This is a genomic window from Arthrobacter sp. 05L417, from assembly GCF_056397865.1.
The window spans coordinates 1-54,737 of the sequence record NZ_JBFTOG010000009.1; the positions used below are offsets into that span (position 1 = coordinate 1).

61 protein-coding genes and 2 pseudogenes (1 of these 63 running past the window's edge) are annotated in these 54,737 nt (G+C 63.7%); 26 read left to right on the top strand and 37 right to left on the bottom strand.

Translation table 11 applies throughout. From position 1 onward, the window contains the following. Positions 1-1,100 precede the first annotated feature (1,100 nt). Positions 1,101-1,979: a hypothetical protein gene (locus AC1DJW_RS09310; RefSeq protein ID WP_476901198.1), complete on the bottom strand. Its 879-nt coding sequence runs from the start codon at positions 1,977-1,979 to the stop codon at positions 1,101-1,103. A gap of 159 nt (positions 1,980-2,138) precedes the next feature. Here AC1DJW_RS09310 and AC1DJW_RS09315 point away from each other — a divergent pair, with 159 nt between their 5' ends. Then, complete coding sequence (locus AC1DJW_RS09315; protein WP_476901199.1) at positions 2,139-2,465, top strand: hypothetical protein; 327 nt, start codon at positions 2,139-2,141, stop codon at positions 2,463-2,465. Positions 2,466-3,003: 538 nt separating this feature from the next. On the opposite strand, the gene AC1DJW_RS09320 is transcribed toward AC1DJW_RS09315, so the two are convergent. The 9 genes from AC1DJW_RS09320 to AC1DJW_RS09360 form a co-directional block, all read right to left on the bottom strand. Next, positions 3,004-4,074 carry a YihY/virulence factor BrkB family protein gene (locus AC1DJW_RS09320; protein WP_476901200.1) on the bottom strand — a complete coding sequence of 357 codons (1,071 nt, stop codon included), beginning with the start codon at positions 4,072-4,074 and terminating at the stop codon, positions 3,004-3,006. Positions 4,075-4,154: 80 nt separating this feature from the next. Further along, entirely contained in the window at positions 4,155-4,730 is a 576-nt protein-coding gene (locus AC1DJW_RS09325; RefSeq protein WP_476901201.1) for a DUF3618 domain-containing protein, read from the bottom strand. After that, positions 4,727-5,152: a phage holin family protein gene (locus AC1DJW_RS09330; RefSeq protein ID WP_476901202.1), complete on the bottom strand. Its 426-nt coding sequence runs from the start codon at positions 5,150-5,152 to the stop codon at positions 4,727-4,729. The genes AC1DJW_RS09325 and AC1DJW_RS09330 overlap by 4 nt, the downstream gene beginning before the upstream one ends. Then, entirely contained in the window at positions 5,149-6,102 is a 954-nt protein-coding gene (locus tag AC1DJW_RS09335; RefSeq protein ID WP_476901203.1) for a hypothetical protein, read from the bottom strand. The genes AC1DJW_RS09330 and AC1DJW_RS09335 overlap by 4 nt, the downstream gene beginning before the upstream one ends. Positions 6,103-6,287: 185 nt before the next feature. Then, positions 6,288-6,956, bottom strand: a complete 669-nt coding sequence (locus AC1DJW_RS09340; protein WP_476901204.1) for an HAD family hydrolase — start codon at positions 6,954-6,956, stop codon at positions 6,288-6,290. Between the two features lie 1,120 nt (positions 6,957-8,076). Next, complete coding sequence (locus AC1DJW_RS09345; RefSeq protein ID WP_476901205.1) at positions 8,077-8,352, bottom strand: hypothetical protein; 276 nt, start codon at positions 8,350-8,352, stop codon at positions 8,077-8,079. Positions 8,353-8,445: 93 nt separating this feature from the next. After that, a complete protein-coding gene (locus AC1DJW_RS09350; protein ID WP_476901206.1) occupies positions 8,446-8,820 on the bottom strand; it encodes a hypothetical protein in 375 nt (124 codons plus the stop codon). A 35-nt stretch (positions 8,821-8,855) separates the two neighbouring features. Beyond that, positions 8,856-9,296 (bottom strand): J domain-containing protein, encoded by a 441-nt coding sequence (locus AC1DJW_RS09355; protein WP_476901207.1) that lies wholly within the window; start codon positions 9,294-9,296, stop codon positions 8,856-8,858. 212 nt (positions 9,297-9,508) lie between these two features. Then, positions 9,509-9,934: an Hsp20/alpha crystallin family protein gene (locus AC1DJW_RS09360; protein ID WP_476901208.1), complete on the bottom strand. Its 426-nt coding sequence runs from the start codon at positions 9,932-9,934 to the stop codon at positions 9,509-9,511. A gap of 135 nt (positions 9,935-10,069) precedes the next feature. Between AC1DJW_RS09360 and AC1DJW_RS09365 the strand changes: the two genes are divergently transcribed. From AC1DJW_RS09365 to AC1DJW_RS09385, 5 genes are all read left to right on the top strand, one after another. Beyond that, positions 10,070-10,387, top strand: a complete 318-nt coding sequence (locus AC1DJW_RS09365) for a MerR family transcriptional regulator (RefSeq protein ID WP_476901209.1) — start codon at positions 10,070-10,072, stop codon at positions 10,385-10,387. 160 nt (positions 10,388-10,547) lie between these two features. After that, positions 10,548-10,721 carry a hypothetical protein gene (locus AC1DJW_RS09370; RefSeq protein ID WP_476901210.1) on the top strand — a complete coding sequence of 58 codons (174 nt, stop codon included), beginning with the start codon at positions 10,548-10,550 and terminating at the stop codon, positions 10,719-10,721. Between the two features lie 43 nt (positions 10,722-10,764). Further along, positions 10,765-11,022: a hypothetical protein gene (locus AC1DJW_RS09375; protein ID WP_476901211.1), complete on the top strand. Its 258-nt coding sequence runs from the start codon at positions 10,765-10,767 to the stop codon at positions 11,020-11,022. Positions 11,023-11,323: 301 nt separating this feature from the next. Continuing rightward, positions 11,324-11,836: a PRC-barrel domain-containing protein gene (locus AC1DJW_RS09380; protein ID WP_476901212.1), complete on the top strand. Its 513-nt coding sequence runs from the start codon at positions 11,324-11,326 to the stop codon at positions 11,834-11,836. A gap of 322 nt (positions 11,837-12,158) precedes the next feature. Next, positions 12,159-12,314 (top strand): hypothetical protein, encoded by a 156-nt coding sequence (locus tag AC1DJW_RS09385; RefSeq protein WP_476901213.1) that lies wholly within the window; start codon positions 12,159-12,161, stop codon positions 12,312-12,314. Between the two features lie 317 nt (positions 12,315-12,631). On the opposite strand, the pseudogene AC1DJW_RS09390 reads toward AC1DJW_RS09385, so the two are convergent. The 11 genes and pseudogenes from AC1DJW_RS09390 to AC1DJW_RS09440 form a co-directional block, all read right to left on the bottom strand. Further along, a pseudogene (locus AC1DJW_RS09390) lies at positions 12,632-13,981 on the bottom strand (aquaporin). A 329-nt stretch (positions 13,982-14,310) separates the two neighbouring features. Then, positions 14,311-15,483 (bottom strand): glycosyltransferase family 4 protein, encoded by a 1,173-nt coding sequence (locus AC1DJW_RS09395; RefSeq protein WP_476901214.1) that lies wholly within the window; start codon positions 15,481-15,483, stop codon positions 14,311-14,313. Beyond that, positions 15,468-15,941, bottom strand: coding sequence for a hypothetical protein (locus AC1DJW_RS09400; RefSeq protein WP_476901215.1), 474 nt, complete (start codon positions 15,939-15,941; stop codon positions 15,468-15,470). The genes AC1DJW_RS09395 and AC1DJW_RS09400 overlap by 16 nt, the downstream gene beginning before the upstream one ends. Positions 15,942-16,267: 326 nt before the next feature. Next, entirely contained in the window at positions 16,268-17,662 is a 1,395-nt protein-coding gene (locus AC1DJW_RS09405; protein ID WP_476901216.1) for an Nramp family divalent metal transporter, read from the bottom strand. 574 nt (positions 17,663-18,236) lie between these two features. Further along, positions 18,237-18,479 (bottom strand): hypothetical protein, encoded by a 243-nt coding sequence (locus AC1DJW_RS09410; RefSeq protein WP_476901217.1) that lies wholly within the window; start codon positions 18,477-18,479, stop codon positions 18,237-18,239. A 227-nt stretch (positions 18,480-18,706) separates the two neighbouring features. Further along, positions 18,707-18,886, bottom strand: a complete 180-nt coding sequence (locus AC1DJW_RS09415; protein ID WP_476901218.1) for a hypothetical protein — start codon at positions 18,884-18,886, stop codon at positions 18,707-18,709. A 459-nt stretch (positions 18,887-19,345) separates the two neighbouring features. Then, a complete protein-coding gene (locus tag AC1DJW_RS09420) occupies positions 19,346-19,582 on the bottom strand; it encodes a hypothetical protein (protein ID WP_476901219.1) in 237 nt (78 codons plus the stop codon). A gap of 585 nt (positions 19,583-20,167) precedes the next feature. After that, a complete protein-coding gene (locus AC1DJW_RS09425) occupies positions 20,168-20,293 on the bottom strand; it encodes a hypothetical protein (RefSeq protein ID WP_476901220.1) in 126 nt (41 codons plus the stop codon). A 298-nt stretch (positions 20,294-20,591) separates the two neighbouring features. Beyond that, entirely contained in the window at positions 20,592-21,422 is an 831-nt protein-coding gene (locus AC1DJW_RS09430; protein WP_476901221.1) for a nuclease-related domain-containing protein, read from the bottom strand. Beyond that, entirely contained in the window at positions 21,419-21,865 is a 447-nt protein-coding gene (locus tag AC1DJW_RS09435; protein ID WP_476901313.1) for a DUF7793 family protein, read from the bottom strand. Before AC1DJW_RS09435 ends, AC1DJW_RS09430 begins: the two co-directional genes overlap by 4 nt. 594 nt (positions 21,866-22,459) lie before the next feature. Continuing rightward, a complete protein-coding gene (locus tag AC1DJW_RS09440) occupies positions 22,460-23,083 on the bottom strand; it encodes a TetR/AcrR family transcriptional regulator (RefSeq protein WP_476901222.1) in 624 nt (207 codons plus the stop codon). Between the two features lie 299 nt (positions 23,084-23,382). On the opposite strand from AC1DJW_RS09440, the gene AC1DJW_RS09445 reads away from it, so the two are divergent. The 4 genes from AC1DJW_RS09445 to AC1DJW_RS09460 all read left to right on the top strand — a co-directional run bounded on the left by AC1DJW_RS09445 (position 23,383) and on the right by AC1DJW_RS09460 (position 26,477). Then, entirely contained in the window at positions 23,383-24,150 is a 768-nt protein-coding gene (locus tag AC1DJW_RS09445) for an SDR family NAD(P)-dependent oxidoreductase (RefSeq protein WP_476901223.1), read from the top strand. 37 nt (positions 24,151-24,187) lie between these two features. Then, a complete protein-coding gene (locus AC1DJW_RS09450; RefSeq protein ID WP_476901224.1) occupies positions 24,188-25,228 on the top strand; it encodes an aldo/keto reductase in 1,041 nt (346 codons plus the stop codon). A gap of 70 nt (positions 25,229-25,298) precedes the next feature. Further along, complete coding sequence (locus AC1DJW_RS09455) at positions 25,299-25,685, top strand: nuclear transport factor 2 family protein (protein ID WP_476901225.1); 387 nt, start codon at positions 25,299-25,301, stop codon at positions 25,683-25,685. A gap of 21 nt (positions 25,686-25,706) precedes the next feature. Next, entirely contained in the window at positions 25,707-26,477 is a 771-nt protein-coding gene (locus AC1DJW_RS09460; RefSeq protein ID WP_476901226.1) for an SDR family NAD(P)-dependent oxidoreductase, read from the top strand. A gap of 186 nt (positions 26,478-26,663) precedes the next feature. On the opposite strand, the gene AC1DJW_RS09465 is transcribed toward AC1DJW_RS09460, so the two are convergent. Next, complete coding sequence (locus tag AC1DJW_RS09465; RefSeq protein ID WP_476901227.1) at positions 26,664-26,804, bottom strand: hypothetical protein; 141 nt, start codon at positions 26,802-26,804, stop codon at positions 26,664-26,666. A gap of 305 nt (positions 26,805-27,109) precedes the next feature. Between AC1DJW_RS09465 and AC1DJW_RS09470 the strand changes: the two genes are divergently transcribed. Continuing rightward, entirely contained in the window at positions 27,110-27,409 is a 300-nt protein-coding gene (locus tag AC1DJW_RS09470; protein ID WP_476901228.1) for an SDR family oxidoreductase, read from the top strand. 205 nt (positions 27,410-27,614) lie between these two features. Then, positions 27,615-28,112 (top strand): GNAT family N-acetyltransferase, encoded by a 498-nt coding sequence (locus AC1DJW_RS09475; RefSeq protein ID WP_476901229.1) that lies wholly within the window; start codon positions 27,615-27,617, stop codon positions 28,110-28,112. A 94-nt stretch (positions 28,113-28,206) separates the two neighbouring features. Here the strand turns inward: AC1DJW_RS09475 and AC1DJW_RS09480 are convergent, their stop codons facing one another. Further along, on the bottom strand, positions 28,207-28,689 hold the full coding sequence (locus tag AC1DJW_RS09480) for a winged helix-turn-helix transcriptional regulator (RefSeq protein WP_476901230.1): 483 nt from the start codon (positions 28,687-28,689) through the stop codon (positions 28,207-28,209). A 128-nt stretch (positions 28,690-28,817) separates the two neighbouring features. Between AC1DJW_RS09480 and AC1DJW_RS09485 the strand changes: the two genes are divergently transcribed. The 7 genes from AC1DJW_RS09485 to AC1DJW_RS09515 all read left to right on the top strand — a co-directional run bounded on the left by AC1DJW_RS09485 (position 28,818) and on the right by AC1DJW_RS09515 (position 32,653). After that, positions 28,818-29,534 (top strand): SDR family oxidoreductase, encoded by a 717-nt coding sequence (locus tag AC1DJW_RS09485; protein ID WP_476901231.1) that lies wholly within the window; start codon positions 28,818-28,820, stop codon positions 29,532-29,534. A gap of 48 nt (positions 29,535-29,582) precedes the next feature. Beyond that, positions 29,583-30,107, top strand: a complete 525-nt coding sequence (locus AC1DJW_RS09490) for a PaaI family thioesterase (RefSeq protein WP_476901232.1) — start codon at positions 29,583-29,585, stop codon at positions 30,105-30,107. Continuing rightward, positions 30,104-31,141, top strand: coding sequence for an SLAC1 family transporter (locus AC1DJW_RS09495; RefSeq protein WP_476901233.1), 1,038 nt, complete (start codon positions 30,104-30,106; stop codon positions 31,139-31,141). The genes AC1DJW_RS09490 and AC1DJW_RS09495 overlap by 4 nt, the downstream gene beginning before the upstream one ends. A gap of 132 nt (positions 31,142-31,273) precedes the next feature. Next, the gene (locus AC1DJW_RS09500; protein ID WP_476901234.1) at positions 31,274-31,432 is read left to right on the top strand and encodes a hypothetical protein; all 159 of its coding nucleotides are present in this window, start codon (positions 31,274-31,276) and stop codon (positions 31,430-31,432) included. Positions 31,433-31,436: 4 nt separating this feature from the next. Continuing rightward, positions 31,437-31,721 (top strand): dihydroxyacetone kinase subunit DhaK, encoded by a 285-nt coding sequence (locus tag AC1DJW_RS09505; protein ID WP_476901235.1) that lies wholly within the window; start codon positions 31,437-31,439, stop codon positions 31,719-31,721. Between the two features lie 172 nt (positions 31,722-31,893). Then, positions 31,894-32,097, top strand: a complete 204-nt coding sequence (locus AC1DJW_RS09510; protein ID WP_476901236.1) for a DUF1508 domain-containing protein — start codon at positions 31,894-31,896, stop codon at positions 32,095-32,097. 235 nt (positions 32,098-32,332) lie between these two features. Continuing rightward, complete coding sequence (locus AC1DJW_RS09515; protein WP_476901237.1) at positions 32,333-32,653, top strand: hypothetical protein; 321 nt, start codon at positions 32,333-32,335, stop codon at positions 32,651-32,653. Positions 32,654-33,336: 683 nt separating this feature from the next. On the opposite strand, the pseudogene AC1DJW_RS09520 reads toward AC1DJW_RS09515, so the two are convergent. From AC1DJW_RS09520 to AC1DJW_RS09550, 7 genes and pseudogenes are all read right to left on the bottom strand, one after another. Beyond that, positions 33,337-34,858, bottom strand: a pseudogene (locus AC1DJW_RS09520) (glycoside hydrolase family 1 protein). A 334-nt stretch (positions 34,859-35,192) separates the two neighbouring features. Beyond that, on the bottom strand, positions 35,193-35,531 hold the full coding sequence (locus AC1DJW_RS09525) for a LapA family protein (protein WP_390282353.1): 339 nt from the start codon (positions 35,529-35,531) through the stop codon (positions 35,193-35,195). 32 nt (positions 35,532-35,563) lie between these two features. Continuing rightward, entirely contained in the window at positions 35,564-35,827 is a 264-nt protein-coding gene (locus tag AC1DJW_RS09530) for a hypothetical protein (RefSeq protein ID WP_459341762.1), read from the bottom strand. A gap of 734 nt (positions 35,828-36,561) precedes the next feature. Then, positions 36,562-36,858, bottom strand: a complete 297-nt coding sequence (locus AC1DJW_RS09535; RefSeq protein ID WP_390282351.1) for a hypothetical protein — start codon at positions 36,856-36,858, stop codon at positions 36,562-36,564. Between the two features lie 22 nt (positions 36,859-36,880). Next, a complete protein-coding gene (locus AC1DJW_RS09540) occupies positions 36,881-37,255 on the bottom strand; it encodes a hypothetical protein (protein ID WP_459341761.1) in 375 nt (124 codons plus the stop codon). Between the two features lie 34 nt (positions 37,256-37,289). Beyond that, positions 37,290-37,748: a J domain-containing protein gene (locus AC1DJW_RS09545; protein ID WP_476901238.1), complete on the bottom strand. Its 459-nt coding sequence runs from the start codon at positions 37,746-37,748 to the stop codon at positions 37,290-37,292. A gap of 215 nt (positions 37,749-37,963) precedes the next feature. Continuing rightward, positions 37,964-38,389, bottom strand: a complete 426-nt coding sequence (locus AC1DJW_RS09550) for an Hsp20/alpha crystallin family protein (RefSeq protein ID WP_390282348.1) — start codon at positions 38,387-38,389, stop codon at positions 37,964-37,966. A gap of 133 nt (positions 38,390-38,522) precedes the next feature. Here AC1DJW_RS09550 and AC1DJW_RS09555 point away from each other — a divergent pair, with 133 nt between their 5' ends. Beyond that, positions 38,523-38,831, top strand: coding sequence for a MerR family transcriptional regulator (locus AC1DJW_RS09555; protein ID WP_390282347.1), 309 nt, complete (start codon positions 38,523-38,525; stop codon positions 38,829-38,831). Between the two features lie 416 nt (positions 38,832-39,247). Here the strand turns inward: AC1DJW_RS09555 and AC1DJW_RS09560 are convergent, their stop codons facing one another. From AC1DJW_RS09560 to AC1DJW_RS09590, 7 genes are all read right to left on the bottom strand, one after another. Beyond that, positions 39,248-40,786 (bottom strand): glycoside hydrolase family 32 protein, encoded by a 1,539-nt coding sequence (locus AC1DJW_RS09560; protein WP_476901239.1) that lies wholly within the window; start codon positions 40,784-40,786, stop codon positions 39,248-39,250. Further along, on the bottom strand, positions 40,779-41,732 hold the full coding sequence (locus tag AC1DJW_RS09565; RefSeq protein ID WP_459341758.1) for a carbohydrate kinase family protein: 954 nt from the start codon (positions 41,730-41,732) through the stop codon (positions 40,779-40,781). Before AC1DJW_RS09565 ends, AC1DJW_RS09560 begins: the two co-directional genes overlap by 8 nt. Positions 41,733-41,782: 50 nt before the next feature. Beyond that, complete coding sequence (locus AC1DJW_RS09570; protein ID WP_390282342.1) at positions 41,783-42,874, bottom strand: LacI family DNA-binding transcriptional regulator; 1,092 nt, start codon at positions 42,872-42,874, stop codon at positions 41,783-41,785. Positions 42,875-42,991: 117 nt separating this feature from the next. Further along, positions 42,992-44,362, bottom strand: a complete 1,371-nt coding sequence (locus AC1DJW_RS09575; protein ID WP_390282341.1) for a NosD domain-containing protein — start codon at positions 44,360-44,362, stop codon at positions 42,992-42,994. Between the two features lie 27 nt (positions 44,363-44,389). Continuing rightward, entirely contained in the window at positions 44,390-45,313 is a 924-nt protein-coding gene (locus AC1DJW_RS09580; RefSeq protein ID WP_390282398.1) for a carbohydrate ABC transporter permease, read from the bottom strand. 119 nt (positions 45,314-45,432) lie between these two features. After that, entirely contained in the window at positions 45,433-46,320 is an 888-nt protein-coding gene (locus tag AC1DJW_RS09585; RefSeq protein ID WP_284991694.1) for a carbohydrate ABC transporter permease, read from the bottom strand. Between the two features lie 66 nt (positions 46,321-46,386). Continuing rightward, entirely contained in the window at positions 46,387-47,667 is a 1,281-nt protein-coding gene (locus tag AC1DJW_RS09590) for an ABC transporter substrate-binding protein (RefSeq protein WP_476901240.1), read from the bottom strand. Positions 47,668-48,059: 392 nt separating this feature from the next. Between AC1DJW_RS09590 and AC1DJW_RS09595 the strand changes: the two genes are divergently transcribed. From AC1DJW_RS09595 to AC1DJW_RS09620, 6 genes are all read left to right on the top strand, one after another. Next, positions 48,060-49,412 (top strand): NosD domain-containing protein, encoded by a 1,353-nt coding sequence (locus AC1DJW_RS09595; RefSeq protein ID WP_476901241.1) that lies wholly within the window; start codon positions 48,060-48,062, stop codon positions 49,410-49,412. 272 nt (positions 49,413-49,684) lie between these two features. Continuing rightward, entirely contained in the window at positions 49,685-50,575 is an 891-nt protein-coding gene (locus tag AC1DJW_RS09600; RefSeq protein ID WP_476901242.1) for an NAD-dependent epimerase/dehydratase family protein, read from the top strand. A 289-nt stretch (positions 50,576-50,864) separates the two neighbouring features. After that, complete coding sequence (locus tag AC1DJW_RS09605; RefSeq protein ID WP_476901243.1) at positions 50,865-51,875, top strand: LacI family DNA-binding transcriptional regulator; 1,011 nt, start codon at positions 50,865-50,867, stop codon at positions 51,873-51,875. Between the two features lie 134 nt (positions 51,876-52,009). Next, positions 52,010-52,837, top strand: a complete 828-nt coding sequence (locus tag AC1DJW_RS09610) for an ABC transporter permease (RefSeq protein ID WP_476901244.1) — start codon at positions 52,010-52,012, stop codon at positions 52,835-52,837. A gap of 4 nt (positions 52,838-52,841) precedes the next feature. Continuing rightward, positions 52,842-53,801: a carbohydrate ABC transporter permease gene (locus AC1DJW_RS09615; protein ID WP_476901245.1), complete on the top strand. Its 960-nt coding sequence runs from the start codon at positions 52,842-52,844 to the stop codon at positions 53,799-53,801. Positions 53,802-53,921: 120 nt separating this feature from the next. After that, on the top strand, positions 53,922-54,737 hold the beginning of the coding sequence (locus AC1DJW_RS09620; RefSeq protein ID WP_476901246.1) for a glycoside hydrolase family 32 protein. Its footprint extends 1,389 nt past the window's final position; 816 of the gene's 2,205 nt are visible here — the first part of the coding sequence; it begins with the start codon at positions 53,922-53,924; its stop codon lies beyond the right edge, outside the window.

Genomic DNA, 54,737 nt, shown 5'->3' on the forward strand with positions numbered 1-54,737 from the left:
GCGAGTAAAACACGCCGTCACCAATGACCACCGCCGCGTCAGCGCGGCGATCAACGCCCCGCCGGTCACCATCCGGCGGGGCGCTTTCATACCCGCTCGTCGCCACGGACCGTGACGGCCACATCGTCAAATAACGAGACCGGTAACAACTGGGCCGTACTCGGCATGTTTTCGGGAGTTCCCAGTGATTTCAAGGGCCCGAATGCGGTTCGAGTCCCACCTCGGGCACAGCATTCCCCCTCGTCAGAGGGGTTTTTGCTTTAATGTGTGGACATTGGCCCTCTGCGGGTCCCTCTGACGTTCGCCGCGGTTCGTGCCGGGCGCCGCGGTGGCCGGTGAAGTTGTGTGGGTGACGGGGGCAGTGCCCTGGCTGGTGGCCCCTCCGCCTGGCGGAATCTAGGGTTATGTGTCGTCCTTTTCTGCTGTTCGGGTATCCAGTTGTTGGTCGTCTCTCATTCATGGCCAAGATTTGTGGTGACGACATGACGAGGACGGATTGTCTTCGAGAATCATCCCGGGATGGCTGCTTTCTGCGAGCAAGACAGGGTGCGCCTATCGTGTGTTTGTCCGGCCAAAGGAGGTGTGCAACCTGTGCACACCTTTGTGCACGGGCGGCTCCTCGACCTGCATTTTGATCCGTTACTACGGGTTCTCCGACACCGCTTCATGCAGTTCTCTGTTGCATGCGACATGACTTCGCGGCCTGGATCCTCGGTGTCGGTGGACGTTCCTGTCAGCGGAAACGTCTTTGAGCTCTTGGGTCCGATCCGTCGACAGAGTCCAGGTGTGTGGGATCCGGCCTTTCTTCCGGGGGCAGTAGCTGCATCGCGCAGTATTCATCCGTGAAGAGAGTACGGTCCTCGTCTTCGAAAGCCCACGCGTCGGCCTCCCGCTCGGCGTCTGTGCAGTACTCCCGAGGTGGTAGAGTCGAGTTCCTCTTGCTCGCTAATGCGTATTCGTCCCTGGTCAGCTGGTGACTGTACTGGCCCGCAGGGGATCCCCGAAGTGTTTTCGCGGTGGCGTCCTGCGCGTCGGGGACACGATGGCCTCACTCCAGGGACTGGACTCCATACCGGCTAACTTGTTCGACGCGCCTGGCATCACTTCGCCTCGAGCTTACCGAGGCGTTCTGCGATGCTGCTGCTGGCGCGGTAGGCCTTGGGGCAACGGGCCAGCCACAGTTTCAGCACGGCAATCTCCTCTGCCCGCTGGCCGAGCTTGCGGCCGGACGATGGCGGCATGCCCGTGCACCAAGGTGCTGGCATGTCACCCTTCGCAGCCCCTTCGGCGGCCTCAATGGCCTTGTAGCAGAGCACCAGTGCTTCTTCGAGCCGGCCCTCGCGCTTGAGCTGCTTGATCGGTTCCACGAGCTCAAGGTAATGGACCCAATCGACCATGCCGCGCTTGAATTGCTGCGCCCGTTCACCACCGCCCTGCAGCGCTTCCCTGACGATCGAGGACTTCTCCGCGTGGGATCTGTTGGTCTGTTCCTTGGATGTAAACGCTGGCGGGTTTTGCGCTGTGAACTGCCACTCCGGGTCTCCGTCGCCCGGCCAGACGTAAGCCTTGGCCAGCAGTTTTTGATCCCGCACGACGTGCAGCTGGTAGCGCACCGGCTCGCTGGCACCCGCCAGCAGTGGGAGATCTTTGGCAGCATTGGACGGGAGACAGCCGACCCTCTCACCGTCGATCAGTACGGCAACGGCTTGCGGATCTACGGGGTTCTCCGGCTCGCGCTGAAGCTGTGTCTGGCCCTCGTAATAACCGCGCTCACCGAGGCCTTTGCGGTTCGCGAGGGCGGCAACGGCGTCCTTGGCGAAAATGGTGGTGCGGGCAACCTCCAGACAGGCGTTGAGGTGCATGGAGATGCGAAGCCTGACGGGTGGCTTGTGTGGTTCTTGCTCGACCTGCGCCTTCGGTTCGTCCACCGAGACCGAACCGCCGCCGATTGGCTGCCGCAGCCAACTGGCGAGCCCCATGCTTCCCCCTGAACGTCAACGGCAAAAGGTGCCGCGGGTTTCCATTATGGTCACGGACCGGAAGTCAGGCATTGGACTTGTTGCGTTCGTCACGTTTGATGCCTAGGCTATCGTGGGCGGTCGCAGCGTCGCGGCCGCCTGTGCGAAGGCAGGAGCACTATGACGGACAAGCTCAACGTCCTTATCCGGGTGGACCTCGATTGCGCCCACGCCGAGATAAAGGCACAAGGTCGCGTGACGGCACAGAGCATCCATGCTCTTTTCGTCATCGTCAAACGCGCTAACGCGCTGACGGCAGGGCTTACCGTGGCAATCGATATGACCCACGCTAGCGTCGAACCTGACGCCCTGGAACAGTTGCGGGCGTGCTCCCTGTCGCATCATCTGCCAGCGCACATTGATCCGTTTCAGTCCAACTACAGACTCAGCATCCTCACGGCCGGCGATGACTTCATCGCCACTGGGACTGCGGGTCTGGCAGCCTGACCCTCCCATGCCTGGCATAGCCGCGCACCGGAGTATCGGCACCGCTCCCTGTAATGGAGGAAGGCTCCCCGGTTCCAATGGAACGGAGGCAGCCCAGCGGTTCAAGGTCCGCATCCCCCCGCTGCTACGGGAGCCCGAAATCGATGTCTTCGATCGCCGGACTGTCAGGACAAGGCGGCGCGCAGCCGAGCGCTGAATCCCGCTAGCCGAGCCCCGGTAAGAACATTCCGCTGAACAGTGTGGCCGCCCCGGCCAGTTTCAGATTCTCGCCGCAGGGGCTGTGCTCGCCGGGCTAAAGTAATCGGAGCCACCGCGCAAAAAGAGCGGCCAAGGCCGTAGTCCATATGGAAAACGCCCCTGCCCCCGGCGCGCGAGGCAAGGGTCCGGATCGTTGCCGGGTTGGCCATGACCGGGCTGGGCGCGATATCCCAAGCTTATGTTCCGTAGTGTCTCACCATATTGCTCCGCGTGGCCGGATCCACGACGTCGGATGCGATTGATGTGTGTCCGGTACAGGGTCATCGCTGCCTGGTCCGGGTCAGTCCGCTTCCCGGGTGCGCTGCGCGCTAAGCCTCTCGCCGTCGGCGATGTCTTCCTCTTCCTGCTTCTCGAGTTTCTCGCTGCGCTTGGTTCCGCGGGGTGGGAGCTGGATGGTTTCTTCGGCGTCGATTCCTGCCTGCAGTTCCCGCCCGCGTTCCATTTCGGCGTCGAACTCTGCGCCGAACAGGAGGGACATGTTCAATATCCATAACCACAGGAGCATCACGATGACGCCGCCTATTGCACCGTAGGTCTTGTTGTAGTTGCTGAAGTTTGCCACGTAGAAGCCAAAGCCCAGCGATGCCAGGATGAATGCCAGCAAAGCGATGAAGGAGCCGATGCTCATCCAACGGAACCGCGGCTGCTTCACGTTAGGGGTGACGTAGTACAAGACCGCGATGATCAAGACGACCAACAGGACGACGACGGGCCATTTTGCGATGCTCCAGACCGTCAGGAGGTCCCCGCCAAGGTTGACTGCCCTGCCCGCGGTGTCGGCGACGGGTCCGCTGAGCACGAGCATGCCGGCGATCAGGGCAACGAGCATCACCGCGAACACGGTGACACCGAACATGGTTGCCCGGAGTTTGATGAATCCGCGCCCTTCGTCCACTTCGTAGACGCGGTTCATGGCCCTGCTGAAGGCTCCCACGTATCCGGACGCGGACCACAGGGCAGCGACGAGACCGAGTACCAGGGCGAAACCGGCCGACGTCGAGGTGGTGAGCTCTTCAATGGGCTGGCGGATGGTGTCAATGGTGGATTCCGGGGCGATGCCTTGAAGGAGGTCCAGGAGGGCGGACGTGCTCTTTCCTGCCTGCCCGAAAATACCGAGCAGGGAGACGAGCGCAAGCAGCGCAGGGAAAAGGGATAGCACCGCGTAGTAGGTCAGCCCCGCGGCGGCGTCCGGGCACTGGTCCTTGCCGAACTCTCGGAAGGTCCTCTTGGCTATGTAGGTCCAGGTCGGCTTGGCGATGTCGGTGGGTCTGTCCGGTTTTCGGCCATCATCCGCATCCGGGGCTGTTGCTGCCTTGGCCTTGCTGCTCTCGGCAGGGCTGTTCGTCGTCATGGATGTCCCTCATTCCAAAGCGGGCTGGAGGCGTGCCGTCCTTGATGCCGTGTTGGCCGGACAGCACGCCTCCGTCTGGATCAGGCGGGCTGGATCCTGTCCTTGGCCGCTGTGGTGCTGTCTGTTACGTCGGAGACGGCGGTCTGGGATTCTTCCTTGACGTTTTCGACGGCCTCAGAGGCCGCGGACTTCACGTTCTCCAGCGCTTCCTGGGCTGGCTCCTGGAGATCCTGGGCCATGTCCTGAGCTGCCGCGGCAAGTTCGGTGGTCAGGGGTTCAGCCGCTTCCTTCAGGGCCGCGGCTGCCTCCTTTTCCTTCTCGCTTGCCGGGATCAGCGAAGCTACGAGCAGCCCGGCCCCGAAGGCGATCAGCCCGGCAGCCAACGGGCTGCCTTGCGTTTTGCCGGCCAGCCGGTGGGGCACGTCGCCGATGGCCGCACCGGCGTCGTCGATCGCTGATCGCCCGCCGTCTGCCAGCTCATCCGCGGCGCCCATGACGTTCTCCTTCACGCCGAAGACGGCGTCCTTGACTTTTTCGGTTTGGCGTCGGACAACGTGAGATGGCGTCACCTTATCCGCCACCGCGTTTACCTTGGTGCCAAGGCGCCGCCGGGTTTCCTCGATCTCGGAACGGATGTCATCCGGATTTTCACTCATCGTTGCTCCTCGCGTGGTTTGAGTGTTTCTGGGATTTCCTGGATTGTTGCCGCCGTCTGGGGCATGCCTTTGACGGCTTTGAGTTCCTTGCGGCCTATCGATGCCAGGACGGCAGCCGCGATCGCCCAGAGGACAGCCACGACGACGGCGGACCAGCCCAAGCCCATCAGCTCGCCCAGTGCGTACCAAAGGGCGAGGGAGAGGAAGAGGAGGACGAAATGCCCGGCAACGCCGGCGCCTGCCAGCATTCCGGCGCCCTTGCCTGCTTGCGCCGTGGACTGCTTCAGTTCAGCTTTGGCCAGCTCCACTTCCTGGCGCATCAGCGTGGAAATGTCCCGCGAGACCTCGCCCAGAAGGTCTCCCAACGATGTCGATTCCGCTTTGGCGTGCGCGGGCGTCGGCGGGATTTGGCTCTCGGTCATCGCGACTCACCGCTGGCGGGGTCGACGCCGGGCCTGCTTTCGCCGTCGATCTCGTCATTTCCCGCCAAGGGAGCAGGAGAACCGAGACGATGCGAACGCTCACGGGTGAATGGATCCTCGGCTATCCCGCCGTTAGGCCAGGGATCGGCTTCCGGCTCGCCGACCGGTGCGGGTTGAGGCAGGGTGCCCGGCGCGCCGGTGGGCGCAACGGTCCCGTTCCCCGAGAGGGTGCCGGGGTTCGAGTATCCAGCCGTCGTAGTGGTTGGGCCGGGGAGCTGGACCGGGGGAGGGGACACTGTCATCCCTGGCCCAGGGACGAAAGGTTGGGCTTCGTCGTGGGCGGGTTGGACGGGGTGGGCAGGTCCTGTGGCTGTTCCTCGTGGGGAGCCGTCAGCGCCGGCGCTCAGTCCGCGGCTCAGGCGGCCGGCCAGGACGCCTGCTCCGGCGGCCAAGAGGAGAAACGCCCCAGGACGCTGCCGCGCGAAGGTCTTCACTTCGTCCAGAAGGGACCCTGGATCCCGGTCCTCGAGCCAGGTCGCCACGGATGAAGACCGCCCGGCGGCTTGCCGAACCAAATCCGTTGCGACGCCGGGTTGCTCCGAGGCGGTGGCCATGGATTGCAGTTCCTCCGAGATGGATCGAAGGCCTGCGGCGACTTTTTGCTGCTGCTTTCCGGCCTGGTCCGTGAGGTCCATCCTGGCCTGGTCCAGCAGATCCCTTGCGCTCGAGTTCACTTCAGAGGCAACGTTCGCGACTTCGGATTTCGCGGTTTCGACGACGTTCTTCGCAGAGTCCCCGGCCTGTTCGGCCACGTTCCCTGCTTCGTCCTTGATGGTTTCCGTCGTCGGCATGCCGCTGTTCTGGGTAGGCGGCGGGGGAACTTGCGTACCCGCTGGTTGCTCGGTGGCCGGCGGGGGCGTGTAGTTCCCGTCCCATTGGTTCTCTGTCACCTTCGCTCTCTTTCCAAGAAGGTCGGCTGCGGATCAAGAACCAGAAATACTGGCAGTTAAGATAGTAAGCATGCTTACTATCTGAGCGGACCCCCCCTGTCGATGAATGTGGCCGGAGAAGTCCGTGAGCTGCACCGGGGAATGCCGCGGGCCTTGCATTGGGTGGGCGATACTTCCTGCGGCGACTATCGCGACGCGTTGTCCGTGGGCGCCCCGGGGTCGGTTCCGCTGGGTTCCGCGCCGCTGTTCCGGTGTGCAAGTTTTCCAATGGAACTGGCCTCCAGTCCATGGAGGAGTGCTCCTGGTCCTGAATAGACTTCGACGGCTCCTGCCTCGAAAAGCTCGGCTGCGCTGATCCCCCCGCACGTGAAGCCGATAGTTTCGATACCGAGCCGGGCCGCAGCCTTGACATCCCAGACGGAGTCGCCGACAAATGCCACATCTGCTGCCTCCAAGTGCAGCTTTTCAAGTGCGGCCAGAAGAATGTTGGGGGAAGGCTTGCTCTCAGTCGCGTCGGCTGAACTCGTCGCACAGTCGATCCAGGGTTCGGCATCGAGAATGCTTCGGAGCACCCGAAGATCCCGCTCATGTGCCGAGGAGGCCAATGCCACGGCCAATCCGGATTCCGCACAGGCTTGCAGGAGGGTCCTTGCCGATTCGAAGGGCCGGATAGCCGGCCAAAAGGTCGAGAATATTGCGCCGTGAGCGCGCTCGACGGTTTCGCGGATATCCCGATCGGAATTCGCAGGGAGCAGGCGCTCAAGCAGCTTGTCTCCACCCATGCCGATGTGACGGTGGATTGAGGCCATGGGCACCTCCAGTCCTTGTTGCCGGAGGGCCTGCCACCACGCCATGGTGTGGAAATAGGTGGAGTCAACCGGGTTCCGTCCACATCGAACAGGACTCCGACGTCTTTAGCGCTTTTCGTTTGGTCCTTCATGAGTGGCAACCTTCCTTTGGCTGCTCCCGGCCTTGGCCACGGCGCGATTCCGGGCAACGCATCCGTGGGCGGACGATCTATGATCGTCCATCCCGAGGGCGCAGCAGAATATGGTAAGTATACTTACTGGAATGGGTACCCGACGTCCTTCCACCGGGCCCATCCGAAGAATTCCTGCGCATTCCCGGCATGCAGCCAGGGATTGTCTGATGAACCGTTCTGAAAGGAACAGGCGGTGGACATAACTGATGTGACTCTCAACGATCATCAAGTTGAGCGGTTTGCCCGTGCGGTTGAGTGTAGAGCTAGCGCAAGTAGCTGCAGGTGTGGCGGGCCGCCGCCCGGGAACCGCCGTCTGCTCAGCGGATGCTCTCGTGGAACGGCTCGGGGACAACCCGGGGAAGGTCGTCGACACTGGAACACTGCCGCGCGCGGTATCCGCTGTCCGAAGCGGAGGGCTACGGATCGTCCCGACCAACGGCGTCTTCGATGTACTCCACCGAGGCCACACAAGTTACTCAACCAAGCCAAGTACCTGGGGGACTGCGCCCGGGCGTCTATGCGAAGGGCGGCGATTACGACACCGGCAGCCTGGCGGAAGCCCCGGTGGTGGAACGCTGCGGAGGCTGCGTAGTGATCCCTGACTACATAGCCGGACCATTCGACGTCGGCGGTTGTCGACCGCATTCAACGCCGGGGTGGGCCGATGGAGGGCTATTTGCCGGATCACCAGGAATGTTGCCAGCCGGGCCCCCCGGGGAGAAAACAGGTAGCCGGTACTCAAGCGCCGGACCGGCTCCGCGGCCTACGATCGGCGCGAGGGCGTTTCCCTGGAAGATGCTCTCGGCGGTAGCTGCGTCAATGCCCGGCACATGGTGACACCGGGCATTGACGCGTTTCCTTGCCCCCGGTCCACCCATCCGGGGGACCGCTTGGCGGGGAGCAGCAGCGCACGGATTTTGTGACAAAAGCACCGGAGTGGCGTGGACGCCGGAAATAGCGCCCGGCGGGGCTTTGACGAGGTCCGCCGGGGTCTAGGCGCTGCTGTTGAGGATATAGTCCACCGCGGCTGGTCCTGTCATGCGCAGGCCTTGGAAGACGCCTCTTTTGCCCTTCCCGTTCTTTTCCGTGCGAAGGCCCGCGATCCGCAGGGCGGTGCGGAAGGCGTGGTCGGGGAGGGGGACTTTGCGGTTCAGGGAGCACCAGCTGACGTAGAGCCCGTAGAAGACGTCGGCGTCGAGTCCTGAATCGTTCGTGTTGTCTTTGATGATGCAGTCCTGGAGGAACTGGCTGATCTGTGGAGGGGTCATGGCGTGCTCCGGGTCATTGATTCTGTAGTCCGGGTATTGTCCATCAGGCCCCGGACCATGGCAGGAGTCGTCCGGGCGGTCCGGGGACGGTTTTCAGGGCTGGGTTCCGTAGATGAATTCCTTGGCGTGTGCGACGGCTTTTCGGAAGGCGTCGTTGCGCAGGGTGGCTTGCTCGGTGTTCCTGGGGTCGGTTTCGAGGTAGTTCGTGTAGCCCGGTCGCAGGATCCAGATGTCACCGGCCGGGGGCAGGTAGAACACTCCGAACGAGCGGTGCTGGGGGTCTTCGGTCCAGATGGGGACGACCGCGACCGCGGCGCCGGTGTCCGGGTTGATCCATTGGGCCCGGGGCATGGGTTTTTCGTGGGTTTCGGGGTCCAGGAACGGCGCTGTTCCTTTGCCCCACCGCTTTTCGAAGCGTTCGTAGAACGCGGGCAGCAATTGGTTGTCGTACGGGCGCCAGGCACTCATGGGGGGCTCCTTGGACTTGTGTGGTGTTCCGGCTTTCAGCGCCTGATCTGCAGGATCAGCGTGTAGCCGGTTGGCGGATGTGAACCTTGCCGGACCGGTATTCCGGGCGACCGTCCCGGTGGATTCCAGAGGACCGGTCCGATCAGCACGAAGGCAGGTGGAAGCGGTTGGCCCCGTGTATGGATGGAGGCGCCGTCCGGCCGCTGCGGCTTGGCGTTCGCAGCTGGACCCGTGTGCTCCCGGTCGTAGGCCGCCCGCTTTTCCGGGTTGCCGAGGATGGCGTAGGCGGCCATGATGTCCCGGAGCTCCTGCAGCTCTGGTTCCGTCGGCCCGGGGCCGGTGGGGTGTTCGCGGGCCGCCCGGGTGTCGGGGTGCAGGCCGCGGATGAGCGTGCGGTAGGCGCGGGTCACCTCGCGCGCCGTGGCGGTGGGGGCGATATGCAGGATGTCGTAAAGGTCGGGGCCGTTGTTCCTCATCGTTGGCAGTGGTGTGTTCTAGATGCGGGGTGTTCTCGGGGGAGGGGAATGGTCCCCGGCCTGTTCGGCCGGGGAGCATCGTTGCGGGAGTCATCCCCGGGGCCCCATCGATCCGTGCGCTGGCTGCGCTGTGGCGTGGTCTGTGTCCCCGACCGCCCTCTTTACATGGTGGGCCGCTGTGGTGCTCCCGGTCTGGAAGGCTGCGCCGGCGGTCAGGCGCTGATCTCCTGGCGCTGTTTTCCGGTGGTTTCGATTTCGATGCGGCGCGGCTTTGCTTTTTCCGCCACCGGGATGCGCAGGGTCAGGACGCCGGCGTCGTAGTTTGCTTTGACGCCTTCGGTGTCCAGCGCGTCGCCCAGGATGAGTTGGCGGCTGAAGACGCCGCGGGGGCGTTCGGAGGCGATCAGTTCCGTGCCCTCGCCGACGGGGTCCGGGCGTTCGGCTTTGACGGTCAACACGTTGCGTTCGACGTCGATGTCCACCGAGTCCACGTTGACTCCGGGGAGGTCGAAGGCGACCACGAAGTCCTCGGCTTCCCGCCAGGCGTCCATCGGCATGGCCGCCGGCCGGGCTGTGGTGCCGAGTACCTGTTCGGCGAGCCGGTCGAGTTCACGGAAGGGGTCCGTTCGCATCAGCATGGTGTGTCACTCCTTGCAGATCGCAGTTTTTTTGTTGTTAATCCAGCCGATCTATGGTGGCTGGTATAAATTTTTTATAGCACCGCGAGTGGGTCAGGGCAAGCCTGATTTTCGAAAGGATTTTGGAGGTACCCGATGGGCCAGGCCGAGGACCGGGGGAGGGGCGTGTATGCGATTTCCGTTGCGGCCGAACTGGTGGGAACGGGTCAGCAGAACCTGCGCCTCTACGAACGCAAGGGCCTGCTGGAACCGGGGAGGACCCTGGGCGGGACCCGCCAGTACAGCGAGGACGATCTCGTGACATTGCGGCGGATCGGCGAGCTTCTGGAATTGGGCTTGAACCTGGCCGGCATCCGGATGGTCCTGATTTTGGAGGCCGACAACCGGCGCCTCGAGGCGGAGCTCAGATCCGCGAACGCTCCACAGGACACCGCCCGGCCCAATCCGGGATGAGCCGGAACCGATCGGCCCAGGACCCTTCGAGCGGCCTGGCCGGGACTTCAAGGCATGGAAGACGGCATTCGCGCCGAGGTGGCCGCGAATCGGGTATGCCATCATTTTGCGGACGAGGCGACCACTCGACAGCGTGTGCCTGCGGCGCTACTTTGGGCACATGAGTGATGAGCGGCCAAAAGAGCGCCACAACCGCGATGCGCACCAAGCACCGCAGAACATCGCGCCTGAAAGCACGGGCAGCGAGGTGGACCCTGACTTCGTGCCGGACGAAAGCAACGAGAACCCCAACGAGAAGCGGGCGAGGGAAGATCCCGAAGAAACCGGAAGCTGATTTCCCGCTTGGAACACATGGTCTCCCTCGGAGGAGGAATGACATGAGCGCTGAAACAAGCAAACCTGACAAGCAGGTCCATGACGGCGTCCAAAACGATACAGATCCGGTTCCGAAGGAACCGGTTGGCCCCGCGGCCGCCGGGAACGGCCCGTCGGACGGTCCAGTGACGGTCCCGGAGTCGGGTTCCGGAGTGGCATCCGACAGTGCCTCCGGCGATCCGACCGGTCCGGCGGAAGAACAGGACCGGGCTTCTGCCGATGAACGCGGTCTGACGACCGAGGTAGCCCCGAGTGACTAAACGGTCCCGACTGCTTAGACGGCGGTGCCGGACTGGTGAGGATTGAGCTCCTCGGCCGAAGCCACGGTCGACGAAGCCGGCCCCGTTAGCGCTGGATGAGGCGGACGTGCGGAGGAGGCGCGTCTTCTTGATCCGGCAGGACCATTCGGGCGTTCAACACTTGTTCCAGCTGGTCCAGGATGGTGGTTGATTCCCTCCCGCGAACAATCGGGCGGGTCACCGGACGGCAGGGGGTTTGCTCCCTTGGATCCGTCCGGTGCCTTCCGAGTGAAAAGACAGAATCAGAATCCGAGGAGTAATCATGATCGCAAAGGAACACATCGAGGCCCTGCTCCGGGGAAACGGCAATGTGCTGAGCTCGGACGGAGAAAAGATCGGGGGCATCGGCCAGTTCTACCTCGACGGAGATACCGGTGAACCCGGCTGGATCACCGTGAAGACGGGGCTGTTCGGCCTGCGGGAGTCGTTCGTCCCGCTGGACGGCGCCTGGGTCCAGGGTGATGACCTCGTCGTCCAGCACGGCAAGGAGGAGGTCAAGGACGCCCCGCTCATAGATCCTGACGCACATCCCGGTCCGGAAGACGAAGCACGCCTTTACGACCACTACCGTCCGGAACGGATGCGCACCTACGCTGAGGCCGCTGATGGGGACGGCGGCGGAGATCTCCTGAGGCCGGCCGCATACCCGGCTGCCGACCAGGGCGCCGGGCGGCGCAGGCTGCACCGCTACACAGGAACAGACAAGAACGCCGCAGATGAGTCCCTTGCCGAGGAGCTGCGCAGGGAGAACAGCGACCGGGAAGAAGGGGCCTGACCGGGCACAGGAGGATGGTGACTAGGGCGCACGGGTCTCTCCGACGCGTTGAGGCCCCTGCCGGATAACTCTCCACCCTGTTGGTCCGCGGTGTTGACCCGCGCAGACTTCACAGGCGTTCTGCCTGGGTGGTTTGAGGTCCGCCCCCGGAGGAGACTCCGGCAGATCAGGCCCAGTCGCCATTGACGCCTTCTGCGAATCATTCGACGCCAACGGATCCGGGACCGGAGCGTATCACTGGAAACCCTGTTCCGCGCGGAGTAGATTGGGGCCAGCCGCCGACCCGGGGCTGTTCGAGACCGAAGTTTGGGAGGTAATGGTAATGAGCGCGTTGCTGTGGATCCTGGCTGTTATCGCGATCGTTCTGTTCGTCATAGGCGGCACGGTGAAGGCTGTCGGCTTCCTGCTGTGGATCGCTCCGATCGTACTCGTGGTCGCCGTGATCATGTTCTTCGTCAACCGCGGCCGAAGCGTCTAAGCCCTGACCATGCACGGCCCCGACCACGCACGGGGGATCGCAGGTTGGCCTCGCCTTGATTTCCCGGGGCAGCGCCAGGTAAAACCGGGAACGGACGCCGGGTACGGAAATTGGGAGCGCCGCGGTTCAGGCAAGCCACGGCTTGGACCCGAATCCATGACAAGGATTAAAACCCCTGCTCTGACCACTGAGCTATGGATGCAAGCGGTCCACCCACGGAAACTCGCTGCCTCCATGGTGCTCCACACAACCCACCGCCAAGGGCCCGGGAAACGAGTGATGGGGCCGACAATCCCGCACTCATGGGACGGTTCGTGTCAGCTCAGCTTTTCGGCCCGCGCCCTGACCCCGTCGACGTATCTGTCCGCGGACCCGGCAGCGCGCGGGGTGTGCTTTCTGATCAGCGTCCACAAGGGGCCGGTGAAATCATCCCGCACTGCCAGGCGGGTCTTGCCGTTTTCGGCCGTCACGGTGATAGTCCGGACCGCTTTGAACAATCTCCCCGGCAACCGGAACGTCCAGGACATGGCACCGTCACCGTACCTGTGAACGGCCACCCTCTCCGATCTGGCCAGGCCGGCTGTCCGGATCCGAAGGCTCCGGCCGTGACCGATGTCACCGACGACGGCGGTAATCCCCGAATCCCACTCCGCGTAGCCAGCCGAATCAGTGCCGGCGGCAGGACCAAGGAGGTAGATCCCCAGGGAACCGTATTCCCCTGAGGCGAGGGCGGGTCCGGCAGATCTGGCAGGGTTCATGGAGGCGCCGCTGACCGGACCGGCCCACAGGCCTACCAGCACGATGTAAGCGCCGACCTAGAGGGCCGAAAGCGGTCCGATGTTCTGCGCCCCGGACGCGGCGCCCAGAATATTGCTCACGAGCCCAAGCGTCGGCAGTACTTCGATGACCAGGGCCTGGGCGGGGGTGAACCCGTGGGAAGGGTGGGTCCCGCCGAGGTGGTCCTGCAGGCCGAAGGCCAGGCGGAGAACGATCGCGGCGGTGGTCGCGCCGGCAAGCTGCGCGAGGATGTAGCCCGGAACCCGCCTCCAGGGGAAGTCGCGGCGCAGAGCGAAGGCCAGGGTGACCACCGGATTGAGGTGGGCCCCGGAGTTCGTGCCCATGAACAAGATGATGGCCATGACTGTCAGGCCCGGCGCGGTGACGGCGGCGACCCGGCCCACGGCGCCTGCTGAGGCTGAATCGATGATGTCCGCTCCCGCGGCGGCCAGCACGAGCAGGAATGTTCCAAACGTTTCGCTGAAAAGCCGGCGGAGTTCATGGGCCGGGTCGTTGAATTCGCCCACCTGGGAGCGCTGGGCCCCGGAAAGCCCGAGCCCGGGCAGGTGGTCGTCCTGCCGTTGCTGTCCCGGCCGGGCTTTCGGTTCAGGCGGCTCCGGGGCTGCCATCAAAGATTCCTTCTCGTTCCGACAGGAGCGGGGGGCATGGCCCCTGGAAACGAGGCCTCGGTCGGAGTGTAGGTTTCCCTCGATCGGGTCCGCGATGAGACCCGCGGCGGACAGGTAGGAGGTGGGGTGCCCGGCACCGGCCCGGGCGTTGCACCTGATGGAATCCACCCGCAGCTGTGCGGCCAGGCGGGCCAGCGTTGATGGTCGTGGTGGCGGCAGCGTCCTGCGGTCGTGAATCCCAATGCACGGAAGCGTCCACATGCGCCCACGGGCCCTTCATCAAGTCTGCGGCGCGGTCCTGCACATCGTGCGCGATTGTTGCCAACCGGGACACGCCTGCCTCCCGAAGCGTCGGTTTCATCGCCAGCCTACGCCGGGAGCGCCCGCCAGGAAACACGACCCGCGCAGACCGCAGCTCCTGCCGGTTGCCTGCATCCGTGGAGAAGGCCGGCGAGGAGTCTGTTTCGGTGCACGGGAGCGAGACCTGCTTCCGCCTTCCCCGGACCGGGACGCCGGCCGTACCTGCTGGCCGGGCGGAACAGCACCCGGCCCCTTCGTTGCCTGTTCCCTCGTCCAGGGCCGGGGGTATTTCAGGACACCGTTCTGCCGTTCGCGGGGACATTATTGTCCGTCGTTGAGGCAGAGCTGGGCCCGGCGGCCGCGCGGTCCCGCGGGGCCGGTGAGGGCTGCGGGTCGCTGCCGGTGGGCCGTGCCGTCCCGGAGGTGACGGCAGGTAGTGGCTTGGCGTCGCCGCGGCAGAGTTCTTGGTAGAACTGCAGGTGTTCGGTGACCATACGGTGGGCACTGAACCGGGTTTCCGCCGCGTGCCGGCAACTGCCCCGGTCGAGCGTGGCAGCGGACAGCAGTGCTTCCGCCAGTCCGGTCGGTCCGCTGCGCAGGTACCCGGTGATGCCATCCTGGATGATTTCGGGTGCCGATCCGCGGGAGGTTGCAACCACGGGTGTCCCTGTGGCCAGGGCTTCGATCATCACCATGCCGAACGGTTCGGACCATTGAATCGGATTCAGCAGGGCGACGGCTCCTCCCAGCAGGGCATATTTGTCGGCGGTGTTCAGCTCGCCGAGGTACTCCGTCTCGGGTCCCAGGAGCGGTCTGATCACGGTGGAAAAGTATTCGTACTCGTCCCGGGTGTACATTTTGGCCGCTATCCGCAGGGGCAGCCGCGCCAGCCGGGCCGCCTCGATGGCCTGGGGCAGGCCCTTCGCGGGGTGCATCCTGCCTAGGAAAGCGGTGTAACCGCCTGCCCCTGTGCCTTGGGGGACGGAGTCGGTGTCGATGCCGTGGTGGATGACCCGCTTCACCGTGGAAGCCGGGGCCGTGCCCGCCTGGTGGTGCGAGATGGCGATGACAGCGGTGTCAAGGGCCATCTCCCGGTAGAGTTCGCGCAGCCCGGGTCGGAAAAGCCCATGGGCCGTGGTGACGACGGGGGTCTGTCCGGTCCGGGGCCGGTGCAGGGGGCCTGCGAGGGTGTGGTCGTGGATCAGGTCGACGGCTGCCAGGGCACGGTAGGAAAGCACGGTGTGCCGGAGTTCGTCTGCGCGGGACCCGATGGCGGCCCGGTTCCCGACGGGCAGGCCCGGAACCCTCTGCACGGGGCAACAGCTGTCCGCCGACGCAGCCAGAAGCACATCATGTCCGGCGGCGGCCAAACCCCGGGCCAACGTGTCGACCACTGCCTCCGTACCGCCGTAGGCCGGTGGCGGCACCGGTATCCAGGGCGGCGCAATCAAGCCGATGCGCATCCTGGTCTCTTTTCTGCAGGCGGTCCGTCAACACGAAGGTCAGATGCCGTTGTCGAGTGTTTCCTTGCGGGTGATGGCCTCCCCGCTGTCGGGCCTGATGAGTCTTCGGTTTTCGCCGATCCTGCGCCGGGGGCGGCCAGGACGAGCGAGGCGACCACTCCGATGACGCCCGCGGCCATCAAGATGAAACCTGCAGTGCGCGGGTCCATGAAAGGGACCAGCCCGGGGTTTACGGCGAATGCCTGGATTGTTCCGGGCGTGAAGACAAAGATCGAGGAATCGATGTACATCTCTACTCCTGGCGGCCTCGAGGGGCGGATGGCCGGCCAGAAGGTCGAGAATATTGCCCCGTGGGCGTGTTCGATTGCCTCGCGGGCGTTTTCGTTGGAATCCGATGGGAGCAACCGGTCAAGCAGTTTGTCTCCGCCCATGCCGATGTGGCGATGGATTGAAGCCATGGACACGTCCAGTCCCTGCTGCTGGAAGCCCTGCTACCAGGTGATGGTATGGAAATAGGTGGAATCGACCAGCGTTCCGTCGACATCAAACAGAACCCCGTGCTGCTTCCGGGTTTTGCTTGTTCTTGCATCGGCATTCACCTTCTCTTGCTTTTTGAAACCAAGCGCGTCCGTCCGGATTTACGAGGCCGGCCATGGTTCCGGACCACGAATGATCCGCCCAGGTATCGTCCGGACCCGGAAGTCGGCACGCCGTCCGTGGCATCGTGTCTTGGCCGGCGTTTGGGCCGCGTCCCGGGTCCTTGCCCTATGGCCCAACCGCGGAGTTACGCCGTTCCGGTGATCGTGGTCCAGATGCCGACGGCTCCGGCGACGATCATGATGGCGGTGGTGGACCAGCCGAGTGTGGCGGCGAGTTTTCCGTTGCGGTATTTGCCCATGATGTCTTTGTCCCTGGAGATGAGCATGGTGACGATGAGGAACGGGGCGGCGGCGATCCCGTTGATGATGGCACTGAGGATCAGCAGTCCGATGGGGTCTGTGGCAAAGAAGCTGATGATGACACCGCCGATGGTTCCCACGCCAAGAAGGACGTAGAACGTGCGTGCATGGCTCGGTCGCCGGTCAAACCCCCACTCCTTGCCGAGCAAGCCGGCGAGGCCGGCGGAACCGGCAGCGGCGAGGACGGGGACTGCCAGAATCCCCGAGCCGATGAACCCGGCGGCGAAGAGAAACTTCGCGGCCGGACCCACGATGGGTTCCAGCGCTTTGGCGGCGTCCGCCGCGGTCTTGACGTCCGTGCCGTTCCTGCCCAGGGTCGCGGCGGTTGCCGCCATGATGGCGAACATGACCAGGACGGAGAAGAACATGCCGGTGAAGACGTCGGCGCGCGCGTTGCGGAGCTTGCGGTGAGCCGCCGGGGCGGAGTTGTCGTCCAGCCCGACGGCGTTATCGCCTCCGAGGTCCTCTTCCCGGAGTTCCTCGACCCGGTGCGCGCTTTGCCAGAAAAACAGGTAGGGGGAGATCGTGGTGCCCAGCACCGCGACGATCAGCCCCAGGTAATCCCAGCTGAACCGGAACTGCAGACCGAGCAGGCCCGCCACCACGTCTCCCCAGTCCACGTTGGCGACGAACAGGACCGCCACGTACGCCAGCAGGGCCAGGCAGAGCCATTTGAAGATCCTGGAAATAATGTCGAACCCGCCGGCGACGAGGACCACGGCTACGCCGACTCCCGCGATCCCACTCCAGAGGTGGTCCGGGCCGGCCCCGAGCATTTCCATGCCCTGCCCGATTGCCATCAGGTCCGCCGCCGCGTTCAGCGTGTTCGCCGCGATCAGGGCCACGATGAGGATCCCGATCACCACGCGGGGTTTGCGGGAGAACTTCCGGCGGGCCAGCCTGCCCAGGCTGTCCCCGGTGGCCAGTGCGGTGCGGTCGCAGATTTCCTGAACCACCATCATCATCGGCAACGTCGCAGGAGCGGTCCAAAGCATGCCGTTGGAGAACGTGGCCCCGGCCTGGGCGTAGGTCGCGATCCCCGAGGGGTCATCATCGGCCGAGCCCGTGACCAGACCCGGTCCGAGCAGGCCGACGAACCGTCGTATCGGTGACTGCTTCTTCCTAGGAGGGGGTGGATCCTCTTTGGAAGGGTGTTCCGTCTGGGTTTCAGCGGCCTCGGTCAGCTGGGAGTCTGGTTCAGAAGCCTCGATGGAGCCCATCGTTTCCTCCCGCCCTTCACAGAAACTAGATGATAAGCATACTTACTTTCCCCAGTTGGAAACCATCCTAGAGCAAGGACGGGACCGTAACGTGGTTTCGCAGCACAATTTTTAGGTTCTTTCGAACTGCGCAGGGCGGGTATGGGCAATAGGAAATCCTCCCCGGCAACTCCAGGCTGCGCCCAGCCCGGCAATGCTAGCCCGCCTGATTGTGAACGTCTGTGCCGGCACTTCGTCGCGAGCATGATCTGTTCCCGGCCCTCGGAGACATCGAGCCCGCATAATGCGGCCGCCCGGGCCGGTGCTTTCGACGGTGGCGCTGAGTTTCTCTGCCCCGTCGTACGCCTCACCACGGGGCGAGGTCCAGCAGGTCAGGGCCGTCCTTGTCCCGGGGATCCAGCCAGGCGTCGAACCTGCCCTGGGGCCAGGGGATCGGCGGCCGGTCGTGCAGTGCGCCCAACCTTGCGAGGGCGGGGAACCGGCGTCGTCGGGCGCACGTCCAGATTCGGCGCAGGCTCACGAACCCCGGCGCACAGCTGCGCGCCGAACTCGATGCCTGGCCGGTTCAAACTAGCTAGACCTCGTCTCGGGGTGCCGGGGGCACCTCGGCGATCTCGGGCTTGATCCATGTGGCGACCACCTTCACTCCGCCACGCTCATCCCGTTCGGTCTCGATTTCGATTTCGGAAGCCGAGGCCCCCATGCCCAGAAGCTTGTCCCGGTAGGAAAGGACCAGAGTGTTCAGACTCTCCTCGCTCCACTCGCCAGGACGCATTCTGGTCGAAATTTCAACTGGCTCCGGTTGATAAAGTGTCACTGCATGCCTCCTGGGACGGCCGCGCCGCGGGCAGGACAAGGGCCGGTTCTTCTGAGCGCTCAACGGACGATGGTCCTTCCAAGCTAGAGCGCATCAGCGTTTGCGGCAACGGTCGTGCAGGTGTCTTCCGCGAAGAGCGGCTTCGGCATAGTTTGCTGGTATCGCCGCGCTGTCTGTCGCGGGTGTTGCCAGCGGGCCGGTAGCGCCCACAACAGCCGGGGGCGCCCTTAACAACGGGAGGAAAAAAGATGAGCGATTTCTTGCGCCATGTGGCTTTCGACGTGCCAGAACCGGTCCGCCGCTTCCTGCAGGGGGACATCGGCCCGTGGCTGCGCGTGGAGGAATTCAGCGATGGATCCGCCTCGGTGATCCGGGCCGAGCTGCCCGGCGTCGATCCAGAGGGACATCGACATCTCCGTCTCCGGACGCACGCTCACCATCTAGGGTCGTCGGGTAGAAGAATCGGAAAACCAAGGCAAGGACAATTACCGCTCCGAGTTCCGTTACGGGGAATTCAGCCGGAGCTTTCAGGTTCCCCCCAGGGGTTAACGAGGAAGAGATCCCGGCCTCCTACACGAGCGGGATCCTGGAGGTCTGTGTACCCGTTGCCGGGCACGAGCAGACGCCCCGCCGGAAGGTTCGGGTTAACCGCACGGACACATTCCGGACGGCGGCAGGCGACGGTGGCGAAGCGGTCCCTGGGACCTCGGATGCCAGGGGCGAAGACGGAGCGCCGTCCCGGGCCGATTTTTCCTCCGGGGAACAAACCGCCGCAGCAGGAATCTCCTTCCTGATCGCGTCCCGGGAGGCCAGCACCTGACGCCGGGCAAATAGCCGCCCCCGGCTGGGAATTGGGGCGTCATCGGTCAGCCCCGCCAGGCCACCGTGATCGCCTCGCCATTGGGAACGGCTTTGATGTGCAAGGATACGTCCAAGCCGCCACGGGCGCGGCAAGGGTCTGTGCCGGTCGTAGTGATGATTTCCTGAATCAGCTGGTTCAGGGCGAGGGCCATGGCCGGTCCCCAATCCGCGGGGTGGGTGCTGGATGCCTCCGCGGTCACCGAACGGGCGGTGTCTGCTGTGGATTGGGGGTCTGTCTGCATAACGGTCTCCATCCGTGTTTCTGCACCGGGAAGTGCAGTGCCGTGATGCGCAGACAGACCTCCAATGAAGTGCCGTCGACCCGCTACTCCTTCCTGTCTCCCAGGAGCCAGCCGAGTCAGGTCACCTCATTGGTCCTCCGCAGCAGGGTGTGCCCATTCTAAAAGCGCATGCGCCTGACCGCCCACCGGAGGGTGTCCGGGACCTTGGGTGGAACGCGCATTTCACCGGGAAACGAGGGCAATCACGACGAATTCCCGCTTCTGTACCGGTACTTGGGCTCATCAATCACCACGCACGCGATTTTCTTCCCGCGGCGTTTCCCGAAGCGGCGAGGGCTAACTCCCGGGGGCGGCAATCTGAGCGCGCTTCGCATGCGGGACAAACGACTGTTCGCAATCACCAGAATGAGGAAGAAGCCCAGCGACGGAACGAGCAGGACAAATATCCACGGCAAGTTGCCCACAGCGCCTCCTGCGCCAGGTCTCCGGCACGGCCGACCCCTCACGAAGGAGTTCCATTCGGAAGCCGCAGCGGCAGTGTGAACCGCGCCGGCCCCTGGTTGCCTAACCACCAACCAGCCCTGGTCAATGCCCTGCCATCTGCCACAGCTCCAGACCCATCCTTGCCGCCGTCAACAGCAGCGCCGCAGCCGAGATCCAGACACCGGCGATCTGCCAGGCACTGGCCCGCGGCCGCCGTCCATCCTCCATGCTTCCCCTTCCCCCTTCGCCCAGTGGGGAAACCATCCTAGAAGCCAGGAACGACACCCAACCGCCCGCCTTCGCGGCCATGGTGCGTTTGTGCACCCGATACCCATAGCCGCCCGGGCCATGAGGCTTCTGACTGTGGAGAGCACCCGCCCGGCCGTCCACAGAAAAAACCCGGCGCCGGACCCCGGGCGCGCCGCAGTGGAACGCGCGTCGAGCTGTCTCACAGGAATACCCCGCGCATTGAAACGCACCTTACTGTCGGCGATTACTCCTTGCCGACCTTCTGGCTTCTTTGAAGTCAGAAAATGCGCGTGAGATTGGCCAGGAAAACCGGGTCCGCGATCAACAGGGCAAGGATCCATCCTGCGCGCCGGCGCCGCGCCCGGTCCACGAGGGTGCGAAGCGCCGTGAATTCCTGCTGAAGGGCTGCGGCGTCCGCGCCGGCCAGCGGGTTCCGGTGCCAGGTCCCGGGACGGACGGCCGCCGCCGTCACCAGGGACACCTGCCTTGGCGTGAGTACAGCCTGGCGGCTGTTGAGCCAGCGCAGGAGCTGCCGGTCCGTGACCACGGCGACGCCGGAAGGACGTTCCCTGACCGTCATGCTCTTGGGGGCAACGATGACGACACCGCCGGTGACTTCCACGGCCTGGTTCGCCCCGCTCGTAAGAAGCTTCGCCGCTCGGGCGGCTTCATAGCCGGCGTTGTGGAGGTGGCGCTGCTTCTTGCCCGCGACCATGAGCGTCCGCCCGGCCACCCAAACTGATTGGCCCGTGTGGTTTTTGGTATTGAGGGTGAAGACCCCTGCCGGACCTATCAGGACGTGATCGATATCCGATGTGCCCGCGCCGACTGGGACGGCGTGCAGGACCGTCCATCCGGGCCCCAGATGTTCAAGGATCCTCCCCACTGTTATCTCGCCGAGGGCGCCCTTGTACCAGGGGTGGTCTTCCGGGCTCAGCGGGTCCGCCCCGAAAATACGCCCCAGATAGGACCGTGAGGGCGCACCCGCCCTATCGGCCAGTAACTTCTCGATGACCGCCTGTCCCGGGACCCGGCCACTCAGCCCGCCGCGTTCCAGAACGGCATCGGGTCGTGGCGGAAAATCTTGTGATTCAGAGTCAGATGTCATGAGGTTCCCTTATCCCGTCGGCCCGAAGGCCCGCTGGCCGGGTCCAGCCAAGCCATGGCCTCGTTCCTGGACGTGAAGAAGCGGCTCGGACACGGCGGCTTGCGGACGCCGAGGAAGAAACTGGCGAGGACCCGATCCACCGGGCCGGACCCAAGCAACGCGATCCGCGAGGCGGCGCAAGTGGAGAAGATGGAGCGGGCATCCCGGCTGAGAGCCTCCATCATTGCCATGTCGACCAGCAACGGGTGCTCGGACCCCCGGCAGACCTCGCCGACGGCCACCATTGCCGCAAGGGCATCGGCGGCTTCGACGGTGCCCTTCGGTTTCCAGATCATGTGGACGACCCCATCGGTCCGCAGTTCTACGGTTTCTTTGGCGCCCTTAATGCCTGGGTCCGCGAGGCGCCTTCCGGTCTCGCCTGTTCGCCCGTACGCCTCCTGCAGTGCAGGCTGCCGCTGATGATCCCACGGTATCCGGGCAATTGAGGTCCCAGCTGGTTCTTCGGTCAAAGTCATGGCGACGGGTGGGAAGCGTTCGACGGGGACAGTTGGAGGCATTCTCCAACGGGGCCGAGTGGACGCGGGATCCCGCCCGGGCCAATCAGCTGGAGGACCCTCTCGACTTCCCAGTCATGGCTTGTTGGTCCGGCGCTGGACATCTTCCACAACCTCTCCCATGTCGGTCATCCCCTCCCACAGAAGCGGTCCGAATCCTAGTCCCCCTATGCTCACAGTGGGGACGTCCAGTTGTGACGCTCTTGCGGAAATCCTTGGGGAATCCTGTGGAGAGCAGGAGTAACCTGCCGCATCCTTGGACGTCGACTGGATGCTTCGCGAGCAGACTGTGGGAGGTCGGCAGGGTCGATCGGCTCCGTCCAGAAAAAGGCCCCTGTCCGGCGTCCGGGACGCTCAGCTTCATGACAGATGATCGGACCGGGCGAGTTGCTGCTCATGTTCGAAGCTGTGGCGCTTGAGTAGTAACCCGTCCACCCCCGCTTTCGCCCTTGAGCGTCGCAGGGGAGATCGAAAACGGGATCTCTATTGCCGGCTATTACTCCAAGCTGTGATCGTCCGGTTGATGTAAGTCTCGACGCTGACGGTGACGTCGGTGGACGGGTCAAGCAGCCATTGCAGCCCGATCCCGTCCAACACGGCGGTGACCAGGCGAACTTCTATCTCGATTTCGGCGGGGGTCAGCGGTGCCACGTCGCCGGCGTCGACAGCGTGCTGGAGATGGATTCCGAGGGTGGCAAGGTTGTTCGTATAGCGGTGCTGAATGAAGACGTGGGCCGGATGGGCAGGGCTGGAAGCCTCGGCCGCGATGGTGGTGAACAGCTCGAGCAGCCCCCGGTTGCTTCGATGTGCAGTCATGACCTCAGGCAACCGGCGGAAATAGTCCAGCCCGACAACACCGGCCAGGCTGGCTTCCACCGTTCGGCGGTCCCACTCCTGCAGCACGGCCGTCAGGAGTCCTTCTTTGCTACCGAAGTGCTGCAGCAGCGTCGCATGGGAGACCCCGACCCGCTCAGCGATGGTCCGGATCGATCCGCCGGCGTAGCCGTACTCGCCGAAGACCGCGATCGCCGTGGCGACGATCTGTTCCCGCCGCCGGATCCCTGTGCGGTAGGGACCCCGCGCGTTAGTCCCTGTGCTATTTGGCATGGGCATCACTATCTCATATTCCATTGACCAAAACCTACCACTCGGTTATAGTTTATCGCCAGAGAGGGGCAAACAGTCCTGGCCAACAGGCCCTCGACGCAAACACGCGCCGCCCGAGAGCGGGGGCCTGCTACGCCCCTTCCACCCGACGGCTGCCACTGCCCAACGCAGCGGACGCCCGGAACGACTTACCCGAGGAGAACAATGACTGACACGCGAATGTGTTTCATCACCGGCGAGGGATGGCTGTTGTTTTCGCCCACGAGAACGCCTGACCGGCGACGCCAGGGGCAGCACCGATGAATCCGAGCTACGACTTCACTGGCCAGGTCGCCCTGGTCACCGGCGCCGGCTCCGGTATGGGCTTGGCCACCGCCCGCGCGTTTGCCGAGGCCGGCGCCGCCGTGGTGCTGGCCGATATCAACCAGGCGGCGCTTTCCGATGTCACCGCGGAGCTGGCCGGCTCCGGCCACCAGGTGCTCGCCGTGCCGTGCGACGTGGCGGACGAGGAGCAGGTCGCCGCGCTCGTCGCCACCGCCGTCGAAAGGTTCGGCCGGCTCGACATGGCTTTCAACAACGCCGGCATCCAGCTCCCGGTCTGTGACGCGGCCGACGAACCGGCCGAGGCCTTCGATCGGGTGACCGCGATCAACCTCCGCGGAGTATGGGCCTGCATGAAGCACGAACTGGCCCGGATGCGCCTCCAAGGCAGCGGTGCCATCGTGAACTGCTCCTCCCTTGGCGGACTGGTCGGCAACCCCGGGCGGGCCGCCTACCACGCCACCAAGCACGGTGTGCTTGGACTGACCCGCAGCGCCGCGCTCGAGTACGCTCCCCGCGGGATCCGGATCAACGCCGTCTGCCCCGGAACCATCGCCACTCCGATGGTCACCGGCATGCTCGCCGCCGGCGAGCTCGACCTTGCGGAGTCGCTGGCCAACCAGCCCATCAACCGGCTGGGCGAACCCGAAGAGATCGCCGCTGCCGTGCTGTGGTTGTGCAGCCCGGGCGCGAGCTTCGTCATCGGGGTCGCGCTCCCGGTCGACGGCGGCTACACCGCCCGCTAGCCCCGCCTCCCACCACGGAAGACAAGGAAACTTGCTGATGAAGTACTCCATCCTCGGCTCAACCGGCGTCAATGTGTCCCGGATCTGTTTGGGCACCGCCACGTTCGGGGTCGCTCCCACCGCGCAGGATGCCAACCGCGTCGTCGGCACCGCTATCGACCTGGGCATCAACTTCGTCGACACCGCCGACGTCTATGGCAACATGCCGGTCTTCGACCGGCCCGGCGCCCCGGCCGCGGCCGACCGTGAACCCGCCGAGCAGATCCTCGGCCGCGCGCTCCGCGGCCGCCGCGAGGAGATGGTGGTCGCCACCAAGTCCAACGGAATCGTCGGGCTCGACGTCAACGACCGTGGCCTGTCACGCCGCCACATCATCCGTCAGGTCGAAGCCAGCCTGCGCCGCCTGGAGACCGACTACATCGACCTCTACTACGCCCACGATCCCGACCCCGACACGCCGTTGGAGCAGACCCTCGCGGCCTATGACGACCTGATCAGGCAGGGCAAACTCCGCTACGTCGGCCTGTCCAACCACCCCGCCTGGCAAGTCGCGCAGGCCCTGTGGATCGCGGACGACCGCCGGCTGAATGCGCCCGTGGCCGTACAGGTGAAGTACAACCTCCTCGATCGAGCCGCCGAACGCGAACTCGCGCCCGCCTGCCAGCAGTTCGGGCTGTCCATCGTCCCCTACGCGCCGTTGCACGGCGGCCTGCTCGCCGACCTCCGGGTTCTCGACCGCGACGTCTCCGGTGACCAGCGCTTCGCCGGAGCAGGGTTCACCGACGCCGAGATCGTCGTCGCCCGCGAGACCGAGCGACTCAGCCGAGCATGGGGGCTGGCGCCGTATCAGGCCTCGCTGGCCTGGCTGCTGTCCCGCCCGGCCGTCGCCTCGGCCATCGTCGGTGCCGAGACCCCCGAAGAGCTCCAAGCCAGTGCCACAGCAGCCGACATCGAGCTCGAGCCGGCGCAGCTAGACTCGCTCACCGCTTTGGCCAGCGAACCCGCAGCCTTCCATCACCGCACCGGTGACGGACCGGAACAGCCGTCCGCCGCGAGCGGAACGGCCTCCACCGACTAAGGTGCTCAACCCCGCCACCCAGAAGCGAACTGCGCAGCCCATCCCTTCATCACCAGCAAAGGAACCCGTCATGCCTCAAGCCGACCAAGCCACCATCGACATCCTTACCGACTACTTCAACGCCATGGAGGCCAAAGACCCGGGACGACTGGGTTCCTACTACGCCGACAACATCACCCTGTCCTTCGCTAACGCACCGACCATCACCGGCCGTGCCGACGTGCTGGAACAGATGACGGCCCTGCTCGGCAAGGTCAAGTCGCTGGCCCACCCACTGACCAACGTCTGGCAGGACGAAGGTGGAGTGGTCATCTTCGAGGTCACCACCATCTGGCGCCTCCACGACGATAGGGAGATCAAGATCAACGCCTGTTCAATCTTTACCCTCGTTGACGGCAAGTTCACCGACCAACGCATCTACGTCGACAACACGCCTGTCGGCAGCTACCTCAACTGACGAACGAACGAGAGGACCCTTGTGGCCCGCATCATGATTACCGGTTCGGCCCAAGGGCTTGGACGGGCCGCAGCTGTCGCCCTGCTCGACGACGGGCACCAGGTCGTCGTCCATGCCCGCGACACCAACCGGGCCGCCGCGCTCAGGGATCTGGCCGACCGCGGCGCGGCCGTGGTCGTCGGTGATCTCGCCAGCGCCCAGCAGACCCGCAGCCTGGCCGACCAGGTCAACCAGCTCGGCCGGATGGACACCATCATCCACAACGCCGGCGTCTATGGCGACCCCGGCCCTAACCGCAGCCCGGAGGGACACCCGCGAGTGCTGGCAGTCAACACTCTGGCCCCCTACCTATTGACCGGCCTGATCCAGAGGCCGAACCGGCTCATATATCTCACCAGCGACATGCACGTCAGCGGCGACCAAAGCCTCCACGACCTTGACTGGACCGCTCGCCGCTGGAACGGCACCCAGGCCTACTGCGACAGCAAGCTTTTCGTCACCGCGCTCTCCCTCGCCATCGCCCACCGCTGGCCAGAGGTCATCACTCACGCGGTCGACCCTGGTTGGGTGCCCACCCGTATGGGCGGCCCATACGCCACCGACGACCTCGACCAAGGCCACCTCACTCAGACATGGCTCGCTGTCAGCGACAGTCCGGACGCCAGGCACACCGGTTCGGTCTGGCACCACCGCCGACCAGCACCGGTCGCCGCCGTAGCCCGGGACAGCAACTTCCAAGACCGGCTCCTCGAGCAGTTGGCCAAAATAACGGGGATTGATCTGGAAGGTTAGTACCGCGCACCTCCTCAGATCTTCCAGAGACCTAGCGATGGAGGACGACAAGTGAGCGACACCTGTCGTGCACTAACAACAGCGCTCCCGCTAGGCAAAAGCCAGAAAAAGTGCGCTTCACGCCGACAGAATACCTGCGCAAATCTCGGCCTTGCCGGGAAAACAACGACACCCCTTCCGCCCCTATCAGGGCATATTCCCGGCATCCCACTTGGGCTCAAACACCAGATCACCAGGAAGGGTGCCCGTGGGAGAGATTGCTTCCATGGCCTTCGCCAACGCCAGCGCGACCGGAGGGCGCAGCGACCGCGGCACGCTCTCAGCCATGACGCCAGTCTAAATCGCATCCAGTCTCCACCCTTCTTGACCGTGCTCTCCGGCCAAGACAGAGATCGGCACGGGCCGTCCGCGTGTTGAGGCCGGAGGGGCGGAGAGAGCCAGACCACCGTCGCCGGCTCACGAAACGCACCGGGCCGGGTTCTTTCAGCCGGGATGAGCACAGGGGGGGAGCGGTAGTCAGGAATCGACACCGAGGCGTTCTACGGGCTTGCTGCCTGAACCGGAAAGTCCCCGTCCCCGATCACGCCTTCCACGCCGCACTCCTGCTTGCCGGACTCCGCCCTGCCCCCAGGATGCCCCGCATTCGCCGTTGCCTTTTCCCCTTCGGGTGTCCTTCCAACACGCTCCCGGGCGTCAACGCCATCGCACCCTGCCCCGTGAACACTCCTCTGTGGGCGCAGTTCGCAAAAGACTCCGGCCCGGATGCAACCGCCAACCGGGCCAAACGCGCCGCGGAACTTCCAATGCGCCGGTTCGCCGAACCCGACGAAGTCGCCCGCGGCATCCTTTTCCTTGCCGACCCGGACAACCGCTACATCACCGGCATAACACTCGACGTGGCATGCGGAGCACACCTCGGCATGGGCACCTGAACCGCGTTCGGTAGGGTACCGCGGGCGCTGCGAGGCATTGGCACAAGTGGCTGGTGCGCGCCACTGAGCGGCCCAGAGCAGTACCATGACGTCATACTGGAGTCCCCAGACCGGGGGCTCCAGTACGGCTGTCGCTTCGGCCGCCGTCGACTCCTTCTTCCAGGGGTCGGCAGCATGATTCCACGCTAATCTGAAGGAAGGTCTGGTGTCGGGTGAGAAGTTGGTTCTGAATCTCGAAGAAGTTAGTTTTGAGGATCCGCGTGCTGCTCGGTTACGGGATCTGCTGAACAAGGAACTCCTCGACCGGTACGCCACGGAGGACGAACCCGCCCTTCCGGCTGCGGCAAGGTCGGCCTTGGACGTCCCCGCTGAAGACTTCGTCGCGAACGTCCTCGTCGTCACCGCCTCCGGGCATGCGATAGCGCATGGGGCACTTCGCCTGCTGGACGGGGAGTGGGAAGTCAAGCGTGTCATCGTTGACCCCGCAGCGCGTGGCCTCGGGGCGGCGACTCGACTGATGGCCGGGCTGGAGCAGATCGCAGCTGCGGCCGGCGCCAGACGGGTCATTCTTCAAACCGGCGGCAAACAACCGGAAGCAGAAGCCCTGTACCGGAAGATCGGCTACCGACAAATACCGGCCTATCCGCCCTACGACACCGCGATACCGGCGTCAGTCTGCTTCGAAAAGGAACTTGAGAGCTGAGTCCCCGGAATCAGCCGGCAAAAGCCGGACTCAAACGGTGGCAAGAGAACGACGGCGGGACGTACCGCCGTCGTCCTCCGTTCGGTTTTTGTGGTTACTGGCCGGACGCCGGCTCCGTACCCGCGCTTGACACAAGCGGTCCCAGTAACAGACTTCCTGGCGTGAACTCCTCACCGCATTCCGCACACAACACCACCGGTTTCAGGTCCGCCCCGCAACTGTGCCGGTAAGACGCGCGGGGCGTCTCGTCGCGCATCCATGTGCTGCTCCACGCCGCGAGCGAAATGAGAATGGGCGCGACTTCCGCTCCGGAGGTTGTGAGGTGGTACTCGTAGCGCGCGGGGCGCTCGGAGTACTGGACACGCTCAATCACGCCACGGTTTTCGAGTGTGCGCAGCCGGTCGGTCAGGATGTCGCGGGACGCGCCTGTATTCCGCGCAATCTGATCGAACCGGTGAACGCCCAACGACATCTCGCGAAGGGCGAGCAGGGCCCACCGTTCCCCTAAAACGTCGAGGCCTGCCGCGATGAAACACGCCCTCGGCGCATTTACTGCCTTTTCGTTCGGCCGATTCATCGTCCACCTGCTTTCAGTACTCTCGCCAAGTATACAGGTCGGTTGGAAAATCCAACTGACTCGGCTAATCTGATGTTCTGAGACCGCGACAACCGCGTCGCCGCCCTATCCGACATCAGGAGAAAACTATGCCCCTGCTATCTGGCTCCGTCGTCCTTGTCACCGGCGCAAACGGAGGACTGGGCCGCGAGCTCGTGGAACAGGCCCTCGCCCGGGGTGCTGCAAAGGTGTACGCGACCGCACGCCGCCCGCAAGAGTGGAACGATCCCCGGGTCGTCCCCCTCGCCCTCGATGTCACCGACGCTGACTCGGTCCGGGCCGCCGTCGCCCAGGCCCAGGACGTCACAGTCCTGATCAACAACGCCGGTACGAGCGTCGAATCCGACACTCTGTTGGCACTCTCCGACGAGGAGATCCGCGAAGTCATGGAGACCAACTTCTTCGGACCCGTCGCCATGACCAGGGCGTTCGCACCGGTGCTTGCCGCCAGCGAGACATCAGCGGTCCTCAACATCCACTCGGTGCTCAGCTGGATCGCACTCACCGGCGCCTACAGCGCATCAAAGGCCGCGTTGTGGTCAGCGACCAACTCCTTCCGCGTAGAACTGGCACCTCAAGGCACCCAGGTGACGGGTGTTCACGTCGGCTACATGGACACGGCCATGGCCAGGGGCGTGGATGCCCCGAAGACCTCCCCCGAGGAAGTCGCACGGAAGTCCTTCGATGGGCTCGAGCACGGTGATTACGAGGTCATCGTGGACGAGATCAGCGCCGGCGTGAAGCTCGGCCTGTCCGGTCCGATCTCGGGTCTGTACCCGGTCCTGGCATCCAGTTCCCCGGCATGACCGCGGCAAAGCCTGAAGACTTGCAGAGAACCTAAGGAGGAAACCCTGGTGTCAACGAACGCCTCCGCGCAACGCTCGGAAACCTTCACCTGGATGGATCCGGCAATCGCGCTCGAACAGCTGCCACGGCTGTCGGGTCTGGACTACTTTTCCGGCCTCCGCGACGGCAGCATCGCGCCGCCGCCGATCGCTTCCCTCATGAATTTCGATCTCGTCGATGCGAAATACGGTCACGTCGAGTTCCAGTGCTGGCCGGGCGAAGCGCACTACAACCCCCTAGGAATGGTGCACGGTGGCCTGGCCTGCACGCTCCTTGACACGGTGCTCGGCTGCGCGGCACACAGTACCTTGGAAGCAGGGATCGGTTACACCTCCATTGACCTGGCGGTCAAGTATCTGCGACCGATCACGCTCCAGAAGGGTGCTCTTCGCGCAGAGGGGTCAGTCGTGAAAACCGGCTCGCGCGTGATATTCACCGAAGGCCGCCTCAGCACCGCTGGGGGAGAACTCCTCGCCACCGCGACGAGCACGCTGCTCATCTTCACCCACCAACCAGGCGCTCTGACAACATGACTGATACCTGCACCTCTGACGCCCTGACGCCGGCCCCTACGGATCGCGCCTTGCCCCCGGCCGCCCTGTCGGGAATCCCGGCGTTGAGCCGCTTCGGAATTCCCTTGGGGCTTGCCGGTCTTGGCGGCGGCTGGTCCGCCGCGAGGAGCTCTCTCGGATCCCCGATGTGGCCGGAGGAAGTCTTTTACGGGGCAGCAAGCTCCCTGTGGGTGATCCTGACCGCCGTCTACGTGTTCCGGGGCTTTCGCCGAAAAGGAGCATTCCGGGCCGACCTGAGACACGAAGTGGCAGGGCCCTTTGCGTCCTTCATCCCACTCATCGGGATCCTGCTTTCGTCGCACTACGGCCAGTATCTGCCGCCATGGGGCGCCTGGCTGTGTATGGCTTTCATTGCCGGCCTTGCCATCGTCGCTGCCCAGCTCCTTGCCCACTGGGTCACCGGCGGGGTATCCATGCAATCCATCCATCCCGGCTACCTGCTGCCCGTCGCGGCCGGATCCTTCGTTGCCAGCATCGGGTTCTCAAGCATCCACGCCCATGGTGCGGCCATGGCCGCGTTTGGCGTCGGCGTGTTCTTCTGGCTGGTGATAGGAACGGTCGTCACCGTCCGCCTGATGACCGGCGGCGAGGTGCTACCGGCCGCCAAGGTCGGCCTGTCCGCCTATCTGGCTGCGCCGGCAACGGCCAACATCGCGTGGATGGTGTCACATCCAGGACCCTTGGGCGCGATCCAGCTCGGACTGACAGGCGTACTGTTGATCATGGTGCTGATGCAGGTCATGCTCCTCCCCGAATACCGCAAACTTCCCTTCACGCAAATGTTTTGGGTATTCACCTTTCCCGTGGGTGCAACCACGAACTATGCCATCCGCTGGCTTGCGACAACCGACCTCCCGGGCCGGCAAATATGCGCCTGGGCGATTCTCGGCCTTGCAACAGCCTTCACCTTGGTCATCGCCGCTCGCACCGTGCCAACACCCATCGCCCCAAAGGCAGCGAGACTGGCCGCACCACAGAGCACAGAAGTGCACTGAAGCTCCCGCTTCCGGCTTTTCTTCTCGACCTTCGACGACCTAGACACATCCGCTGAAGCCAACGAGTACGCCGCCGAGTTCGTCCGCCGGAAGATCCGGGAAACCGCGCTCGATCCGCAGACGGCCGAGCTCTTGACCCCCAAGGGCTACCCCGACGGCGCAAAACGGCCTCCGGTCGGCCACGGCTACTACGAAGCCTTCAACCGTGCCAACGTCCACCTCGTCGACATCAGCAAGCAGCCCATCAGCGAGATCACCCCGACCACGCTGCGCGTGGGGGAGGACGAGTAGGAGGTTGCGTCCTGATGAGGTCGAACTTGGCGTCGGCATCCATGGTGAACGCGGCACTGCACGAGTGCCCTTCGCGGCGGCGGATGAGCTCACGTCTCTACTGGTCGATCCGCTTGTCGCAGAGCTCGGATTGGGGCGTTCTGCCCCCTCCAGCAAATCCTCCATGCGCTGCCCGCAGACCCCAGCGGCATCCGGAGCGCGGCAGGAGGTTGGGGGTGTCCTCCAGCAGGCAGCAGCTCCGGATGTCTTGGACAAGAACTGCGCAGCACTTGGGCTCTTTACCGGGTAATCCCCAAAGTTCGGGGCGCTCGAGGATAAGGACCGTTCTTGACCGTGCAGGAATAGCAGATATTTTTTTCTGTCAACAATTCATAATTGTTGACATAGTTGTCATATAATATTTGTCTCGGCGACGCTCGCCGGCACGAACGTCAACGCAGCCAATCGTGAAGGGGACACCGATGCCTGGCCAATTTGAACTTGTAGACGCTGAACCGCGAGGGGTCCGGATAAACCTCGTCAATTCCGCCGGGGAAACCCTGGCAAGGTCGGAGGCGTACGAAGACATGGCGACAGCAGCCGCCGCGGTCAGGGACATCCGGGAACAGGCGGCCACGGCGCATGTTGTGGATTGCACAACTAAATCCCATTCTCGACAGTCGTGACGACTCGGCAGCGAGGATCACAATGGGCCAGTTCAAACTGCACCGGGTGCCCAGCATCTTCGTGCCGGGCAGCCCGGCCGTTTTTGATTAGGGGTCACTAACAGCTCCGAGCGTTGCCCCGGGGATCAGTGGACAATTCCGGCATAGAAGAGTTCCTACCATTCTTTTTGGGGTCGGGCGTAGTCTGGACGGAATTCAGTTTCGGCAAGCGAACAGGAAGGCGGTATCAGCAAGCGTGAACATCAAGGATGAGTGGGACCGGCTCGATTCCGAGACCCGGACATGGCTCCTGGAAAATCCGGCAAGTCTGCTCCTGCCACCGGCAATGTCGGCGAAATTCTGCAAAGACCGGCACGGGGACATTGAGTTTGACCCGAATGGACAGGTTGTACTTTCCAGAGGTGACCATGATTTTATCCGGGAGAAAGCGGAAGCCGCCGGAACAATCCGCGCCCCCATGGGGGAATACCGATTCTTCGACACAGCACCTTTAACTGTTATCAGAAAAGAGCGCCCTGGAATGAGCGCTGCATCTTCACCGGACGCGGCTCAGTAGGATCCGCGGGCTCCATCCTCGTCATGGGAATCAGCGGAATGGCCAAGGACGCGCGCTCCGGGCGTATGGGATTTTCGCATGCCCCGCGGCCAGGTTCTTGACCTTTGGCGAGTTCAAGGGCACGGTTATCGGAGCTCCTTTGGAAGGCGTCCCAAACGGATGGCCGGAACTCTTCGACGCGCGGTCGGTGGGGAGTTCAGGTCAAAAAACGGGGTGTGCACAATGTGCACACTCTTGCCGTCGGACTCGGCCGTTCCGGTGCCGGACTGGCCCGTACTGGCTAGGTTTTCTGGACTTCCCTGTGTTTCCGGGGCCTGGAATGCGGTTCGAGTCCCACCTTGGGCACGTGTTTCCGCAGGTCAGGGGGCCTTTGGCTCTCTGACTGTGCACAAATCAGCTTTTTGTGTGTTCCTTCGGGGTCTTTTGTGGGGTCCTCTGCCTCGCGTTCTCTGGATGGGGAGCGGTCTGTGGTCTTGTTTCTTCTTCATGGTGGGTAGGGACCGGACTGCATGACTTGGGTATGTCAGTCTGATGGGGCCTCGTCCGGCCTTCAACCGCCGGCGGTGGCTGCAACGGCGGCCATTCCTGGGCGCCTCCATGGAATCTTTCGTTGTTGAGTCGTCTAGTGTTTCAGTGGGACCGGGAGGCATTGTCCTGAGCGATTGGAAGGGCCGGATCTGAAGTCAGTTGTCGGCGGCGTGTTTGGGCTGCTGTCCGGGATCCGTGTCTTTGGTGGTGTGGGCGCGCGCATGGGCGGCTAAGTTTCGTTCCTCAATGAGTTCCTGAAGCCAGAAGCAGGACGCCTTGGGCGTCCGTGCCAGGGTCTGGAAGTCCACGTGGATCAGGCCGAACGGCTGACTGTAGCCGGCGGACCATTCGAAGTTGTCCATCAGCGACCACACGTAATAGCCGCGCAGGTCTATTCCCTCGGCTGGTCCGCCGGGTGCTGTGGCCTTCAGTGCGGCTTCGAGGTGGTCGGATAGGTACTTCAGCCGGCGCTCGTCCGGGATAAAGGTGGTGTTCGTGCGCCTGTCACGGACGATTATGTCCTCGAAACTGGCACCGCCCTCGGTGAGGATGACAGGGGGGCAGGTTGGGGTACCGTTCTGCCATCTCCCTTAGGGTCACGCCCGGGTAATCAGGCTTCACGGGCCACCCATAGGCGGTGATGTCCGCTTCCGGCCAAGCTTCAAGGTGGAATGGAGCGCTGGCGCCACCGGCGGCGCTCAAGTCGTCTCCCATGACCTCCGCCATGTTGGCGGGCATGGCGCCGTCGCCGGCGCCCGCGGCGACTCTGGTTGGCATGTAGTAGTTGAGCCCGTAGAAGTCCAGCGGCTGGGAGATGACCTTCATGTCCTCGTCGGGGTGGTCGAAGGAACCAAAGAACTTGGCGGCACGGATCAGGTCCGGGTACTTGCCTGTCAGTACCGGGTCCGCGTACGGCCTGTTCTGCGCGATGTCCATGAAACCCGCGCTCAGCTTGTCCAGGGGATTGATGGAATTCGGAACCATGGGCGAATAGACGTTGCTCATTCCGATCTCCCCGGGAACGCCGGCTGCCCGCAGTGCCTGGACAGCGAGGCCGTGACCCAGCAACTGGTGGTGGACAGTGGGCAGCGCCTTGAGCAGTAGGGATTCCCCGGGCGAGTGTAGCCCGAGGGTGTAACCATTCGTGGTGACCGTGGCAGGCTCGTTGATGGTCACCCATCGGGCCACCCTGTCTCCAAAGGCAGCGGCGGCGATGGCGGCGAACTCGCCGAGTCGGTAGGCGGTGTCCCTGTTGAGCCAGCCGCCGGCGTCATCCAGGGGCAAGGGCGTGTCCCAGTGGTAGAGGGTGACCATCGGGGAAATCCCGCTCGCGAGCAGTTCGTCCAGGAGACGGTCGTAGAAGTCCAGTCCAGCCCGGTTCGCTGGACCGCTGCCACTGGGCTGGACGCGCGGCCAGGATAGGGAGGAGCGGTACGAATCCACGCCCAATTGCTTCATCAGAGCCACGTCCTCGGGCATCCGATGGTAATGGTCGCACGCAACCTCTGGGCTGTCACCGCCGACGACCGCCGCGGGTCGGGCCGAGAAAACATCCCACCCTGCCGGACCACGGCCATCCTCGTTCAGCGCGCCTTCGATCTGGAAGGCGGCCGTGGCCACGCCGAGTGTGAAGTCCGCCGGAATGAGCCTGGCCAGCTCTTTGGCGGTGATATGCATTGGTTCAGCCCCTCGTCAAAGAGATAACGTTGCCACGGGATCCTCTAACCACGCGAAGTCCGGACCATATCTTCGCATGATTCCCTGAGTTACCGGCAGGTATGCCGATTCGGATGCAGGATCGAAGCCCAGCATTTGATCGGCGCCCCGGGCCAACGACTCCCACAACCTTCAGTACAAGTTACTCATCAGCTACTTGGCGGATGGGGACAACTCTAGGAATTCAGAGCCCACAGGGCAGGCCCGCAGTCGGTCCCTTCAAGGCCCGCGCCGGCCATGCCCCTGCGCGGACAGCCGGAGCCGTTCGCTGCCGGGTGTGGTGTCGTGGTTGGTGTCAGGGCCGTGGCGGTGTTGGTGTGCGGCGGGTGCGGGCCCGGAGCTGGATGATGCGTACTGCACCGGCTACGGCGACCAGGGCCCCGCCGCCGACCGCGGCGATGAGCAGGGCAATGCCCAGGGAGATTGTCCCGTCCAGACCGAAGAACCTTACCCTGGCGGCGTCCTGGTTCTGCACTATGAACGCGATGAGCAGGATCAGGAGCACGAGGGCGGCAATGGTGGCCGTCCAGACCATCCCGGCGCGCGTGACCACCGGCCGGCGCCCCGCCGGCGCGCCCGCGCCGGGTGTTGGCGCGTGGGACGGCTCCGGTGCGGGCTGTGGTTCTGCATTCACTGGGGGACTCCTTTGTTCTTTGACGCTCAGCGTCAGCCTTCTCCTTGCTGTATTGCGTCGAAGAACCGGTGCTCCAGCGGGGCGGGCGTTGCTTCGGCCCGGGCCCGGAGGAAGTCGAGGTCCTCGGGGGAGAGGCTGGCTTGGTCGTGCTGGTCCGAGTGCGCGGTGATTCCGGTTTCCTGATGGATCGTCTCCGTGATCGTCCGCGGCAGCACCACGCACCCGGGGTTCTCGGTGAGCCATTGCCGGGTTTCGGGGCTGAGGCTATCCCAGTGGTCCCTGATGTTCATCTCCATGGTGATTCCCTTACTGATTGAATCCGGAGGCAAAGGACCCGGGCCGGTCCGGTACCGGGGACGTGATCAGCGTACGCCCGGCGAACGCTGAAAGACAGGCAACAGGGGCGGTCGGTCGGTCGGCCGACGGGACGCCGCGAACGGCAATGCGATCAGGAACCCCCGCGCGAGTCGGAAGCGCCTCCAACGCACGGGTTCCAGGCGGCTGCGCAAATGGGGGATATGCGAAGCTCGCCACAACAAAGGTACGCCGCACGGCGGCCATCCACACCCTCCTCGTGGGCCCTGTTTTGAGAGCCCGGTGGACCCTCCGGGAGGGTTGACGCCAGACCTCATATGGCGTGACACGCATCTTCTTTGGGCCCTTTGCCTCCCCCCGTGACGGGCCGGGCGCGGCCCGCAGACACCACTGCCAGGGTTCCTGCGACCACCCCCAAATCACTTCGGACAGGTCACCGACGCACGAGCAGCTAAAACACGTAGGGCGTACTCAAGCCCGCGGCCGGTTCGGCGGCCTGCGATCGTCCACGAGGGCGATTCCCTGGAAGATGCTCTCGGCGGTAGCGGCGCCAATGCCCCGGCAAAGGTGACACCGGTCATTGGTGCGTTTCCTTGCCACCGCCCACCCAACCCGCGGGCCGCTTGCCGGGAAGCAGCAGCGCTACAAACCTGGTACGGCGTGGGCGCCGGACACCAGGCGGAAACAGGGTCCGGCCGGACGGTGGCCTCCTGCTCTACCTGGGGTCCGCCGGGGTTTGGGCGCTGCTGTTGAGGATGTAGTCCACGGCGGCTGGTCCCGTCATGCGCAGGCCTTGGAAGACTCCCTTTTTGCCCTTCCCGTCCTTTTCCTTAACAAAGCCTGCGAGGCGCAGGGCAGTGCGGAAGGCATGGTCGGGGAGGGGGATTTTGCGGTGCAGGGAGCACCAGCTGATGTAGAGCCCGTAGAAGACGTCGGCGTCGAGTCCTGAGTCGTTCGTGTCGTCTTTGATGATGCAGTCCTGGAGGAACTGGCTGATCTGTGGAGGGGTCATGGTGTGCTCCGGATTATGGTTTTCAGGGTTGGGTTCCGTAGATGAATTCCTTGGCGTGGGCGACGGCTTTTCGGAAGGCGTCGTTGCGCAGGCTGGCTTGCTCGGTGTTCCTAGTGTCGGTTTCGAGGTATTTCGTGTAGCCGGGCCGCAGGACCCAGATATCGCCTGCCGGGGGTAGGTAGAACACCCCGAAGGAGCGGTGCTGGGGGTCCTCGGTCCAGATGGGGACGACCGCGACGGCGGCGCCGGTGTCCGGGTTGATCCATTGGGCCCGGGGCATGGGTTGTTCGTGGGTCTCGGGGTCCAGGAACGGCGCTGTTCCTTTGCCCCACCGCTTTTCGAAGCGTTCGTAGAATGCGGGCATCAACTGGCTGTCGTACGGGCGCCAGGGACTCATGGGGGCTCCTTGGGATTGTGTGGTTTTCCGGCTCTCAGCGCCTGATCTGCAGGATCAGCGTGTAGCCGGTTGGCGGATATGACCTTTGCCGGACAGGCATTCCCGCGGACCGTCCCGCGGGCGGCTCCCAGATGACCGGTCCGATCAGCAGGGACGTGGCGGGAAGCGACCTTGGGATCCGAACGGAGGCGGCGCCAGGGCGCTGCGGCTTGGCGTTCGCGGCTGGACGCGGGTGCTCCCGGTCGTAGGCGGCCCGCTTTTCCGGGTTGCTGAGGATGGCGTAGGCGGCCATGATGTCCCGGAGCTCCTGCAGCTCTTCCTGCGTCTTCGTCTCCGGTTCCGTCGGCCCGGGGCCGGTGGGGGGTTCGCGGGCCGCCCGGGTGTCGGGGTGCAGGCCGCGCATGAGCGTGCGGTAGGCGCGGGTCACCTCGCGCGCCGTAGCTGTGGGGACGATATGCAGGATGCAGTAAAGGTCGGGGCCGTTGTTCCTCATAGTTGGCAGTGGTGTGTGTTTTAGATGGTGTTCTCGTGGGCGGGGGAGGGGATGGCCCCCGGCCTGTTCGGCCGGGGACCATCGTTGCGGGAGTCATCCTCGGGACCTCATCCATCCGTGCGCAGGCTGCGCTGTGGCGTGGTCTGTGAACCGGACCGCCCTCTTCACATGGTGGGCCGCTGTGGTGCTCCCGGTCCGGGAGGCTGCGCCGGCGGTCAGGCGTTGATCTCCTGGCGCTGTTTTCCGGTGGTTTCGATTTCGATGCGGCGCGGTTTTGCTTTTTCCGCCACCGGGATGCGCAGGGTCAGGACGCCGGCGTCGTAGCTTGCCTTGACGCCGTCGGTGTCCAGTGCGTCCCCGAGGATGAGTTGTCGGCTGAAGACGCCGCGGGGGCGTTCGGAGGCGATCAGTTCCGTGCCCTCGCCGACGGGGTCCGGGCGCTCGGCTCTGACAGTCAGCACGTTGCGTTCGACATCGATGTCCACCGAGTCCACGTTGACTCCGGGCAGATCGAAGGCGACCACGAAGTCCTCGCCTTCCCGCCAGGCGTCCATCGGCATGGCCGCCGGCCGGGCTGTGGTGCCGAGCACCTGTTCGGCGAGCCGGTCGAATTCACGGAAGGGGTCCGTTCGCATCAGCATGGTGTGTCACTCCTTGCAGATCGCAATTTTTTGTCGTCAACCCAGCCGATCTATGGTGGCTGGTATATATTTCTTATAGCACTGCGCAGGGGTCAGGGCAAGCCTGATTTTCGACGGATTTTGGAGGTGCCCGATGGGACAGACCGACGATCGGGGGAGGGGCGTATACGCGATTTCCGTTGCCGCCGAGCTGGTGGGAACGGGGCAACAGAACCTGCGCCTCTATGAACGCAAAGGCTTGTTGGAACCGGGCAGGACCCTGGGCGGGACCCGCCAGTACAGCGAGAACGACCTTGTGACATTGCGGCGGATCGGCGAGCTGCTGGAATTGGGCTTGAACCTGGCCGGCATCCGGATGGTCCTGGTCCTCGAAGCCGACAACCGGCGCCTCGAGGCGGAACTCAGGTCCGCGAACGCTACACGGGACAGGGCCCGTCCTTGATGTTCCTATCTTTGCCGGCGCTTCAACCAAGAAGGTGGCGACGATGCGACTGCAGCGAAGTCCTGATCCAGGGCCGGATAGTGCCTCCCGGACAACCTCGGACCCCAAAACCTCGCCTCGGGCCCCGTCATTGACGTTTGCCTTTGGATTAGCCTGCCATGAGGGATGGTCGACCGCGTCATAGACCTGCCGGGCCCCCGGACAGCCTCCCGCGAACCAGTACACCCAGTACGGTGACTGCTTTGACTTGGGCGATCAGAGATTCCAGGAAACCCGGCACCGACTCCTACCGCGTCGCCCACACCCTCCACCAAACTCCATAACGGGCGATAGACCAGTCGTGAGCCTCTGCCGGCGGCTGGCCCTCTATCCGGCAAGGTCGGGGGTGGGCACTGCAGTGGGGTGGGGTGCTGCCATTAGGATAAGGACGTGACGGCCAGTTTCCGCACCGTGGCTGTGCCGCCTTCGACGCACACGTCGGTGCCCAGGTTCCCGGACCGGGGGAACACCAGATCGCTCAGAACAACCATGCCGTCTTGGGCGAAGACCTCCACCGAGCACTGGTCGACGATTATGCGGAGCCTTAGCGCGCCGCCGTCGAGCTTCAGTGGTGCCGACTCAGCCGACGCGAACTTATCGTGGAAGGCGGTGTTTCCGGAGTTGCGCCGGTCCAGGGTGAGCCGGCTCGTCAGGGCATCGAAGGTGAGGACCGTTGCGGTGCTCCCGTCCGGTGCGCTGAGGAGCCTGAACGCGATGGTCCGTGCCGTGCCGGGCAGGATCTCGGCGTCGATCAGCTGGGCTGATCCGGGCATCGCGTGGGGCAGTTGCAACAGGGAGTCGTGAAGCTCTATGTTCTGGATGGTGCGGGCCGGCTCCCCGGAGTCCAATGGCAGCACGGGGCGCTGCACCAGGCGCGGGAAGCCGTCTACCGTCGCGAGCTCGATCTCGCGGGCAAGCGACATGCTGGAGCGCCACGGGGACGTGGGCAGGGAGTTGGCGTAGTCCCAGTTGTTCATCCAGCCCATCATGATGCGGCGGTTCTCCGGAGCGTTGCTGAAGGACACGGCGGCGTAGTAGTCCCGTCCCCAGTCGAGCCACAGACAGTGTCTCAGATCTACGTTCCCGTCGGCATCCGTTGGAGCGAGCGAATCAGGGTCGGCGGTGAACTGCACCCCGTCGAAGTCGCCGACGAAGTATTGCCCTCCGGAGCCGCCGGCCACGGCGCCCGGGTTGATATTGACCACCAGGACCCATTTGACGTTGTCCGGGTCTCCGTCGACGGGGAGCGGGAAGAGGTCGGGGCATTCCCATTCGCCGCCGCTGGCGTTGGCGGGGCCGAAGGTGCTCAGGTATTCCCAGCCCTTGAGGTCGGCCGAGCGATACAGCACAACCTGCTGGTGCTGGGCCTCCACCGCCACCATGATCCAGCAGGAACCGGCCGGTCCCTCGTAGCGGAACACCTTGGGATCCCGGAAATGGGCCGAGCCGCGGGCAAGCACCGGGTTGCCTGCGTATTTGCTCCAGGTCATGCCGGCGTCCGTTGAGAACGCGAGAGACTGGGCTTGTGTCCCTTGGTGCGCCGAGCCTTCCTTGAAGGCGCTCGTGTAGATGGCCACCAGGGCAGGATCTTCTGCTGTGCCGAATCCCGACGTATTGCCGTGGTCTACCACGATGCTGCCGGAAAAGACGTCTTCTTCCTCGTCGCAGGCGATGGCCACCGGGTGTTCGGTCCAATGCAGAAGGTCGGTTGAGGTGGCGTGTCCCCAGGACATGTTGCCCCAGACGTTGTCGAAGGGGTTGTTTTGGTAGAAGAGGTGGTAAACGCCGCGGTGCCACACGAGTCCATTGGGGTCGTTCAGCCACGTGTTCTTGGCTGTGTAGTGAAGTATCGGGCGCATGGCGGGGGCGGTTTCTTCGGCGCGGCCCCCGGCAGGGTGTGTCGTTGCTTCAGTCATCGGAGTTCTTTCGGGAAGTCTGGGCCAGTTCCAGGGATCGGATCAGTTCCGCCCGCGTTGGCGGGTTCGCTCCGTGCCTTCCGACCGTTATGGCCGCAGCGAGCGAGGCGGCGGTTCCCAGGCGGAGGAGTTTGCCGTAGCCGAAATCGGCCTCGGGGTCCTCGATGAGGCCGGCGATAAGCGATGACATGTAGGAGTCGCCTGCGCCGACAGTGTCTTTGACGAGTACTGGTGGTGCCGGCACTTCGATCTCGGCGGCATTCGAGCGCAGATAGGATCCGGATGCGCCATCGGTGATGATTGCAAGTTCAGTCCCGAGATCAAGCAGTCGCCGCGCGACGTCGTCATGAGACGTGCGCGGGTAAAGCCACCGGGCATCGTCCGAACTGAGCTTCACAACCGTAGCCAGGGCAACTGTGTGTTCGAAGGTCCTGAGCGCTTCAGCGTGGCTGGGGAGCAGTGTCGGGCGGATGTTGGGGTCGTACGTGATCAAGCAGCGGCGGGAGAACAACTCCAGCAAGGACCGGACTTGGGTTGCTCCGGGCTCCGTGAAGGAGGCCAGTGACCCCGTATGCAGCACCTTCGGGAGGAAAGTGGGGCTGATTTGGGGGAGGTTCCATTCGAAGTCGAATTCGTACTCTGCGGAACCGCTGCTGTCCAGAAGCGCCCTGGCAGTGGAGGTGCGGTTGAGGTGTTCGGCTCCCGGGAACAGGCGTACTCCCGCGGTGTCCAGGTGTTGTTGGATGCTCCTGCTGCGTTCATCCCTGCCCAGTGCGGTGAGAAATGCGGTGCTGACGCCTAGCCGGCCGAGTCCGAACGCGACGTTCATCCCTGATCCGCCGGGAAACTCGACGGGCCCTGCCGCGGTGTCAATGATGTCGATTATGGCCTCGCCGACGACGACGACATCCGTTTCAGGGCATGGGGGAACTGGGGTGCTGTGCATTCGGGGTCCTTGGAGGGTTGGGCGCGTCCTCTACTGGGCGCGCTCGAAGGTCAGGTGTTGGGGCGAGTAGGTGAGTCCGGTGCTGCTCTGCTCGAAGCGTCCTGATGCTTTGGGGAGGCGACGGAATCGCGAAGGACCAGGGGACAGGGAAGAAGGGTCGGGTGAGCGGCGAACAGCTGCAGGTCGGTTTTTCCCTCGATGGCGTCGATCAGGTTTTCGGTGGCCCAGGCGCCCATTTCGTAGTGCGGAAGGGCGACGGTTGTCAGGGCGGGGTAGATGTTTTCGGCAATAAGTTGTTGGTTGTCGAAACCGACGATGGAAATGTCGTCCGGAATCCTGAGGCCAAGTTCCCCGGCGGCCCGGTACGCGCCCATGGCCATGCGGTCGTTGTAGCAGAACACGGCCGTGGGCCGGTTTGGGGTTTTCAGCAGGCGCAGGGCCGCCTGGTGGCCGCCGGGCACCTCCGACGGCTCGGACTGGACGAGTTCTTCGTGATAGGGCAGCCCGGCACCTGCGAGTGTGTCCTTGAATGCCTTGAGCCGGGAGTGGGTGGCGGGGACGTCGTCGGTGTTGTTGAGCATGCCGATGCGGGTGTGTCCGGCGTCGATCAGGGTTTGTACGGCCGACCTCGCACCGGCGATTTCGTCGGGGATGACGGAGGAAACGGTGTGGCTGATGTCTTCGGAGTCCACCAGGACGGCGGGGAGTCCGACGAGGTTCTTGGGGACGGCCAGTTTGCGGTGATACATGGTGGCGTAGAGGATGCCGTCTACCTGCCGGTCCAGCAGATCCGCCACATCACTTTCCCTGGAATCCTGGGAGCTGGTGCTGGTGGAGTTGATGATCATGATGCGGTATCCGCGAGCACGTGCCGTCTCCTCGGCCCCCAAAATGATCCGGCCGGCGTGCGGGGTGGTGGCGATTTCCTCGCTGATGAACCCGATCATGCCCGAACGTTGGGTGCGCAGCGCCTGCGCCAGCCGGTTCGGGCCGTATCCGAGACGCCGGGCCGCTTCGTGGACCCGTTCCCTCGTCTCCGCCCCCACCCGGGCGTAGACAACATCATTGAGGACGTGGGAGACCGTCGTGACCGAGACGCCGGCTGCGGCTGCCACGTCCTTGATGCCAACTGACTTGTTCATTGGTCTCCCACGTCCTTATGTTGATGCTGATTCTATGTCCGGGTACTTGCTGGGTACGTTCTATTCGTCCCAGAGGCCCGATGGCGATCCCCGAGGGACTCGCCAGGCCTGAGCGGGCTACTGAACCACAAGTGGTTCGTGTGCCGCCTGGAAACCGACCGCGGGTGTGGCCCTGAAGGCGTTAACAGTCCTGTCCGCGATAACTTGGGCGTCACTTCCGGAATCAAGGATCGTATTCCGGGCTGATGCGGGATCGACCATGACGGCCGTAACGGCGAGGGCGTCCGAAGCTTCGGTCGTCAACAGCGCGTCCACCTGAGCCGAGAAGCAGGAGTCACTTGACTTGGCGTGAACGTCCATCGCCACCACGTGGTTGTTGGAAACGAAGTTGCCAACCCCCGCGATGAGCCGGATGATGACGGGCGTCGCACCCGCGGGCTGGATGCTCTGTGAGTCGATGATCTCGGAGAAGTGGTTCCCGATGACAGAGTTGTTGCTGCCGCTGACACAGAGAAGCCCGTTGAGGTCGTCCAATCCGTTGTCGACGCCCAGGAAGGGTGTCCAGGGCTCGTGGTCACGCAGGAAGTGATTCGTGGCCACGAGGTTTTCCGAACTGTTCGCTGCGAGAATCACCATGCCAGGGTAGAACGAATGCAAACGGTTGTTGGTGACGCTTGATCGCGTGACCCCGTCCAGATGGACGCTGCTCGCACCGCGGGGGAAGACGTTGTTCGCGGTTATCAGGAGCCCGCCATGGTTCTCGGCGTAGATCGAGTGACCTTTGGGCCCTGCTCCGACCAGGTTGTCGGTGATCTTCGATGCCTGTCCCCACCCGCGCAGCTCGATGCAGCTGCCGCATTCGGCGATGAAGTTGTCGTGAACGGAAAGCGCGTCCGCGTTGTAGATGGTGAGGGCGTTCTCAAGGTAGACGAACCCCATGCCGGTGACGCGGAATGAGTCATTGGCGTTTGCGACGTAGATGCCGGTTTTGCCGTTGACGTAGGTGTTCTCGGGGTGCATTCCCGAGCCGTCCGGGGCGAAGTGCAACCCGTCGATGCAGAAGTTGGAGAACTCGACCGAGCTGATCCGTGGGCTTCCGCTTCGTTCAACGTAGAAGGCGGCTCCCTTGGATTCCTCTCCGTCTCCGCCGGGGGGAAGGTCGACGAGAATGCGGCTCCCCCCGGGCCATAGCTCATGCAGGTCGGGCCATTCGTCTTCGGGGACGTTGAACCGGATGCTCGATGACGTAAAGCCGTGTCCGGAGCCGTGGATCCTGAGGAAGCTGACGTCGATCAGCACCTGCGTACGCAGACGGTAGTCTCCGGGCGGAATGTAGATCACCGCGCCTGGCTTTCCTCCATTGTTCGCGTCGGTGGCCGTTTGCCGGTCCTTGATGTCAGCGATGATGCTGTTGAGTACTTCACCGACGTCCTCGGACGGATTGCCGACGTGCCACGTCGTCACGTCGTAGTGGTTGTTGCTTGACATTGGTTCTTCCCTTTGTGCTGTGGCTTCTCAGCCCTTGACGGCGCCGAGGGTCATGCCTGCGACGATCTTGCGCTGCAAGAGAAGGGTGAGAAGGATGACGGGGATCGAGTAGACGGCGGCGAGGGCTGTCATGGATCCCCAGTCCAGTCCGAACTGGGTCTGGAAGTTTGCGATGACCACGGGTGTGGTCTGGGACCGGACGGCGGTCATGAGTAGCGCGAACAGGAATTCGTTCCAGGAGGCGAGGAAGGCGAAGATCGCTGTCACGGCGATGCCTCCGGAGACCACCGGGATGACCACCCGCCACAGGGCTCCGAGCCGGCTGCAGCCATCCACGGTAGCTGCTTCTTCCAGGTCCTGTGGGACGGCCTCGAAGAAGCTGGACATGAGCCAGATGGAGAGCGGCAGCGAGATGGTTGTGTGCGCGATGGACAGTGCGATCGGGGTGTCGGCCAGGCCGACCGAGGCCATCATGGACGCCAGCGGGATGCCGATGGCGACCGGGGGGACCATGCGGGTGACGAGCGCAGCCATGATGAACACTCTGCCACTGGCTGTTTTGTAGCGTGTGATGCCGTAGGCCGCCGGGACGGCCAAGACGAGCGACAGCAGCGTGCTGATGACGGCGGTCTGGATGCTGTTGATGAACGACGCCGGCACTCCATTGCGGCCCAGGGCGTTGATGTAGTTATCGAGCGTCCATTCCTTGGGGAGGATGGTCGGCGGTACGGCGATGGTGTCGATCGGGGTCTTGAAGGACGTGAACAGCAGGTACAGGAACGGGAAGCCGTAGAGGATTAGCGCCGCGGCGAGGAGGATCCACAGGATGGTCCTGGTGCTGCGCTTGCCGGCTTCGAGTCCTTCGCGATTGACGCCGCGGCGCCTGCGGACTGTGCCGGCCGACGCCGGTTCCGTGGTGGTCTGAGGCGCAGTCGCTGTTCGGCTTGGCATGGTGCTCTCCGTTTGGTGCGGTGCCGGCGCGTTGCGGTATGCGATGCCGGCGTGGCGTGGCCGGTCGGGGACGGCGGCCGCCAGGATGCCGCTGTCGTCGGGGGTCTGGGCCGAGCTCATCAGGTGTCCTTTCCTGGCCGCCAGATGGTGGTTACGGCGACGAAGGCGATGGCGAGCATGGCCAGCAGGTAGATGGTGCCCATGGCGCTTGCGAGGCCTGGGTCGCCGAACCGGATCATCGTGCGGTAGATGAGCAGGCTCATGGTTTCGGAGGCGGATTGTGGTCCGCCGTTGGTCTGGATGAGGATGGTGTCAAAGGCCCGGGCTGCGTCGATGCCGCGGACCACCAGCGCCACGGCGATGACAGGCCGGAGCAGCGGAAGGATGATCCGGAACAGCAGCGACGGCGCGCGGGCGCCGTCGAGCCTGGCCGCCTCGATGAGGTCTCCCGGGATGTTCTGCAGGCCCGCGAACAGCACCAGGCACATGAACGATGTCGTGAGCCAGATGTCCGGGACGGCGACGGAGAACAGGACGATGTCCGGGTTCGACAGCCAGCCGATCTGGTTTGGGTTCTGCAGGATGCCGGCCTGGCTGAGCAGGGTGCCGAGAAGGCCGAAGTTGTCGATCATGAGGAACTTCCACAGCAGGCCGGCCACGATCGGGGCAATCATGAGCGGGTACAGGAACATGGTCCGCCAGACCTGGGATTTCCGGCCCAAGGTGGTGAACAGGAGGGCCATGCCCAGGCCCAGGGTGAACTCGAGGGTCACCACCATCAGGGTGTAGGCGAGGGTCCGCCATCCTGCACCGATGAAGGCCTCCGAGGTGAAGGCCCGGACGTAGTTGTCCAGGCCCACGAAGTCACGGGGGCCCCCGACGATCGGGGAGATTTTAAAGAAGCTGTCCGTGACCAACCGGAACAGCGGGTAGGCAACAAAGACTGCGAGGAACAACGCCGCCGGGGTCATCAGGTAAAGGGCGAAGCGGCGATCTGGGATGCGCACGGGATTCTCTTCCGCTGGTTGGGGCCGCGGCCGGCAACGCCATGGGCTGTTGCCGGCCGCGGAGTCTTACTTAAGGAGGGCTTGGATCTTGGTCTTGGCGTCGGCCAGCAAGGTCGTGCTGTCTCCGCCGGCGACGGCCTTCTGGAGCATCGGAACCAGTACGGTGTCGACGATCTGCTGCCACTTTGCCGTTGCCGGACGGGTTGCCGTCGCGGGAGCGTTGAGTGTTTCGATCAGCGGCTTGAAGCTCTCGTAGCCGGGCTGGTCCTGGTACTTCTGGAAGGCGGAGACCCGTGCTGCCAGGCCAAGGCTTGACTGGATGGCCAGATCATTGTGGTCGAAGGCGCACTTGACGAACTTCTTCGCGGCGTCCGTGTTCTTGGTTGCCTTCGGGACCGAGAGGTACCAGGGGCCGGGAACACCGGCAACACCGGCGGACCCGCCGATCATCGGGGCTGTTCCGACCTTGCCGTAGACCGGGGAGTCCTTGGGGATCTGCCGGTACGCGTGGGCCCAGAACTGGGTCATGGCTGTCTTGCCCTGGTTGAAGAGGTTCTGGGCGGCGGCCCAGTCGACCTGGGCCGCGCCGGCCGGGGCGTCCTTGACGAGGCTGGTGTAGAAATCCAGCGCTTGTTTGTGGGCCGCGTTGTCGATTACGACGTTGTTGTTGCTGTCCAGAACCATGGGCGATCCTGCCTGGAGCACGTGGGCGAGGTATTCGGTTTCAACGCCGCCCTTGACGTCTGTACCGTACATGCCGTCTTTGGTGAAGAAGGCGGAGATGTCCTGGTACTGCTGCCAGGTCTTCGGGGCGGCGAGGTCGTAGCCGTACTTGGCCTTGAAGTCGGCCTTGTTCTTGGCGTCCTCAAAGAGGTCCTTGCGGTAGAGGACTATCTCGGCGTTGGTCCACGCCGGCATTCCAATGAAGTGGCCGTCGACGTTGGCTTCCTTGACCAGTGAAGGGAAGATGTCCTTCTTTGCCTCGTCAGTGAAGAGCTCATCGATGGGCTGCAGGGCGTCCTTGAAACTGGGCAGCCACACGGAGTCAAGAGCCGCAACATCGAAGGAGACAGTGCCGGAGGTGAATTCGCTGGAGAGGCGGTTGAAGAGGCCGTCATAGGGGAGTTCAACAAAGTTGACGTTGACCCCGGTGTCCTTCTTGCACTGGTCGGCGATGGGCTGCAGTTCTGCATGTCCGCCTGCCTCCACCAGGACGTTGATGGAACTGCCGGCGGCGCCTCCGGACGTCGCCGGGCCTCCTGCGCCGCATGCGGTCGCGGCCAGGATTACCGCGGTTGAAAGGCTGCCGAGGGCGGCAAGCCTGGAGATTGTTTTTCGAGAGGACATCGCTGTCGACTCCCTTTCTCGGGAACGGAATACGAAGACGGGATAGGATGAAAAACCGTTTTGCCAAAACGACTTGGCAACAGATTACACGCAGGGCGCGGAGGGTGTCAAGAGTCACAAATCATTGGTAGACGCCGTCGGATGTGCCAAAAACTTCTGTCCGAATTTTGGCGTTGACAGCCGTCATGCCGCGCTTCTAGTGTCATCTCTGGTTAGCCCAAACGGTTTGGCACGTCAGTTGTGACATTAGTCCACGTGGGACATTAGCCGTTTCCCGGAACAAAAGCGTGATGCCGCCGAGGGCAGATGACAAGGACAGTCAAGTCTTCGGCGGCCGACCCGGCAACGCCCGATTCTGAACAGCAGTCTTATCTCATACAGAGGAGAAACCCGTGGTAACTGGAAAGAATCTAGAAAATGCGAATCCAAGCCGCCGCCGGCTGATCGGTGCGGGAGCCGCCGGAACGCTTGCGGCTGCATTGACTTTCGGAACAACGCAGAATGCTAATGCGGCCGACGGCCAGCAAGGCGCACCCCTCAATTCGCCCAACACATATGACGTCACCACATGGAGGATCAAGGGGCACCCGGACGTCACCGCGCAGTCCGACGTCGGGGCGGTCATCAACGACATCATCGCCGACATCAAGCAGCGGCAGACGTCCCCGGACGCGCGTCCGGGAGCCGCGATCATCATCCCTCCGGGCGACTACGACCTGCACACCCAGGTCGTCGTCGATGTGAGCTACCTGACCATCGCCGGCTTCGGGCATGGCTTCTTCTCCCGAAACATCCTCGACAACTCGAACCCGACCGGATGGCAGAACCTCCAGCCCGGAGCCAGCCACATCCGCGTCCTGACCTCTCCGAGCGCGCCCCAGGCATTCCTCGTCAAGCGGGCGGGGGATCCGCGTCTTTCAGGAATCGTGTTCCGGGACTTCTGCCTCGACGGAGTCGGTTTCACCCCCGGCAAGAACAGCTACCACAACGGCAAGACCGGAATCGAAGTCGCCTCCGATAACGACTCCTTCCACATCACCGGTATGGGATTCGTCTACCTCGAACATGCCCTGATCGTGCGCGGCGCGGACGCACTCCGCGTCAACGACAACATGATCGCCGAATGCGGCAGCTGCGTCGAGCTCACCGGGGCCGGGCAGGCGACAACTGTCAGCGGCAATCACATGGGCGCCGGTCCTGACGGGGTCACGCTCCTGGCCGAAAACCACGAAGGCCTCCTCGTCACGGGCAACAACCTCTTCCCCCGGGGCCGCAGCCTCATCGAATTCAGCGGCTGCAACCGGTGCTCGGTCACTTCGAACAGGCTCCAAGGCTTCTACCCGGGCATGCTCCGCCTGCTGAACGGCTGCAAGGAAAACCTCATCACGGCCAACCACATCCGCCGGACCAACGAGGGGTACCCGCCGTTCATCGGCCGCGGCAACGGCCTCGACGACCTCTACGGCGTCGTCCACGTCGCGGGAGACAACAACCTCATCTCGGACAACCTCTTCGCCTACAACGTCCCGCCCGCCAACATCGCCCCCGCCGGCGCCCAACCGACCCAAATCCTGATCGCCGGAGGGGACGCCAACGTCGTCGCGCTCAACCACGTGGTCAGCGACGTCGCTTCCCAGCACGTCGTTCTCGACGCATCGACCACCCACTCGAAAGTACTCGACAGCGGGACAGCCTCCCAGATCACCTCCTACAGCCCGGACACAGCAATACGTCCGACCCCCTGACAGACGCGCCAGGAGCGCGTCCCGAAGCCCGGCCTCCGTCCTCGCGGCGCGCTCCCACGCATTGATCTGCCCTGCCGGCCGCTGCCGTCAAGGCAGAAATGTCACCCCGTCGATCATCCGGCCGAGGTCTCGCCAGACACACCGGTGCTGGCCCGATCTAGCCGCCCGTGAGGCAAGCCAGGCGTGCTCGGGGCAACGAACCTGCCGAAGACCCGGATCAGGGCATGCCGGAGAAACCCTCCAGCATGTCCCGACTTCCGGAAAGGAACGTAATGAATCACCGAAACCATGCCGCCACCGCACCAAGGGGCACGCGCGTCGTTATGACCGGTGCCGGCGGGAACATCGGCCGTGGCCTCGCCCCACGACTCCTAGCCGCTGGATACCAGTTGACCCTCTCCGACCTTAAACCCGTTGGTGGACTGGTTGCGGAAGCACGCTTCGACGCGGCGGACGTCCGGACGGGAGAGGGCCTCCAGGCCGCGATGGTCGACGCCGACATTCTCGTGCACCTGCCGGCCCTGCACGGCATCCACGTCGCCGATCACACTGAAACGGAATTCTGGGACCTCAATGTAAATGGCACCTTCCGCACCCTGCAGGCGGCCGTCGCCGCCGGCGTGGGGAAAGTGGTCTGGCTTTCCTCGCAGGCTTGGCATGAGCCGAACGACGTCTACGGATTCACGAAAGTCATCGGCGAGCAGCTTTTGGAGTACCACCGGAGGCGCCACGGCATATCATATGTTGCGGTCCGCCCTGCTTCGCTGGTGCCCTGGACGGACTGGGCCCGTGACTATGGTCGCGGTCTGCTCTACGAGCGGGTAGATCGCAATGATGTGCTCGACGCCATCGTGTTGTCAGTGGACTATGTGGCAGCAAACGACGGCGGGCTGGTGTTGGATGCCCTTCATCCGGACGCAGTCCCGGCCGCAGACCTGGCCGAGTGGAAACTTGACCCAATCGGCACCGCAGACCGCCTTTTCCCCGGGGCCCGGGCCGTCGTCGAGCGGTTCGGCCTGGATATTTCAGCCCCTCCCGTAAAGCCAAGTAAAATCGGCTGGACCGAGACAGGCTACGCGCCGAGCCGTGACTTCGGAACGTGGATCAATCAGGTCACCGGACTCAGCGACGATCAGGTGAAAGCACGAACCAGCGACTACTGAACGTCATCAAGTTGAGGGGCGACGAGGCTCATAGGAGTGGACCTCACACCAGGGACTGACCCGGGACGGTGTCTGGGCCGGCGTGAATCCGGCGGCGGACATAGGGACGGTGCCCCATAACCTGGGACTGGACCCTCTCAGTGATGCGGGTTCGGGAGAATAACTTGACGGAGATATGTGAGCTGTATTACGCTCGATCACCAGGCGGTTAGTTATACGAATGACTAATGCAACACACAGCGAAGGAGGTGTCAGGTTGCGCAGGCAAAATTTGAACTCAGGACCGACCATGCACGACGTGGCGGCTCTGGCAGGGGTATCCCAGGCCACCGTGTCGCTCGTCCTCAACGACGTCAGCGGGTCCCGGTTTTCACGGAAGACCAAGGACAAGGTGGAAGCGGCCGTCGAGCAGCTCGGATACCGGACGAATGCGCATGCCAAGGTCCTGCGTGATGGCGTCTCCGGCATGGTCGGCTTTGTCGGCGACGTCGTGGCCAGCGCCCCTTTCGCAGGCAAGATCATCGAGGGCGCACAGGAGCGCGCCTGGGAATCGGGACTTCTGGTCCTGGCTGTAAACACCAATGGAGACAGGGAGCTTGAGCGCGCTTCCTTGGAAGCGATGCTTTCGTACAAGGTCGCCGGCGTGGTCTACGCGTCCATGTACCACCGGAAAGTGGACGTGCCGGCTGCCTTGCTCGGCGTTCCGTCCGTAGTGCTGAATTCCGAAGACCGCGACCGCCGGATCCCCAGCATCGTCCCGGACGAGGAACTCGGCGGGTACGCCGCGACGAAACGACTCCTCGATGCAGGGCACCGCCGTGTGGCCATGCTCAATATCGAGACTCTGGAAAGCGGACTGCCCGCCGCACTCGGGCGTTACGCCGGCTACACGCGGGCACTCAACGAGGCCGGATTGACCGTCGATCCGACTATTGTCCGGTTCGGGGACGGCAATCCCGGCGACGGCCTCCGGTACACCCACGAGGTCATGGCCGCAGGCGACCCTCCGACGGCCATCTTCTGCGCCAATGACCGAACCGCCTGGGGCGCATATCAGGCGCTGGCCGAAATGGGACGCCGGATACCTGAAGACGTTGCCATCGTCGGTTTTGACAATCAAGAGACTCTGGCGCCGTATCTTCAGCCGGGGCTGACCACCATGGACCTGCCGTTTGTCGCTATGGGCAGGCGCGCAGTCGAAATGCTCATCGAGGGCGGCGAACCGGACGGCCGGATCGAAGCCCTCGAATGCGCCCTAATTGAACGGAGTTCAGTGACGAATTCAGGTAAAGCGGCATGAGCCGCGCAACTTCGACTAGGACCCGGGCCGCCGGTCCGCATCCAGTCAAAAGACCATTGTCCCTCCGGATGAAACGGGTGGCCAGCACCTGGCAGTTATACGTATTACTAACGCCTGCGCTGATTTACATTGCCGTGTTCAAGTACTGGCCGATGTATGGCGTTCAGATCGCGTTCCGCAACTACAACCCGGTGGACGGTTTCCTCGGCAGCCCATGGATTGGGCTGGCCAACTTCCAGCGGTTCGTCTCCTCGTTCCAGTTTGAGCGAGTCCTGGAAAACACCGTCTGGCTCGCGGTCCTTGGCCTTCTCATCGCGTTCCCGGTGCCGATTGTCCTGGCCCTGCTGGTCAACCAGCTGCAGGCCAAGCGGTTCAAGCAGCTGACCCAGACGGTGTTGTATTCGCCCGCCTTCATTTCCACGGTGGTGGTTGTAGGCATGATGTTCGTACTGCTCTCTCCGCGGTCGGGTCTGATCAACAATGCTCTCCAGCTCTTTGGTGGCCAGCCTGTGTTCTTCATGGGATCGGCCGACTGGTTCCGACCTGTGTACGTGGTGTCGGACATCTGGCAGCAGGCCGGATTCTCCATGGTCGTCTACCTGGCCGCTCTGACCAGCATCGACCCTGCGCTGCATGATGCTGCCAAGGTCGACGGAGCGAATAAGTTACAGCGGATCCGGCACATCGACATCCCTGGAATCATGCCTGTCATCACGGTGCTGTTCATCCTGGCAATCGGCAACCTGCTCAACGTCGGCTTCGAAAAAGCCCTGTTGATGCAGACGAACCTGAACACGCAGACGTCTGAAATCGTCCAGACCTACGTTTACCACGCGGGACTGCAGCAGGCGCAGTTCAGCTACTCCGCCGCTATCGGCCTGTTCAATTCCTTGCTCAACCTGGCTCTCCTTGTGACCTTCAACTGGGTGGCCCGCCGCGCAACCAAGACAAGTCTGTGGTAACCAAATGACAACCAGGACCATCCCCTCTCAAGAGCTCTTCCGCGAACGCCGGCCAGCAGACCCGTACAAGGTTCCGCTGCGCGCCCGGTTGGCCGATCCGGCATTCAACACCCTGGCAATCACGATCCTGCTTGTTGCAGTTGCCGCCGTGGCCTACCCGCTGTATTTCATCGTCATCGCCTCGGTCAGCGACCCGAACCAGATCTACGAAGGCAAGGTGTGGTTCCTGCCAGCGGGCTTCACCCTCGAGGGGTACCAGCGGATTTTCGCTGATCCGGCCATCTGGCGCGGTCTGGGCAACTCCGTGCTGTACACGGTGACGGGCAGCATCATCAGCGTCGGTTCCATCCTGGGTGCCGGCTATGCCCTGTCCCGGAAGGACCTGCCCGGTCGAAAGTTCATCATGCTGCTGTTCATCATCACCATGTTCTTCGACGGCGGCCTAATCTCCCGGTACCTGGTGGTCCGTGACCTGGGATTGCTGAACACCATGTGGGCGGTAATCCTGCCCGGGGCCATAGGGGTCTGGAACCTCATCATTGCCAGGTCGTTTTTTGAACACAGCATCCCCGACGAACTGCGAGAAGCAGCACAGCTCGATGGCGCCTCGGACTTCCAGTTCTTCTTCCGGATGGTCCTCCCGCTGTCCAAGCCGCTGATCATGCTCATGCTCATGATCCACGTCGTCGGCAACTGGAACTCCTTTTTTGATGCCCTGATCTACCTCAACGATGACACCAAATACCCGCTTCAACTGGTGCTGCGGAACATCCTCATCCAGTCCGACGTCGCCGCGTCAGGAAACCTATCGGGCGACGTCGAGTCCTATGCCGCTGCGCAACGGGTCGCCGAACTGACCAAGTACGCCATGATCGTCATCTCCAGCCTGCCCCTGATGATCGCCTTGCCGTTCATGCAGAAGCACTTCACCAAGGGCGCCCTCATCGGTGCCGTCAAAAGCTAGAACGATCCCCACCAAAACCTAAATTTTGGAACCCCTGAAAGGGAAACCCATGATAAACAACCGGGCTCGGGCCACAGTTGTGGCGATCGACCAAACCGGCTGCGACCGGTTCAACACGAAATGAAGGCACAACCGGGTCCGGCCGGACCGACCGCACACGGCTTCCTAGGAGGCAGGGTCACCCGTCCGCTCCTTGACCTCACCTTCCGCGGAAACCCTGTTCAACCTGCCGACGCAGACGGATCCAACGCGCGCATCATTTGCTCTGAACCGCCGGAGCAACGCGCGGTATTGCTCGCGCCACGACAAGGACCGACCACTGACAGTTCCGCCATATACCTGGACGGCTGGTCGACGTGGGTGGAGATCCAGTTCACCCCCTCCAATGAGCCCGCCCTCACGGTGACGGCCTGGTTCGCCCCGCGCGCCTTTGCACGCGGCGGAGCACATGGTTTCACAGCAATCATCGATGCGCTCGAGCTGAACACCGGGTTCGCGCTGGGCCACGACAGGTCAGGCCATATAGCGGCACTGGTCGGGCCCATCACGTTTGTTGGCACTGGCCGTCTCAAACTCGATTCCTGGAATCACCTGGCACTGTCCATCGCCGATGGCCGTGCCGAACTCCGCGTCGATGGCAAACCAGCGGGCACCTTCGATGCGCCCCCCGGCGACATCCGGCTTCCCGCCCGAATGACCCTCGGACGGTCAGCGGACAGCGACCTCGTCGAGGGCCTGTTTCCCGCCGCTGCGGCGTGCGGCTTGCTCGGACCCGTGAGGGTGTTGACCGCGACGCACCCGCCGGCAGTACAAGAAGCGGTACACGCCGCCGACACGGCGCCTGACCGTGCCCGGTTCGCGGCAGACCATCATCGTCCGATCGCGCATTTTTCAGCACCGCAAGGCTGGATGAACGAGCCCCACGCCGCGCTACAA

Bases quoted from the DNA above. Each gene is read 5' to 3' on its own strand.
- AC1DJW_RS09485 (WP_476901231.1), top strand. From the start codon at position 28,818: ATGCCCCTGCTATCTGGCTCCGTCGTCCTTGTCACCGGCGCAAACGGA.
- AC1DJW_RS09565 (WP_459341758.1), bottom strand. From the start codon at position 41,732: ATGCACAGCACCCCAGTTCCCCCATGCCCTGAAACGGATGTCGTCGTC.
- AC1DJW_RS09450 (WP_476901224.1), top strand. From the start codon at position 24,188: ATGAAGTACTCCATCCTCGGCTCAACCGGCGTCAATGTGTCCCGGATC.
- AC1DJW_RS09355 (WP_476901207.1), bottom strand. From the start codon at position 9,296: ATGAGGAACAACGGCCCCGACCTTTACGACATCCTGCATATCGCCCCC.
- AC1DJW_RS09315 (WP_476901199.1), top strand. From the start codon at position 2,139: ATGACGGACAAGCTCAACGTCCTTATCCGGGTGGACCTCGATTGCGCC.
- AC1DJW_RS09310 (WP_476901198.1), bottom strand. From the start codon at position 1,979: ATGGGGCTCGCCAGTTGGCTGCGGCAGCCAATCGGCGGCGGTTCGGTC.
- AC1DJW_RS09360 (WP_476901208.1), bottom strand. From the start codon at position 9,934: ATGCTGATGCGAACGGACCCCTTCCGTGAACTCGACCGGCTCGCCGAA.
- AC1DJW_RS09440 (WP_476901222.1), bottom strand. From the start codon at position 23,083: ATGCCAAATAGCACAGGGACTAACGCGCGGGGTCCCTACCGCACAGGG.
- AC1DJW_RS09605 (WP_476901243.1), top strand. From the start codon at position 50,865: ATGCACGACGTGGCGGCTCTGGCAGGGGTATCCCAGGCCACCGTGTCG.
- AC1DJW_RS09465 (WP_476901227.1), bottom strand. From the start codon at position 26,804: ATGGCTGAGAGCGTGCCGCGGTCGCTGCGCCCTCCGGTCGCGCTGGCG.
- AC1DJW_RS09530 (WP_459341762.1), bottom strand. From the start codon at position 35,827: ATGGAGATGAACATCAGGGACCACTGGGATAGCCTCAGCCCCGAAACC.
- AC1DJW_RS09580 (WP_390282398.1), bottom strand. From the start codon at position 45,313: ATGCCAAGCCGAACAGCGACTGCGCCTCAGACCACCACGGAACCGGCG.
- AC1DJW_RS09535 (WP_390282351.1), bottom strand. From the start codon at position 36,858: ATGACCCCTCCACAGATCAGCCAGTTCCTCCAGGACTGCATCATCAAA.
- AC1DJW_RS09445 (WP_476901223.1), top strand. From the start codon at position 23,383: ATGAATCCGAGCTACGACTTCACTGGCCAGGTCGCCCTGGTCACCGGC.
- AC1DJW_RS09330 (WP_476901202.1), bottom strand. From the start codon at position 5,152: ATGACCGAGAGCCAAATCCCGCCGACGCCCGCGCACGCCAAAGCGGAA.
- AC1DJW_RS09395 (WP_476901214.1), bottom strand. From the start codon at position 15,483: ATGCGCATCGGCTTGATTGCGCCGCCCTGGATACCGGTGCCGCCACCG.
- AC1DJW_RS09430 (WP_476901221.1), bottom strand. From the start codon at position 21,422: ATGACATCTGACTCTGAATCACAAGATTTTCCGCCACGACCCGATGCC.
- AC1DJW_RS09365 (WP_476901209.1), top strand. From the start codon at position 10,070: ATGGGCCAGGCCGAGGACCGGGGGAGGGGCGTGTATGCGATTTCCGTT.
- AC1DJW_RS09400 (WP_476901215.1), bottom strand. From the start codon at position 15,941: ATGGCTTCAATCCATCGCCACATCGGCATGGGCGGAGACAAACTGCTT.
- AC1DJW_RS09340 (WP_476901204.1), bottom strand. From the start codon at position 6,956: ATGGCGTGGTGGCAGGCCCTCCGGCAACAAGGACTGGAGGTGCCCATG.
- AC1DJW_RS09570 (WP_390282342.1), bottom strand. From the start codon at position 42,874: ATGAACAAGTCAGTTGGCATCAAGGACGTGGCAGCCGCAGCCGGCGTC.
- AC1DJW_RS09455 (WP_476901225.1), top strand. From the start codon at position 25,299: ATGCCTCAAGCCGACCAAGCCACCATCGACATCCTTACCGACTACTTC.
- AC1DJW_RS09510 (WP_476901236.1), top strand. From the start codon at position 31,894: ATGCCTGGCCAATTTGAACTTGTAGACGCTGAACCGCGAGGGGTCCGG.
- AC1DJW_RS09495 (WP_476901233.1), top strand. From the start codon at position 30,104: ATGACTGATACCTGCACCTCTGACGCCCTGACGCCGGCCCCTACGGAT.
- AC1DJW_RS09545 (WP_476901238.1), bottom strand. From the start codon at position 37,748: ATGAGGAACAACGGCCCCGACCTTTACTGCATCCTGCATATCGTCCCC.
- AC1DJW_RS09345 (WP_476901205.1), bottom strand. From the start codon at position 8,352: ATGACCCCTCCACAGATCAGCCAGTTCCTCCAGGACTGCATCATCAAA.
- AC1DJW_RS09350 (WP_476901206.1), bottom strand. From the start codon at position 8,820: ATGAGTGCCTGGCGCCCGTACGACAACCAATTGCTGCCCGCGTTCTAC.
- AC1DJW_RS09385 (WP_476901213.1), top strand. From the start codon at position 12,159: ATGAGCGCGTTGCTGTGGATCCTGGCTGTTATCGCGATCGTTCTGTTC.
- AC1DJW_RS09590 (WP_476901240.1), bottom strand. From the start codon at position 47,667: ATGTCCTCTCGAAAAACAATCTCCAGGCTTGCCGCCCTCGGCAGCCTT.
- AC1DJW_RS09560 (WP_476901239.1), bottom strand. From the start codon at position 40,786: ATGACTGAAGCAACGACACACCCTGCCGGGGGCCGCGCCGAAGAAACC.
- AC1DJW_RS09325 (WP_476901201.1), bottom strand. From the start codon at position 4,730: ATGAGTGAAAATCCGGATGACATCCGTTCCGAGATCGAGGAAACCCGG.
- AC1DJW_RS09540 (WP_459341761.1), bottom strand. From the start codon at position 37,255: ATGAGTCCCTGGCGCCCGTACGACAGCCAGTTGATGCCCGCATTCTAC.
- AC1DJW_RS09555 (WP_390282347.1), top strand. From the start codon at position 38,523: ATGGGACAGACCGACGATCGGGGGAGGGGCGTATACGCGATTTCCGTT.
- AC1DJW_RS09420 (WP_476901219.1), bottom strand. From the start codon at position 19,582: ATGCAGACAGACCCCCAATCCACAGCAGACACCGCCCGTTCGGTGACC.
- AC1DJW_RS09380 (WP_476901212.1), top strand. From the start codon at position 11,324: ATGATCGCAAAGGAACACATCGAGGCCCTGCTCCGGGGAAACGGCAAT.
- AC1DJW_RS09320 (WP_476901200.1), bottom strand. From the start codon at position 4,074: ATGACGACGAACAGCCCTGCCGAGAGCAGCAAGGCCAAGGCAGCAACA.
- AC1DJW_RS09600 (WP_476901242.1), top strand. From the start codon at position 49,685: ATGAATCACCGAAACCATGCCGCCACCGCACCAAGGGGCACGCGCGTC.
- AC1DJW_RS09425 (WP_476901220.1), bottom strand. From the start codon at position 20,293: ATGGAGGATGGACGGCGGCCGCGGGCCAGTGCCTGGCAGATCGCCGGT.
- AC1DJW_RS09370 (WP_476901210.1), top strand. From the start codon at position 10,548: ATGAGTGATGAGCGGCCAAAAGAGCGCCACAACCGCGATGCGCACCAA.
- AC1DJW_RS09375 (WP_476901211.1), top strand. From the start codon at position 10,765: ATGAGCGCTGAAACAAGCAAACCTGACAAGCAGGTCCATGACGGCGTC.
- AC1DJW_RS09415 (WP_476901218.1), bottom strand. From the start codon at position 18,886: ATGTCCCTCTGGATCGACGCCGGGCAGCTCGGCCCGGATCACCGAGGC.
- AC1DJW_RS09575 (WP_390282341.1), bottom strand. From the start codon at position 44,362: ATGTCAAGCAACAACCACTACGACGTGACGACGTGGCACGTCGGCAAT.
- AC1DJW_RS09615 (WP_476901245.1), top strand. From the start codon at position 52,842: ATGACAACCAGGACCATCCCCTCTCAAGAGCTCTTCCGCGAACGCCGG.
- AC1DJW_RS09470 (WP_476901228.1), top strand. From the start codon at position 27,110: ATGCCCCGCATTCGCCGTTGCCTTTTCCCCTTCGGGTGTCCTTCCAAC.
- AC1DJW_RS09405 (WP_476901216.1), bottom strand. From the start codon at position 17,662: ATGGGCTCCATCGAGGCTTCTGAACCAGACTCCCAGCTGACCGAGGCC.
- AC1DJW_RS09550 (WP_390282348.1), bottom strand. From the start codon at position 38,389: ATGCTGATGCGAACGGACCCCTTCCGTGAATTCGACCGGCTCGCCGAA.
- AC1DJW_RS09480 (WP_476901230.1), bottom strand. From the start codon at position 28,689: ATGAATCGGCCGAACGAAAAGGCAGTAAATGCGCCGAGGGCGTGTTTC.